This window comes from Micromonospora pallida, from assembly GCF_900090325.1.
Lineage (GTDB): Bacteria > Actinomycetota > Actinomycetes > Mycobacteriales > Micromonosporaceae > Micromonospora > Micromonospora pallida.
Genome location: NZ_FMHW01000002.1, coordinates 3,051,738 through 3,109,408, shown reverse-complemented (window position 1 = coordinate 3,109,408; position 57,671 = coordinate 3,051,738). Strand labels below are relative to the sequence as shown.

44 protein-coding genes, 3 tRNA genes and 1 pseudogene (1 of these 48 only partly in view) are annotated in these 57,671 nt (G+C 71.5%); 38 read left to right on the top strand and 10 right to left on the bottom strand.

The features are described from left to right. Both GA0074692_RS12460 and GA0074692_RS12455 read left to right on the top strand, forming a co-directional pair. On the top strand, positions 1-1,624 hold the 3' portion of the coding sequence (locus GA0074692_RS12460; protein ID WP_245730282.1) for a beta-L-arabinofuranosidase domain-containing protein. 908 nt of this gene lie to the left of the window's left edge; only the last 1,624 of its 2,532 coding nucleotides appear in the window; the start codon falls outside the window, past its left edge; it ends in the stop codon at positions 1,622-1,624. Between the two features lie 687 nt (positions 1,625-2,311). Further along, positions 2,312-3,850, top strand: a complete 1,539-nt coding sequence (locus GA0074692_RS12455; protein WP_091643719.1) for a TROVE domain-containing protein — start codon at positions 2,312-2,314, stop codon at positions 3,848-3,850. A gap of 68 nt (positions 3,851-3,918) precedes the next feature. Here the strand turns inward: GA0074692_RS12455 and GA0074692_RS12450 are convergent, their stop codons facing one another. Next, complete coding sequence (locus tag GA0074692_RS12450; protein ID WP_176738429.1) at positions 3,919-5,592, bottom strand: phosphodiester glycosidase family protein; 1,674 nt, start codon at positions 5,590-5,592, stop codon at positions 3,919-3,921. 192 nt (positions 5,593-5,784) lie between these two features. Here GA0074692_RS12450 and GA0074692_RS12445 point away from each other — a divergent pair, with 192 nt between their 5' ends. After that, on the top strand, positions 5,785-6,018 hold the full coding sequence (locus tag GA0074692_RS12445) for a hypothetical protein (protein ID WP_091643711.1): 234 nt from the start codon (positions 5,785-5,787) through the stop codon (positions 6,016-6,018). Positions 6,019-6,291: 273 nt separating this feature from the next. After that, positions 6,292-8,271: an NHL repeat-containing protein gene (locus GA0074692_RS12440; protein ID WP_091643706.1), complete on the top strand. Its 1,980-nt coding sequence runs from the start codon at positions 6,292-6,294 to the stop codon at positions 8,269-8,271. Positions 8,272-8,410: 139 nt separating this feature from the next. Here the strand turns inward: GA0074692_RS12440 and GA0074692_RS12435 are convergent, their stop codons facing one another. Beyond that, a complete protein-coding gene (locus GA0074692_RS12435; protein ID WP_141725252.1) occupies positions 8,411-8,779 on the bottom strand; it encodes a hypothetical protein in 369 nt (122 codons plus the stop codon). 166 nt (positions 8,780-8,945) lie between these two features. Here GA0074692_RS12435 and GA0074692_RS12430 point away from each other — a divergent pair, with 166 nt between their 5' ends. The 18 genes from GA0074692_RS12430 to GA0074692_RS12350 all read left to right on the top strand — a co-directional run bounded on the left by GA0074692_RS12430 (position 8,946) and on the right by GA0074692_RS12350 (position 24,556). Beyond that, entirely contained in the window at positions 8,946-10,178 is a 1,233-nt protein-coding gene (locus tag GA0074692_RS12430; RefSeq protein WP_091643698.1) for a trypsin-like serine peptidase, read from the top strand. 135 nt (positions 10,179-10,313) lie between these two features. After that, positions 10,314-10,389: transfer RNA gene (locus GA0074692_RS12425), tRNA-Asp, on the top strand. A 28-nt stretch (positions 10,390-10,417) separates the two neighbouring features. Further along, positions 10,418-10,492, top strand: a tRNA-Trp gene (locus GA0074692_RS12420). Positions 10,493-10,512: 20 nt separating this feature from the next. Next, a tRNA-Ser gene (locus GA0074692_RS12415) sits at positions 10,513-10,587 on the top strand. Between the two features lie 24 nt (positions 10,588-10,611). After that, positions 10,612-12,198: an ankyrin repeat domain-containing protein gene (locus GA0074692_RS12410; RefSeq protein WP_091643695.1), complete on the top strand. Its 1,587-nt coding sequence runs from the start codon at positions 10,612-10,614 to the stop codon at positions 12,196-12,198. A 140-nt stretch (positions 12,199-12,338) separates the two neighbouring features. Next, entirely contained in the window at positions 12,339-13,769 is a 1,431-nt protein-coding gene (locus GA0074692_RS12405) for an SDR family NAD(P)-dependent oxidoreductase (RefSeq protein ID WP_091643692.1), read from the top strand. After that, a complete protein-coding gene (locus GA0074692_RS12400; RefSeq protein WP_091643689.1) occupies positions 13,766-14,902 on the top strand; it encodes a leucine-rich repeat domain-containing protein in 1,137 nt (378 codons plus the stop codon). Before GA0074692_RS12405 ends, GA0074692_RS12400 begins: the two co-directional genes overlap by 4 nt. Beyond that, a complete protein-coding gene (locus tag GA0074692_RS12395) occupies positions 14,899-16,686 on the top strand; it encodes an ankyrin repeat domain-containing protein (RefSeq protein WP_091643684.1) in 1,788 nt (595 codons plus the stop codon). The genes GA0074692_RS12400 and GA0074692_RS12395 overlap by 4 nt, the downstream gene beginning before the upstream one ends. Beyond that, entirely contained in the window at positions 16,671-17,855 is a 1,185-nt protein-coding gene (locus GA0074692_RS12390; RefSeq protein WP_091643681.1) for an AAA family ATPase, read from the top strand. The genes GA0074692_RS12395 and GA0074692_RS12390 overlap by 16 nt, the downstream gene beginning before the upstream one ends. After that, positions 17,852-19,072 carry a vWA domain-containing protein gene (locus tag GA0074692_RS12385; RefSeq protein ID WP_091643677.1) on the top strand — a complete coding sequence of 407 codons (1,221 nt, stop codon included), beginning with the start codon at positions 17,852-17,854 and terminating at the stop codon, positions 19,070-19,072. The genes GA0074692_RS12390 and GA0074692_RS12385 overlap by 4 nt, the downstream gene beginning before the upstream one ends. A gap of 183 nt (positions 19,073-19,255) precedes the next feature. After that, complete coding sequence (locus GA0074692_RS12380) at positions 19,256-19,741, top strand: tripartite tricarboxylate transporter TctB family protein (protein WP_176738428.1); 486 nt, start codon at positions 19,256-19,258, stop codon at positions 19,739-19,741. 10 nt (positions 19,742-19,751) lie between these two features. After that, on the top strand, positions 19,752-21,074 hold the full coding sequence (locus GA0074692_RS12375; protein ID WP_218106639.1) for a tripartite tricarboxylate transporter permease: 1,323 nt from the start codon (positions 19,752-19,754) through the stop codon (positions 21,072-21,074). Next, a complete protein-coding gene (locus tag GA0074692_RS35375; protein ID WP_218106638.1) occupies positions 21,074-21,241 on the top strand; it encodes a hypothetical protein in 168 nt (55 codons plus the stop codon). The genes GA0074692_RS12375 and GA0074692_RS35375 overlap by 1 nt, the downstream gene beginning before the upstream one ends. Before the next feature lie 55 nt (positions 21,242-21,296). Continuing rightward, on the top strand, positions 21,297-22,301 hold the full coding sequence (locus tag GA0074692_RS12370) for a Bug family tripartite tricarboxylate transporter substrate binding protein (RefSeq protein ID WP_091643670.1): 1,005 nt from the start codon (positions 21,297-21,299) through the stop codon (positions 22,299-22,301). Positions 22,302-22,321: 20 nt separating this feature from the next. Next, complete coding sequence (locus tag GA0074692_RS12365) at positions 22,322-22,942, top strand: RraA family protein (RefSeq protein WP_218106637.1); 621 nt, start codon at positions 22,322-22,324, stop codon at positions 22,940-22,942. A gap of 26 nt (positions 22,943-22,968) precedes the next feature. Next, the gene (locus tag GA0074692_RS36915) at positions 22,969-23,286 is read left to right on the top strand and encodes a helix-turn-helix domain-containing protein (protein WP_091643660.1); all 318 of its coding nucleotides are present in this window, start codon (positions 22,969-22,971) and stop codon (positions 23,284-23,286) included. Then, complete coding sequence (locus GA0074692_RS12355) at positions 23,193-23,759, top strand: IclR family transcriptional regulator (protein WP_425413386.1); 567 nt, start codon at positions 23,193-23,195, stop codon at positions 23,757-23,759. Before GA0074692_RS36915 ends, GA0074692_RS12355 begins: the two co-directional genes overlap by 94 nt. Further along, the gene (locus tag GA0074692_RS12350) at positions 23,741-24,556 is read left to right on the top strand and encodes an NAD(P)-dependent oxidoreductase (protein ID WP_342672835.1); all 816 of its coding nucleotides are present in this window, start codon (positions 23,741-23,743) and stop codon (positions 24,554-24,556) included. The genes GA0074692_RS12355 and GA0074692_RS12350 overlap by 19 nt, the downstream gene beginning before the upstream one ends. Before the next feature lie 121 nt (positions 24,557-24,677). Here GA0074692_RS12350 and GA0074692_RS12345 read toward each other — a convergent pair whose 3' ends face one another. The 4 genes from GA0074692_RS12345 to GA0074692_RS12330 form a co-directional block, all read right to left on the bottom strand. Then, positions 24,678-25,994: an MFS transporter gene (locus GA0074692_RS12345; protein WP_091643650.1), complete on the bottom strand. Its 1,317-nt coding sequence runs from the start codon at positions 25,992-25,994 to the stop codon at positions 24,678-24,680. Then, entirely contained in the window at positions 25,991-26,653 is a 663-nt protein-coding gene (locus tag GA0074692_RS12340) for a GntR family transcriptional regulator (protein WP_091643645.1), read from the bottom strand. Before GA0074692_RS12340 ends, GA0074692_RS12345 begins: the two co-directional genes overlap by 4 nt. A 133-nt stretch (positions 26,654-26,786) precedes the next feature. Beyond that, positions 26,787-27,893 (bottom strand): CapA family protein, encoded by a 1,107-nt coding sequence (locus GA0074692_RS12335; protein ID WP_141725250.1) that lies wholly within the window; start codon positions 27,891-27,893, stop codon positions 26,787-26,789. Between the two features lie 66 nt (positions 27,894-27,959). Continuing rightward, the gene (locus tag GA0074692_RS12330; RefSeq protein ID WP_176738427.1) at positions 27,960-29,687 is read right to left on the bottom strand and encodes a DUF8189 domain-containing protein; all 1,728 of its coding nucleotides are present in this window, start codon (positions 29,685-29,687) and stop codon (positions 27,960-27,962) included. A 319-nt stretch (positions 29,688-30,006) separates the two neighbouring features. On the opposite strand from GA0074692_RS12330, the gene GA0074692_RS12325 reads away from it, so the two are divergent. Continuing rightward, positions 30,007-31,731 carry a class I adenylate-forming enzyme family protein gene (locus tag GA0074692_RS12325; RefSeq protein ID WP_218106635.1) on the top strand — a complete coding sequence of 575 codons (1,725 nt, stop codon included), beginning with the start codon at positions 30,007-30,009 and terminating at the stop codon, positions 31,729-31,731. A 95-nt stretch (positions 31,732-31,826) separates the two neighbouring features. Beyond that, positions 31,827-33,947: an MMPL family transporter gene (locus tag GA0074692_RS12320; RefSeq protein WP_091643633.1), complete on the top strand. Its 2,121-nt coding sequence runs from the start codon at positions 31,827-31,829 to the stop codon at positions 33,945-33,947. 213 nt (positions 33,948-34,160) lie between these two features. Here GA0074692_RS12320 and GA0074692_RS36495 read toward each other — a convergent pair whose 3' ends face one another. Further along, complete coding sequence (locus GA0074692_RS36495) at positions 34,161-35,741, bottom strand: FG-GAP-like repeat-containing protein (RefSeq protein WP_425413385.1); 1,581 nt, start codon at positions 35,739-35,741, stop codon at positions 34,161-34,163. A 23-nt stretch (positions 35,742-35,764) separates the two neighbouring features. Beyond that, positions 35,765-35,992 (bottom strand): annotated as a pseudogene (locus GA0074692_RS36910) (trypsin-like serine protease); the annotation flags it as partial. 189 nt (positions 35,993-36,181) lie between these two features. Between GA0074692_RS36910 and GA0074692_RS12310 the strand changes: the two are divergent. From GA0074692_RS12310 to GA0074692_RS35985, 4 genes are all read left to right on the top strand, one after another. Further along, positions 36,182-37,933: a sensor histidine kinase gene (locus tag GA0074692_RS12310; RefSeq protein WP_141725249.1), complete on the top strand. Its 1,752-nt coding sequence runs from the start codon at positions 36,182-36,184 to the stop codon at positions 37,931-37,933. Continuing rightward, complete coding sequence (locus tag GA0074692_RS12305) at positions 37,930-38,607, top strand: response regulator transcription factor (RefSeq protein ID WP_091643621.1); 678 nt, start codon at positions 37,930-37,932, stop codon at positions 38,605-38,607. The genes GA0074692_RS12310 and GA0074692_RS12305 overlap by 4 nt, the downstream gene beginning before the upstream one ends. Positions 38,608-38,758: 151 nt before the next feature. Next, positions 38,759-39,322 carry an alpha/beta fold hydrolase gene (locus GA0074692_RS33930; RefSeq protein ID WP_141725248.1) on the top strand — a complete coding sequence of 188 codons (564 nt, stop codon included), beginning with the start codon at positions 38,759-38,761 and terminating at the stop codon, positions 39,320-39,322. 76 nt (positions 39,323-39,398) lie between these two features. Continuing rightward, on the top strand, positions 39,399-40,346 hold the full coding sequence (locus GA0074692_RS35985; protein WP_091643617.1) for a GNAT family N-acetyltransferase: 948 nt from the start codon (positions 39,399-39,401) through the stop codon (positions 40,344-40,346). Here the strand turns inward: GA0074692_RS35985 and GA0074692_RS12290 are convergent. Beyond that, a complete protein-coding gene (locus tag GA0074692_RS12290; protein WP_091643612.1) occupies positions 40,286-42,922 on the bottom strand; it encodes an AMP-binding protein in 2,637 nt (878 codons plus the stop codon). The genes GA0074692_RS35985 and GA0074692_RS12290 overlap by 61 nt on opposite strands. Positions 42,923-43,037: 115 nt before the next feature. Here GA0074692_RS12290 and GA0074692_RS12285 point away from each other — a divergent pair, with 115 nt between their 5' ends. The 10 genes from GA0074692_RS12285 (at position 43,038) to GA0074692_RS12240 (ending at position 56,432) form a co-directional block, all read left to right on the top strand. Beyond that, complete coding sequence (locus GA0074692_RS12285; RefSeq protein ID WP_091643607.1) at positions 43,038-44,078, top strand: iron ABC transporter substrate-binding protein; 1,041 nt, start codon at positions 43,038-43,040, stop codon at positions 44,076-44,078. A 59-nt stretch (positions 44,079-44,137) separates the two neighbouring features. After that, complete coding sequence (locus GA0074692_RS12280; protein ID WP_091643604.1) at positions 44,138-45,658, top strand: ABC transporter permease; 1,521 nt, start codon at positions 44,138-44,140, stop codon at positions 45,656-45,658. Then, positions 45,655-46,683 carry an ABC transporter ATP-binding protein gene (locus GA0074692_RS12275; RefSeq protein WP_091643601.1) on the top strand — a complete coding sequence of 343 codons (1,029 nt, stop codon included), beginning with the start codon at positions 45,655-45,657 and terminating at the stop codon, positions 46,681-46,683. Before GA0074692_RS12280 ends, GA0074692_RS12275 begins: the two co-directional genes overlap by 4 nt. Before the next feature lie 336 nt (positions 46,684-47,019). Continuing rightward, complete coding sequence (locus tag GA0074692_RS12270) at positions 47,020-47,718, top strand: GntR family transcriptional regulator (protein ID WP_091643596.1); 699 nt, start codon at positions 47,020-47,022, stop codon at positions 47,716-47,718. Continuing rightward, positions 47,715-48,671 (top strand): carbohydrate ABC transporter permease, encoded by a 957-nt coding sequence (locus GA0074692_RS12265; RefSeq protein WP_091643592.1) that lies wholly within the window; start codon positions 47,715-47,717, stop codon positions 48,669-48,671. The genes GA0074692_RS12270 and GA0074692_RS12265 overlap by 4 nt, the downstream gene beginning before the upstream one ends. Continuing rightward, positions 48,671-49,492 (top strand): carbohydrate ABC transporter permease, encoded by an 822-nt coding sequence (locus tag GA0074692_RS12260; protein WP_091643589.1) that lies wholly within the window; start codon positions 48,671-48,673, stop codon positions 49,490-49,492. The genes GA0074692_RS12265 and GA0074692_RS12260 overlap by 1 nt, the downstream gene beginning before the upstream one ends. Continuing rightward, positions 49,489-52,197: an alpha-L-rhamnosidase gene (locus GA0074692_RS12255; protein ID WP_091643584.1), complete on the top strand. Its 2,709-nt coding sequence runs from the start codon at positions 49,489-49,491 to the stop codon at positions 52,195-52,197. The genes GA0074692_RS12260 and GA0074692_RS12255 overlap by 4 nt, the downstream gene beginning before the upstream one ends. 41 nt (positions 52,198-52,238) lie before the next feature. After that, positions 52,239-53,507 carry an ABC transporter substrate-binding protein gene (locus GA0074692_RS12250; protein ID WP_091643579.1) on the top strand — a complete coding sequence of 423 codons (1,269 nt, stop codon included), beginning with the start codon at positions 52,239-52,241 and terminating at the stop codon, positions 53,505-53,507. A gap of 90 nt (positions 53,508-53,597) precedes the next feature. Then, positions 53,598-54,470: a dihydrodipicolinate synthase family protein gene (locus tag GA0074692_RS12245; RefSeq protein WP_091643570.1), complete on the top strand. Its 873-nt coding sequence runs from the start codon at positions 53,598-53,600 to the stop codon at positions 54,468-54,470. A 174-nt stretch (positions 54,471-54,644) separates the two neighbouring features. Continuing rightward, the gene (locus GA0074692_RS12240) at positions 54,645-56,432 is read left to right on the top strand and encodes an exo-alpha-sialidase (protein ID WP_091643567.1); all 1,788 of its coding nucleotides are present in this window, start codon (positions 54,645-54,647) and stop codon (positions 56,430-56,432) included. Positions 56,433-56,511: 79 nt separating this feature from the next. Here the strand turns inward: GA0074692_RS12240 and GA0074692_RS12235 are convergent, their stop codons facing one another. Then, a complete protein-coding gene (locus GA0074692_RS12235) occupies positions 56,512-57,534 on the bottom strand; it encodes a LacI family DNA-binding transcriptional regulator (protein ID WP_091643564.1) in 1,023 nt (340 codons plus the stop codon). Positions 57,535-57,671: the final 137 nt, after the last annotated feature.

Below are 57,671 nucleotides of genomic sequence, written 5' to 3'. Positions count from 1 at the left end.
CTACTTCTGGGACCAGGTCGTGCAGCACCACACGTACGTCATCGGCGGGAACAGCAACGCCGAGTTCTTCGGCCCGCCCGGCCAGATCGTGAGCCAACTGGGCGAGAACACCTGCGAGAACTGCAACAGCTACAACATGCTCAAGCTCACCCGGCAGCTCTTCCGCAACGACCCGGATCGCGCGGCGTACATGGACTACTACGAGTGGACGCTGCTCAACCAGATGCTCGGCGAGCAGGACCCGGACTCCGCGCACGGGTTCGTCACGTACTACACCGGCCTGTCCAACTCCGCCAGCCGCCAGGGCAAGGGCGGATTGGTCTCCGACCCGGGGACCTACAGCAGCGACTACGACAACTTCTCCTGCGACCACGGCACCGCGCTGGAGACGCAGGTCAAGTTCGCCGACAGCGTCTACTTCACCCGTGGCGACGTGCTCTGGGTGAACCTGTTCGTGCCGTCCGAACTGGACTGGCGCGAGCAGGGGCTGCGACTGCGGATGCAGACCGATTACCCGTACGACCCCACGGTGCGGCTCACCGTGGACCGGGGCGGCGACGCCGAGATCCGGGTCCGCGTCCCGGGATGGGTCGAGCGCACCGGGCAGCCCGCCAAGCTCCGGGTGAACGGCCGCTCCGTCGGGGTGGTCTGTCGACCGGGCGCGTACGTGGCGGTCCGCCGCACCTGGGCGGCCGGCGACATCGTGGAGCTGTCGCTGCCGATGGCCACGGTGTGGCGGCCGGCTCCCGACAATCCGGCGGTGCACGCCCTGACGTACGGTCCGCTGGTGCTCGCCGGGCGGTACGGCGACACCCCGCCCGCCACCCTTCCGACGATCGAACCGTCCTCGCTGACGCGCGTGGCCGGCACGGCGGACTTCACGGTCCTCGCCGACGGGCGGCGGGTGCGGCTGAGCCCGTTCCTGGACGTGCACCACGAGCACTACAACGTCTACTGGGCCGTGCGTCCCGGACGGCCGGCGCCCAAGCTGGTGGCCCGCTACGCGTTCGACGACAGCGCGGGGCTGGTCGACTCCACCGGACGTTGGGCCGACGCGGCGCTCGCGGGCGGGGCCTCGTTCGTCGGTCGGGACGGCGGTGGCGCGGTGGCGCTCGACGGGCAGGGCGGGCACGTCGTCCTTCCCGCAGGACTGCCCACCAACCTGACCGAACTGACCGTGTCCGTGTGGACCCGCCTGGAGTCCGTCGCCAACTCCGCCCGCGTCTTCGACCTCGGGTCGAACGCCCAGACGTACATGTTCCTGACGTCGCGCACCGGTCGTGGGACGGCACGGTTCGCCATGAAGCTGGGCGGTATGGAGACCGAGGACTTCGTCGACGCGGACCGGCCACTGCCGACCGGGGTGTGGACCCACGTGGCCGTCACGGTGGCGCCGGGCGTGGCCCGGCTGTACCTCGACGGCGAGCAGGTGGGGATCAATGAGCAGATGGTGATGTCCCCGCTGCTGCTCGGCGCCACGCAGCAGAACTTCCTGGGTCGCTCGCAGAACGTCAAGCACCCGTGGCTGCACGGCGCGGTCGGCGACTTCCGGCTCTACGGGGTCGCGCTCAGTGCCGGGGACGTCGCCGCCCTGCACGCCGGGACCTTCCACCGGTACGAGTGACGGAGGCTGGGCCGGCCCTCCTCGACCTGAGCGGGCTGGCCCCGTCGCCCGATCCGGAATCGTGTTGCCACTCAAGATCGTCGTGCGTAGGCTGTTGCCGCGCTTCCCGGTGCGAAGGTGACGGTTCCTTCCTCTTACGAAATACCGTCGCCGTTGGTGACCTCGGGAAGTTCTCACGCCGCATGCCCGGTGCGCAGACGACGGATACTTCGTAATCTATGGGTCGGGGGTTCGAATCCCCTCCAGCCTGTGCTGGCTGGTAGCTCAGTGGCAGAGCAATAGACTCTCCGTCGTCGACTTCTGATCTCGGGCATGCGGCGTGACTGTTGTTCTCGTCCATGATCACAGGACGACAAACTCCGTTGCCCGGCCACTGTGGCCGCCACTAACGTCGGACCCGCACTTCCCGGTGCGAAGGTGACGGTTACATCTTGGAGGGGTCCACGACCCCGGTGAAGAGTCCGTCCGTCACCGGATTCTGAACTCGGGAGGCGCGACCACACCGCATACCCGGTGCGCAGGCAACGGTTACTTCCCGGATCCGCAGGTTGGGGGTTCGAGTCCCCCGAAGCCTTCGGGCTGATAGCTCAAGCGGACAGAGCAGCGGACTAGTCCGTCGTCGACTTCTGATCTCGGGTATGCGGTGTGGTGGCGTTCTCCCGTCTTCGACTGACATGGGGGGACGTGATGGCCAAGTTCAACTTCACGCTTCGGCGGAATCGGCCCGAGGCCGACACGATCGTGACCGCCGAGGGCGCACCGGGCTTCGCCCGTGAGCCGCGTGCCGAGCTGTTCCTGCTGGCCGTGTCGAACATGGTCGGCGAGGACACCTTCTACGAGGGCGCCGCGGCGCGGGACGCCCGTTTCCGTGAGCTGATCGCCACTGTCGCGGTCGCCGACCCCGAGTGGTTCGGCCGGTTCGTGCCGTGGCTGCGGACCGGCGCGCTGCTGCGTTCGGCGTCGGTCGTGGCGGCCCTGGAAGGTGCCCGTGCGCAGGTCGCGGCGGGCGTGCCGGGTTCCCGGTCGACCGTGGACGCCGCGTTGCAGCGTGCCGACGAGCCGGGCGAAGCGCTGGCGTACTGGCTGGGACGGCACAGCCGGGCGCTGCCGAAGCCGGTCAAGCGGGGCATCGCGGACGCCGTGGTGCGGCTGTACCACGAGCGCAGCCTGCTCAAGTACGACTCCGAGCGCAGTGCGGTGCGGTTCGGTGACGTCGTCGACCTGACCCACCCGAAGGCGAAAGACGAGCGGCAGGGCGAGCTGTTCCGGCACGCCTTGGACCGGCGCCACCAGCGCGACAACCCGCTACCGGAGTCGCTGCGGATGTTGGCGGCGCGGGCCGAGCTGATGGCGTTGCCGGTCGAGCGGCGTCGGGAGGTCACCGACCCGGCGGTGCTCGGCGCGGCCGGCATGACGTGGGAGGCCCTCGCCGGCTGGCGGCAGACCATCATGGACGCGGCGGCGTGGGAGGCGATCATCCCGACCATGGGCTACCTGGCGTTGCTGCGTAACCTGCGCAACTTCGACCAGGCCGGGGTCAGCGACGCCGTCGCCGAGCAGGTGGCGGCGAAGCTGTCCGACCCGGGCGAGGTCGCGCGGTCGCGCGTACTGCCGATGCGTTTCCTGTCGGCGTACAACGCGGCGCCGAGCCTGCGGTGGGGGTACCCGCTGGAGAAGGCGTTGCAGCACGCGCTGGCCAACGTGCCGGCGCTGGACGGTCGGACGCTGGTCCTGATCGACACGTCCGGGTCGATGAACAGCGCGTTCAGCAAGGACGGGACGTTGCGCTGCTGGGACGCGGCCACCGTGTTCGGCCTCGCGCTGGCCGCCCGCGCGCAGCACGCGACGGTGGTGTCGTTCTCCAACGCCACCCGGGTGTTCCCGGCGGTGGCGGGGGAGTCGGTGCTGGCGGGCGTGCGCCGGTTCAAGGACGGTGGCTACTTCTACGGCGGTGGGACCGAGACCGAGAAGGCGGTCCGGAACCACTACGACGGGCACGACCGGGTGGTCATCCTCACCGACGAGCAGGCGCACTGGCACGGGTCGGCGGACGTGGCGGCCGCAGTGCCCGCGCAGGTTCCGGTGTACACCTGGAACCTGGCGGGATACCGGATCGGGCACGCGCCGACCGTCGGGAACCGGCACACGTTCGGTGGTCTCTCCGACGCCGCGTTCGCGATGATCCCGCTCATCGAGGCCGGGTCCCGCGACCAGTGGCCGTTCTGAGCGCCGTGCGGCGTCGGCCTGCCGAGGCCGACGCCGCACCTTTCTCGTACGAAGACGGGGGAGCGACGTCAGGAACGCCGCTGCGGCAGGACGACGATCGCGTCCCCGTCCGGCCGTTCGCCGGTGCTGTCGCTGGGCACGCCCTGTAGCACGCCGTCGACCACCATGGCGGTGGAGCCGCCGCCGTCGAGGTTGAGCGCGTCCACGGCACCGAGGCTCCGCATCACCTGTGCCACCTCGGGGAGGCTGAGACCCACGCTGTGTCCCGGACGGCGGCCGTCGACGGTGAGCAGGATGATCCGACCATCCGCGGTGACCCCGGCGGCGGTACGCGGGTTACGCCGCAGGTACCAGCCGTTGTAGAACGACCCACGGTCGGCCGCCCCGATGTCCTCGGGGCTGAAACCGTCCCGGACCGGGTCGAGCGCGACCTGACCGTCGCGCAGCAGCAGCGGACCGCCGTTGACGACCGAGGTGCCCGCGGTGAGCGGTACCGGCGTACCGCGCTCGGCGTCGAGGACGGTGTCGTGTACGGCGAGCCGCTGGCCCGGCCGGGCGTGCTCGCGCAGCCACTGCCCGCCCGTGCCGGTGCCCTGGAGCAGGCTGCCGTCGGCCGGCACCGGTCCACCGAGACGCTCCCGTACGGCGACCACGGTGCCGTCGGCGTCCAGCGTCACCTGGTAGCCCTCGCCCTCCGGGGCGGCCGGGCCGAAGACGGGCGTGATCGCGACCAGCTCGTTGTCGTTGCCGCAGGTGTAGTCGTGGGCCGGACGCGTGAACGGGTACGCCGCGCCGACTCCGCCGCAGTTCACGATGAGCCCCGGCCTGCGGTTGAGGCCGGTCACCTCGTGCTGGACACGCCCAGCCCGCACCGACAGGCGGGTCGCCAGCCTACGTACCGTGGCACCCGTGCCGGAGTCGGTCGGGACGACCAGCGCCGGCCGGTCGTTGACGGCTTCCGACACCAGGTCGCCGTCGACGACCGAGATCCCCGCGAGGTCGCCGTCGGTGCCGGCCAGCCCGGGGCCAGGCTGACCCGTGCCGGTCGGGGAGATGACGAAGAAGCCGCCGTTGACGGCGGCGAGTGCCCCCGTACGCTGCGCGATCGAACTGGTCGTCTCCCGACCCGGGACGATCTGCGTGGCCAGCTCCGAGCCGAGTCGCCCCCGGAACTGGCGCGGGTCGACGACCAGCACGTCGACCGACCACGGTCCGGTCGTCGGGTGGCCGTCCTCGCCGGTGAACTGGACGCTGCCGCCCACCCCCTTCGCCTGGAGGTCGGCCGCGATCGCCTGCGCTGCCGGCTGGTCCGCAGCGCGCCCCACCCGGACCATCCAACCGAGCGGACGGTCGCCCGGACCGACCGGCGACGGCCCGGCGGCCGGGTCGCGCCTCGGTTCGTAGCCGGCGGCTCGGGCCCGCTGCTCCAGCGCGACCGCCTCGGCCTCGGTCGTCGCGGTACCGACGGTGACGGTCCAGAAGTCGTCGGCGGAGGGCGCCCCGCGCTCGATCGCGACGTGGGTGACGCCGGCGGCGAGCTGGCGGGTGGTGCGGGTCTCGGCCAGAGCCGCCGGCCCGAGCGGCAGCCCACCGGGCACCTGCGCCAGCGACGACCCGCCGGGCGCGTCCGCGAGCGGCCGGCCGTCGGGGCCGTTCGGTGCGGCCGCGGCCAGCGACGATACGGCGAGACAGGCCGCCGTCACCCCACCCGCCAAACCAAGTCGTACGGTGCTGCGACGCATGGTGATCCTCTCGACTTGATGCAACATCTCGGGCATACACCTCCACAAGCCCGAGCATTCTCGGCCAGCGGCACGCCCGGTGTCCACTGTGGCCGACAGTGGTGTGGCCGGACCGGCCGTTTGCCGGCAGACATGCCTGCTACCAGTGAAAACGTCGAATCGACCGGCTGTGATCGGGTGTTAAACGGCTCGGTGCCCACCAGCGAGAAGGGCAACAACGACCTCTTCGAGGCGGCGCTGCCGGAGAACCCGCAGGTCCGGTACTGCAACGGGCGTCAGCGCGGCTACCTGTCCTGCACCGTGACGCCGGAGCTGTGGACCGCCGACCTCTGGTTCGTCGACGACATCGTCGACGCCGGCTCGCCGGTGCGCCGGGGCGCGTCCTACGTCCTGGAGGACGGGCAGCTCGGGGCGCAGGCAGCCTGAGTTCTCTCTCGACGCGGTGCCGCGACCGGATGGACGGTCGCGGCGCCGCGCGTTTTCGGCCCCGGTGGCCGGGGCGGGCTGACACCAGTGACCGTCCCTACCGAGGCCGCAGTTTGTGGCGCGAGTGTGTGGATATCGGTCAGACCGTAACTGGCTGGTTGGGCTGCACCTCGAAGTCGACGGCTGCCCAGTAGCCCTTCATGCTGCTGTTAGTGGTTGACCTTCAATGTTCCGAGCTTTACGGTGATGGCCGTAATCACGGAAGGGATGCCTATGCCTATCCAGCAGCGCCGCCGCCTGGCGTCGGTCGCCGTCCTGGCGACCCTCGTCGCCGGCACCGCCGTGTCGGGTCTCCCGGCGGTGGCCGCCACGCCGACCGAGACCCTGGTCGGCGTGCCACATCACAACCTGGCGATCTACGGCGCGACCTTCGGCTCCACGTCCGCCGGCGACTACGCGTACGCGGTGGCGCGCGGAACCACCGGCGCACTCAACGTCATCGACACCCGCACCGCGACCGTGGTCCGGACCCTGCCCCTACCTGGCGCCGGCGGTTCGTGGGGTGGCACCGTCACCCCGGACGGCACCGCCTACATTGGCGCCGACAGCAAGTTGTTCCGCTACCGACCCGGCGCCGACCACGTGGAGGACCTGGGCTCGCCGGTACCGGGTGAGACCACCGCGTGGCGCCTGGCGAACGACGGGGAGCGGGTCTTCGTCGGCACCTTCCCCACCGGCAAGGTCTACTCGTTCCACCATGGCACCGGCGCCGTCCGGGACTACGGGCAGATCTGGCCGGGCGAGCAGTACGCCCGTAGCGTCGCCGTCGCCAACGGCAAGATCTACGTCGGTCTGGGCACGGTGGCCCGGCTCGTGGAGGTCGACGTCGAGTCCGGTGAGCGGCGGGAGATCCCGCTGCCCGAGCAGTACCGCACGGAGCAGTTCGTCTACGACCTCGACGTCCACCAGCACACGCTCTTCGCCCGGCTCGCCAACAGCAACCGGGTGCTGGTGCACGACCTGAAGGCCGGCCAGTGGATCGCCGAACTGGGTACCGCCTCGGGCCTGGACTTCTCCCCGCCGGACGCGAAGAAGAACGTCTACTTCAGCTCGACGTCGACGGGCCGGCTGATGGCCTACAACCTGCACACCCGGACGCTGACCCCGACCAGCTTCACCGGATTCGGCACCTCCCGTGGATTCGGCTGGACGCACCTGGACGACCCGGAGTGGCCGGGCAGGACGCTCGTCACGATCAGCCTGGGCGGCAACCTGTCCTACTACAACCCGCAGAGTGGCGCCAAGAAGGTCGTCTCCGCCGGGGTCAAGGGACACCCCGCCCAACTACAGACGGTGGCGGCCGGCCCGGACGGCAAGATCTGGTCCAGCGCCTACCCGAGCGGCGGCATCACCTCCTACGACCCGGCGACCGGCACGTTCAACGAGAACGCCGGGGCGCTGGGCCAGGCCGAGGGGCTGTACTCCTACCAGAACAGGATCTACGCCGGCGTGTACCCGGGCGCGAACCTGCTCGAGATCGACCCGGCCAGGCCGATCGTGCGTGGCACCAACCCCCGGCAGTTCGCCTCACTCGGTGCCGACCACCAGGACCGGCCGTTCGCCATCACCGGCGTCGGCAACCGGGTCGCCTTCGGCACCATCCCCGAGTACGGCCAGCTCGGTGGAGCGCTGGCGCTCGTGGACCCGGCCACCGGGGCGAAGGAGGTGCACCGGAACGTCGTACCGGAGCAGAGCGTCACCGCCCTGACGACCGTCGGGAACCTCGTGCTCGGCGGCACCGGCATCTGGGGCGGGCTCGGCATCGCGCCGACCCAGACGGAGGCGAAGCTCTTCCTCTGGGACCCGGCGACCGCGACGAAGGTCTGGGAGGGCACCGCCATTCCGGGTGCCAAGGCGATCACCCAACTGATCGTGGCGCCGGACGGCCGGATCTGGGGGGCCACGGTCGGTACGCTCTTCGAGTTCGACCCGGTGAGCCGGAGCGTGGTCCGGACCGTCGAGGTGGAGCCGTTCGACTGGAGGAACGTCTCCCACGTCTGGCGCAGTGACCACCTGGCGGTCGCGCCGGACGGCGCGGTGTGTGGCAACTTCCGGACCACCGTCGCCTGCGTCGATCCCGAGACGCTCTCGGTGCAGAAGCTGGCCAGCGGCATCAGTGACGTCTGGACGATGGACGCGTCCGGCGTCATGTACTACGCCCGGGGCGGGGAGCTGTACCGGCTCGTGCGGTGAGCCCGGTGGCCCGGGCGGGCGGCGACCTCCGCCGCCCGCCCGGGCCCAGCGGCGTCGACCGCCGGGCGGACCGGCACGGTCACGGACAGCCTGCGGACGGTGGCCCGCCTGCCAGGTGATCGCGACCCGGGCCGGTCGGTCAGTGGGGTGGTCGCCCGGAGACGGGCTCGAGCCGCTCGCGGTCCCGGGTGAGCGTGAAGCGCCGCGGCCCGCCGTCGTCTTCGGCCTGCCAGCCTGCGGTCAGTGCCGCCCGGATCAGGTCCGCGACCAGCTGCGGCGTGACCGGGGTCAGGGCGAACACCTCGGCCGCCTGCTCCGAGGGCGTGGTGATGATCGGTCCGTAGTTGAGCCACGGGTCGTCGTAGGCCACCCGGACCTCCAACGGGGTGCCCCGTCCGGTCGTGGTGTGCCAGACCCTGACGACGACGTGACCGGGGTCGACGTGCCGGACCATCCATCGATAGTCGACGCCGTCGACGTGGATCCTCCGCTCGCGACTCCTGGCCATGCGGCGACGTTAGGCGGTTGCGGCGTCACCCGACAGCGGAATTCGCGACAGCCTGCTGGATGTCACGGCGAACCAGGACCCAATGCATCGATGTATTTACATATTTCTCCTCGACGTGTATGAAGACCGAAAGCATGTCTGGATGCTGGTCCTGGGAGGAGCGACGATGAAACACACTCTGCGCCGCCTGCGAACGGCGGCGGTCGCGCTCGGCGCCTGCACACTCGGGCTGAGTGTGCTGTCGGTACCGGCCGCCGAGGCGTACTCGGTCCAACCTCTGGCACCACACTCCGCGCGAGCGCCCGAATCGGATCAGTTCTCGGCCGAGGGCGTCACCACGGTCGGCGAACTCCGCACCGTCGACGGCTCGCTGTCCTATGCCCGGGACGGCCGGACACAGGTCATTCGGCATCCCGGCGCGTCGTACGTCAAGGTGCACTTCAGCTCACTGCGACTGGCCCACGGCGACTACGTGACCGTGTCGAGCCCCGACGGCCGGGAGAGCTACCGGTACGACCGCGACCTGAACCGGGCGACCGGCTCGGACTACACCACCGACGGGCAGCCGGGCTTCTGGGCGATGTCGGTGGAGGGTGACACCGCGGTGGTGACGCTGCACAGCAGCCGGTCCACCCGTGGCACCGCCGCGACCATCGACCGGTTCTGGCGCGGCTACGACCCCACCGAGATCAAGCAGCACAACTTCTCCACGCAGTCCGTCTGCAGCACCGACGCGCGCCGCGACGTGGTCTGCTACCAGGCCAGCCACCCCAACGAGTACGCCCGCGGCAGGGCGGTGGCGCGGCTGCTGATCAGCGGCGGCGGGATGTGCACCACCTGGCGGGTCGGCAACACCAACCGCATGCTGACCAACAAGCACTGCTTCTCGACGCAGTCCGCCGTCAGCGGCAGTGAGATGCAGTTCAACTACCAGTGCGCCACCTGCGGCGGCGCGAACCCCGGCGCCGGCACCAAGGTGAGCGGAGCGACCCTCTACAAGGTGAGTAGCGGCGGCTCCGGCGAACTGGACTACGCCCTGTACTCGGTGAACAACTTCACCAGCATCCAGGGCTTCGGCACGCTGTACCTGAGGACGACCGCCACCACGACCGGCACCCGGATGTACATCCCGGGGCATGGCGACGGCAGCCCGAAGCGACTGTCGATCTACGAGGACACCCAGAACGGCGTGACGTGCACCGTCAAGAACGCCAACTACAACACCTGGAACATCAGCTACAGCTGTGACACCTCCGGCGGCAACTCGGGCTCGCCGGTGCTGGACAGCAGTCACCGGGTGATCGCCCTGCACCACCTCGGCGGTTGCCCGTCGAACCAGGGGGCGAAGGCGCACCTGATCTACAACGAGATCGCCAGCCTGATCGACAACAACGGCTGACCACGACTGACCACGACGGGCCGCCGGGACGCACGTCCCGGCGGCCCGTCGACCGTCTGGCCCATGTGGTCGGCCTGAAACGCGTTCCCGTCGTACAGCGAACCCACCTCGGCAGGTGCCCTACACTCGCTCCCGGCGGGTGGTAGCGCAGAGGTCGTCGCGCTGGCCCATCAAGGCCGGAGGACGCCGGTTCGATTCCGGTCCATCCGCCGCCCGGGCGCCCCTCCGCCCGATCCGTGTGGGCCGTAGCGCAGAGGTCGTCGCGCCTGGTCTCCAAAACCAGGAGGACGCCGGTTCGATTCCGGCCGGCCCGCCGCCTAAACTTTTCCGGCGAGCGGCTCGTAGCGCAGAGGTCGTCGCGCCCGACTGCTAATCGGGAGGACGCCGGTTCGATTCCGGCCGGGCCGCTCCCGACGGGAACGGGGACGCCGAGATGGAGCGCCGACGCGAGCGGGACCGACAGTTGCGGTTGCTCAGGTACGCCTCGCCGCCGGCCATGGTTGCCGCCGTCACCGCCCGTCGCCGGGCTGGTGACTGGCGCGGCGCGTGCGCCGCGGCGCTGGTCGACGCACACGTCGACCTGCGGGACGTGACCTCCCGGTACGGCACCGACGAGGCTGCCCGGATCGAGGGCGAACTGCGCGGCCTCGCGCCGGACCTGCTGCGTCGCTTCCTGCCCCGCACCGACTCCCTGACCCTGGTGCCGAGGGCCACCGTCGTGCTCTCCCGGCTGCGTGGCCCGTTCCCGACGGACACGGGGAGGCTCGGTCCGGGTGTCCCGCTGCTGGTGGCGACGCTTCCGCTCACCGAGCGCGCGCCCCAACGGGTCGGGCTGCGGGTCACCGACAGCGGGCGCCTGCCGAGCTGGTGGTACGACCTGCCCGGCTGGTGCTGGGACGCGGACGAGGTCGCCGCCCGCCGTTGGGCGTACGGCGCCTCGGCCGTCCGGCTCCCCTGGCACTCGCTCGCCGGCTGCTCGTACCCGCAGGGCGACACGGCCACATCGGATCATGCCGGTGACCGCGCCGCCGAGGTGGAGCGCGTGGCCGCGCTGCTGGCGGCCCGACAACCGGTGGCGGCGTACGACGCGGCCGGGGTCGCCGTCGACCCGGACGAGGTCTGGCAGCGCGGGCCCTGGTTCGAGGCCCGGCTCGTCGCCCATGCGCCGGCGTTACCCGTGCTTGTCGACGAGACCCGACGGCTCGCCCACCGATACGCGGTGATGACGCAGTTCAGCGCGGATCGCAGGCTCGCCGTCGAGTTCGCCGCCGGAGACCGACTGACCGTCCGCGCGGCGGCGTGGAACGAGCCGGCCGCCGGGCCGTGCGCCTTCGGGGTCCCGGCACCGGCCGACGTGGCACTGCTGGGCTGGGGCGCCCTGACTCCGGACGACCTGCACCCGCTGGTGCACGAGGCGCTGTTCCCGGGGCGGGCCCAGAGGTGGCAGGCGCCTGAAGCCGCACCACACCCGCCGATCCGGGTCCGGTGCGGGCCGGACTGGCACCTCGTCCGGATCATCGACGGTCGCCTCGCCACTCCACAGCACAGCGACGAGGAACTGCGTCGCGAGTTCGTGCTCGCCGGGCTGGGCGGACCGCTCGTCGGCTGCGCGGCGGCGGTGCGGGCCTGGCGCACCGGTGCGAAACCCCTGCCGAAGGAGCTCCGCAAGGTTCGGCAGGACATCTTCGCCCGCGCGTTGCACGGCGACACCGACGGTCTGCTCGCCCTGCTCGCCGACGGCTTGGACCCCGGATTGCGCGACAGCACGGGCAGCACCCTGATGCACTGGCTGTCCCACCTGGACCACGTGCGGATGCTGCCAGCACTCACCGCCGCCGGTCTCGACGTCAACGGACGCGACAGGGACGGACGCACCCCGCTGCACGCCGCTGCGGTCGCGCTGGCCACCGAGGTGATGTCGGCCCTGCTCGCGGCCGGCGCCGATCCGGACGTGGTGGACGTGCAGGGTCATACCGCCGCCGGTCTGCTCGCCACCGCGCGGAAGCTGACGCGACGGTAGTGGGGCTGGCTGTCGGTGGCCTTCGGTATGCTGCCGCGCGGCGAGGCCGTAGCGCAGAGGTCGACGCGCCTTGACGGCAAGCTGGAGGACGCCGGTTCGAATCCGGTCGGTCTCGCCCCCACCCTTCCCGAAGGAGCAGCATGTCCGTCGAGCGTGCCGAGCTGGCGGCCTGCCTGGCCGTCCTGGCCCGCCTCGATGATGCCGACCTGGACGAGGGGACCCGGCAGGAACTGGAGCGGGCGGTCGTCGTCGCCCACCGGGGAGTGAAGAAGCGCGCCAAGGCCCGCCGGGACGCCGCTACCCGGTCGGCCGACCGCGCCTTGCTGGCTGGCGCCACCCGTTTCCACACCGAGATCCCCGATCCCGTCCCGCCCGTCACCGACCAGCCCGCCATAGCCGACCGGGCCGGTGCGGACCGGGACGGCGTAGACCAGGAGGGCCCAGGCCGAGAGGGCGCGGATCCGGACGCCGCCGGGCTGGCCGGGCCCAGGGCGCTGCGCCGAGAGCGGCGCTGCTATGTGTGCAAGCTGCCCTACCGGCAGGTCGACGTGGACTACCACATGATGTGCCCGTCGTGCGCGGCGGAGAACCGCGAGCGGCGGCACGCCCGCTGCGACCTGACCGGACGCACCGCCGTGGTGACCGGCGGCCGGGTGAAGATCGGCTTCCACACCGCGCTCAAGCTGCTCCGCGACGGCGCCGAGGTCATCGTGACGACCCGATTCCCCCGCGACGCCGCCCGCCGCTTCGCCGCCCTGCCCGACGCGGACGACTGGGCCGACCGGCTTTACGTGCACGGGCTGGACCTGCTCGACCTGGCCGGCACGCTCGACTTCGTGGCTCTGGTCGGTCGGCGCTTCGCCGGGCTGGACATCCTGGTCAACAACGCCGCCCAGACGCTCTACCGGCCGGCGGCGTACCACCGGGAGGTCCGGGCGGCCGAGTCCGTGGCACTGGCCGGGCCGGCCGCGCGGATCGCGATCGGCGCCGCCCCGGCCACCCCGACGGCGGGGAGCCTGCCCGTCGGGCTGGACACGTTCTTCCCCGCCGGGCAGGTCGACGAGACGGGCCAGCCGCTCGACCTGCGCGAGGTCAACTCGTGGGTGCTCAGCGACGCCGACGTGAGCCCGCACGAGTGGTTGCAGGTGCACGTGGTCAACGCCTTCGCGCCGTTCCTGCTCACCTCCCGGCTACGCCCGCTGATGGCGGCCAGTGTCCACCCGCAGCGGCACGTCGTGCAGGTCTCCGCGATGGAGGGCAGCTACTCCCGCTCCGGCAAGACGACCCGCCACCCGCACACCAACATGGCTAAGGCCGCGCTGAACATGCTGGTCCGCACGGTCGCCGTCGACTACCTGACCAGCGGCATCCACATGAACAGTGTGGACACCGGCTGGGTCACCGACGAGCGTCCGCACCCGGGCAAGACCGCCCAGCGGGACCTCGGCTTCCGGCCCCCGCTCGACGTGGTGGACGGGGCCGCCCGCGTCTACGACCCGATCGTGCGGGGCGTGCGCGGCGCCCCGGTGAGCGGCCAGTTCCTCAAGGACTACCGGAGCGTGCCCTGGTGACCGACCCGACGCCGGTGCGCTGCCCGGCCATCACCGATCCCGACGCCGGTCTGGCCCAGCCGGGCGACTTCGACCCGTTGCTGGTCCGCCTCGCGGTGCCGGACGTCGTCGTCGCGCCCGAGGAGTTCCCGCGCGGGACGGTGCAGCCGGACGGCCGGCTCGACCTGTGCAAGCAGGGCGTCGGTCCGGTGCAGACCGCCCGGATCGTGGCCGCCGCGGTCGACTCGCCGCTGGTGCGGCACCTGCTGCTGGGCACCAACGGCCTCGGTGCCGACGGTGCCCGGGCGGTCGCCGAGGCGCTGCGCCCGGGGCACCACCTCCAGACGCTCTACCTGGGCTGCAACCGGATCGACCCGGCCGGGGTCGACGCGCTCGCCGCCCGGCTGGCCGGTGACGACACGGTGCGGGCGCTGTGGCTCAAGCGCAACCCGGTCGGCGACGAGGGGGTCCGGCGGCTCGCCGCCGCGCTCGCGGTGAACTCCGCCATCCGTACGCTCGACCTGGTCAACGTCGGGATGAGCGTGCGCGGGCTAGCCGCGCTCGCCGAGGCGCTGACCGTGCGCGAGCAGCCGGTGCAGCGGCTCTTCCTCGGCGGCAACGGCTTCGGCCCGGACGCCGTGCCGGTGCTCGGCAGGCTGGTCCGGGACGCCGGGGTCCGGGAGGTCTACCTGGCGGCGAACCACCTCGGGGACGCCGGCGCCGCCGCCCTCGCCGAACTGCTCGACGGGGTGGCGGTGACGATCGGGCTGGGCGGTAACGGGATCACCCCGGTCGGGGTGACGGCGTTGGCCCCTCACCTGGGTGCCTGGCGGGCACTGGACCTGGCCCGTCCGCCGTCCGAGCGGGCTCTCGGGGCACGCGGCAACGTGGTCGGCGACGAGGGTGCGGCGGTGCTCGCCGACGTGCTGCCCGCCGCCCGGCTGCGCCGGCTGGACCTGCGGCGTACGGAGGTCGGCGGCCGGGGTGCGCGGCGGCTCGTCGAGGCTGTCGAGGGCCATCCGACGCTGGAGTACCTGGGCATCAACGGGGGCGTGCCGCGCCGGCAGCGTCGTCGCGCCTCGGCGCTGCTCGCTGAGCGGCCGGTCACCCCGCCCCACGAGGACATCCGGGCGATTGCGAGCGTCTACCGGTGAATTCGCCCGTGATCGACGAGATCCGCACCTGGCAGCGCGTCCGCCGGTACGCCGTGCCGGCCGCGATGGTCGAGGCGTCCACCGCGGCCCGGGAGGCCGGCGACTGGCGGGCCGCCTGCGCCGCCGCTCGGATCGACGTGGCGTTCGACCTGACCGAGGTGGCCCGAGAGCACGGCCGGGCCCGGGCCGGCCGCATCGAGGCGGATCTCGGGGTGCTCGCCCCGGACCTGCTCCGCTGGCACCTGCCGCGCGTGCTCGGTGGCCGTACCGGCGTGGCCACCCACCAGCGGTTCGTGTTGTCCACCTGGGACAAGCGGTTCGGCAAGAACGACGTCGCGCTGGTGGTGGACACGCCGAAGACCGTCGACGGGTCGCAGCGGCTGCGACTGACCGTCCGCCCCGCACTGGGCGAGAACCACCAACCCCAGGACCTGCCGCCGGTGTACTGGAGCGCCGCGCATGTCGACGGCCTCGCCGGCGCGTACGACGGTTCCCCAGTCCGGCTGCCCGGCTTCGCGCCCGACGGCACCCGGCGGCCGTTCGAGTCGTACGCGACGGTGGTCGACCCGGGCGATCCGGCGAGCCGGGCCGAGGTCTTCGACCGGCTGATTGCCGGCGGCGAGACGATCGCGGCGTGGGCGGTGGCCGGCGTCGACCTCGATCCGGAGGTCCCGGAGAGCTACTACCTCGACCTTGAGGTCAAGAAGGTCGCGCGCGGCTGCCTGGTGCCCCTCGGGCTGGGCGCCGAGCTGACCCGTCTTCACACCCGCTACGGCGTCGACCAGGTCATGATCTGGTCCGGGGGACGGCTGGTGGCCGAGGTACGCCGGCAGCGGCGCGGCCCGGTGGCCGCCGCGTTCGTCGGGTACGACCAGGAACGTTACCGCCGCTCTCGCTTCGCCGGCGTGGTCCATGAGCGACCGGTCGACCTGGACCTGCTGCGGCTCGGCCTGCTCGGTCCCGCCGAGCTGCATCCCCTGGTGCGTCGGGCCCTGTTCCCGGTGTCGGCGCCCACGATGGACGACAAGGTTCCGCCGGGGGACGGTCAACTGGCGACCGGGACGGTACGGCCACGGGCGGCCGGACCGGAGGCGGTCCAGCCGGGGGCATCCCGGGCAGCGGCGAGCCGGCCCGCCACGGCCCCGCCGGAGGCGGGCGGCCTGCGGGTGGAGGCACGTGTGCGGTGCGGCGGAGACTGGCACACCCTCGTACACGGCGACGGCCGGCTCGACCCGGTCTCGCACACCTCCGAGGAGGTCGCGGGGGAGGAGCTGCTGCGTGCCCTGGGCGGACGGTCGGCGGGCTGCTTCGCCGCCGTGCAGGCGTGGCAGGGCGGCGACGGCCGGCTACCCCGGATCCTGCGCGCGCTGCGGCGCGACGTGCTGCTGCGGATCCAGCACGGCGGAGCGACGGCGATGACCGCGCTGCTCGACGCGGGGCTCGACCCGAGGATGGGCGACGGCCGGGGTGGGACACTGCTGCACCATCTGCGCGCGGTGGGGGACGTCTCGCTGGTCCGGCGGCTGGCCGACGCCGGGGTGCCGATCATGGCGGGGAATCGCCGGGGGCGTACCGCGCTGCACGTGGCCGTCGGCGACGGCGGTAGCCCGGAACTGGTCCACGCGCTGTTGGCCGCCGGCGCCGACCCGCACGCCCCCGACGGGGACGACCTCACCCCCTTCGACCTGGCCGATGGCAAGGCGGGCATGTACGACGACGACAGTGAGGACGGGCAACCGGTGCTCCGGATCCGGGACGTGCTGACCGAATGGGTGCGGCGGTGACGGGAGCGCTCACGGCCGCCGACGACCTCGTCGCCGCGACCCGCGAGTGGCGGACCGAGCCGGCCGCTGACCCGAAGGTCGAGGCGCTGGCCCTGGCGGTGACGGCGAACCTGCCGGTGCTGCTGTGGGGCGAGCCGGGCATCGGCAAGTCCGCCACCCTCCAGCAGCTCGCCGAGGGGCTGGGCCTGCCGCTGGAGACGGTCATCGCCAGTGTGCACGAGCCGTCGGACTTCGCGGGGCTGCCGATCGTCGGGGACTCCCCGGCCACCGACGGGGTCCCGATGGCCCCGCCGGACTGGGCGGTCCGGCTGGCGCGTACCGGCTCGGGGTTGCTCTTCTTCGACGAGCTCTCCTCCGCGCCGCCGGCGGTGCAGGCGGCGCTGCTGCGGGTGGTGCTGGAGCGGCGGGTCGGCAGCCTCGCGCTGCCGCCATCGGTGCGGATCGTCGCGGCCGCGAACCCGCCGACCAGCGCGGCGGACGGCTGGCACCTGGCCCCGCCGCTGGCGAACCGGTTCGTGCACCTGCACTGGACACACGACCCCCGCACCGTCGCGCGGGGCCTGGCCGGCACCTGGCCGGCGGTGACCGTGCCGGGGATCCGGCCCGGCCGTACCGCGACGGCGCTGGCCCGGGCACGCGGGGCGATCGCCGGTTTCCTCACCGCCCGGCCGGGGCTGACCCACCACCTGCCCGCCGACGCCGAGGCCCGCGGCGGCGCTTGGCCGTCGCCGCGCACATGGGAGATGGTGCTGCGGCTGCTCACCGTCCACCACGCGGCCGGGACCGACGCGCAGGCGCTGGCGCTGGCCGTGATCGGCGCGGTGGGCGACGGCGCGGGCCTGGAGTTCGTCACCTACCTGGAGAACCTTGACCTGCCCGATCCGGAGCGGGTGCTCGCCGACCCGGAGGCGTTCCGGCTGCCTGACCGGGGCGACCGGCAGTTGGCGTTCCTCACCGCGGTGATCTCGGCGGTGCAGGCGAAGGTCGACCGGTCCCGCTGGGAGGCCGGCTGGGTGGTGCTGGGCAAGGCGGTCGAGGCGGGTGTGCCGGACGTCGCGGCCCGTGCCGCGATGGACCTCGCGGCGCTGCGGGACACCTCCTGGCCGGTGCCACCGACCATCCACGCCTTCGCCGACGTGCTGCGGCTCTCCGGACGTCTGCCCGGATGAGCCCCGGCGGCGGCCGGCTGGACCGTACCAAGCTGCTCGCGGCCCGGTTCCGAGCGGCGCAGGACCGGCCCTACCTCGCCACCGCGCTGTACAGCGTCACGGTGGTCGAGTCCCCGCACGTGCCCACCATGGGCGTCGACCGGCACTGGCGCTGCTACGTCTCGCCGGGGTTCGTCGACCGGCTGCCGGTGGCCCAACTCGCGGCGGTGTGGATCCACGAGGTGGCCCACCTGCTCCGCGACCACCACGGTCGCGCCGACCGGCTCCCCGTCGGGCAGCGGCGCGACCACCACCGGGTCAACGTCGCGCAGGACTGCGAGATCAACGACGACCTGCTGGCCGACCGGCTGCCGCTGCCAGCGGACCGGATCGAGCCGAAGACCTTCGGGCTGCCGGCCGGTCTGCTGTTCGAGGCGTACCTGCCGCTGCTGCCCGCGCGGGTGTGCGGCGGGGCGCACGGCTGCGGGCCCGGGGAACACGACTGCGCGGCCGGGGGGCACGACTGCGGGTCCGGCGCGCACGGCGTCGACCGGCCGTGGGAGCAGGGCGGCTCGGGCGGCGTCAGCGCGGTGGAGGCGGGCGCGATCCGCCGGGAGACCGCGCACGCGGTCCGCGCCCACGTCCGGGCCCGGGGCACCGTCGCGGCCGGCTGGGAACGCTGGGCCGCCCAGGTGCTCGAACCCCGGGTGGACTGGCGTCGGGCGTTGACCGGCGCGGTACGCGAGGCGGCGGCCTGGGCGATCGGCGCGGTCGACTACACCTACCAGCGGCCCTCCCGGCGCGCTGCGGCCATGCGGCGGGTGGTGCTGCCCAGCCTGCGCCAACCGGTGCCCCGGGTGGCCATCGTGGTGGACACGTCGGGGTCGATGGGCGACGCGCAGCTCGCCGCCGCGCTTGCCGAGGTATCGGGGGTGCTCCGGGCGGTCGGCGTCGGCGGCAACCGGGTCACCGTGCTCTCCTGTGACGCCGCCGTGCACGTCGTACGGCGAGTGCACACCGTCGGCGAGGTGCGGCTGGCCGGGGGCGGCGGCACCGACATGCGGGTCGGGATCGAGGCCGCGCTGCGCGACCGACCGCACATCGTGGTGGTGCTGACCGACGGGCTGACCCCGTGGCCGGCCGCGCCGCTGGAATCCACCCGGGTCATCGCGGGGCTGATCGGGACGGATGCGCCACAGCCGCCGTCCTGGATCACCAGCGTCACGATCGACGACTGATCCGACCCGGTCGCGTGATCGCGGCCGGCCCCGTCGTCGCTGACCCCCGCATGAACTGAAGTTCGCCAGGTCTTGACGGCCTTCTGCGGCACCCTGCATCATCCTTGTCACATCCGTGAAACACTGTTTCACACAGTGAAACTGGAGCTGTCAGTGGATATGCACAGCGGCGATGAAGCCGCCATGAAAGCGGAGCGCGACGAACGCCCGATCGGCGCCTGGGCGGCGCAGGCGGTCCTGATCGCCATCGCCCTGTACGTCGTCGTCTCGGCCCGCGCGCTGGGCCTCTGGGCCTCGCACGGCCCCGGCCCCGGCTTCTTCCCGCTGGTCCTGGCGTTGGCCCTGGTCCTGTTGAGCGTCGCCTGGTTCGTCCAGACCCGCCGTGCCGCCGGCGGTGGCGCTGCCCGGGAGCCTTACCCGTGGCGGCGGCCGGCAGTCACCATCGCCTCGCTGGTCGTGCTCGCGGTCGTGCTGGACTTCCTGGGCTTTCAGGTCAGCATGCTGCTGTTTCTGCTCTTCTACCTGAGGGTCATGGGTCGGCGCCGGTGGCTCACGTCGGTCGTCGTCGCCGTGGTGGGCAGCGTCGGCACGTTCCACCTCTTCAACGACGTCCTGCTGGTGCCGCTGCCGTACGCCACCGTGCCGCCGTTGACCTGGCTGGGGGTGTGACGTGGACGTCGTGAACGAACTCCTGGGCGGGTTCGCCGCCGCGCTCTCCCCGCAGAACCTGCTGTTCGCCCTCATCGGCTGTCTGCTCGGCACATTGATCGGTGTGCTGCCCGGTATCGGTCCGGTGGCGGGCGTCGCGCTTCTCATTCCGCTCACGTTGAACATGGAGCCGACCAGCGCGATCATCATGCTGGCCGCGATTTTCTACGGCACCGCGTACGGCGGCACGATCACCAGCGTCCTGCTGAACACCCCCGGTGAGGCGGCCTCGGCCATCACCACGATCGACGGCTACGCGATGACCAAACAGGGCCGCGCCGGAGTGGCCCTGACCATCGCGGCCATCGGATCGTTCGTGGGTGGCGTGATCGCCACTGTCGGTCTTGTCATCGCGGCCCGTCCGCTGGGTTCGCTGGGGCTGAAGATCGGTCCGCCGGAGTTCTTCGCCCTCATGGTGGTGGGCATCTCGCTGCTCGTCGCGTTGGCGGGAAAGAGCATGGTCCGCGCGCTGATCTCCGGAGTGCTCGGCCTGCTGATCGCGATGGTCGGTATCGATCCCGTGGTCGGCGCGCCCCGGTTCACCTTCGGCAGTGAACGTCTTCTCGACGGGGTCAGTTTCGTGGCGGTCATCGTCGGTCTCTTCGGCCTGTCCGAGGTGCTCATGACCGCGGCGGGTGGCCGTACCCGGCTGTCCACCCCGGGCATGCGGGGACTGCTGCCCACGCGTACCGACCTGCGGCGCAGCGCACCGGCGATAGCCCGTGGGACCGGTGTGGGGTTCGCCCTCGGTCTGATTCCGGGTATGACCGGGTCCGTCTCGTCGCTGCTGTCGTACGGGGCGGAGCGGAAGTTCTCGCGTTACCGTGACGAACTCGGCTCGGGTGCCGTGGAAGGTGTCGCCGGGCCCGAAACCGCCAACAACGCCCACGCCAACGGCGCGCTCATTCCGCTGTTCACCCTCGGCATTCCCGCGTCGCCGACGATCGCGGTCCTCATGGGCGCCTTTCTCCAGCAGGGCCTGACTCCTGGCCCGACGTTGTTCACCGAGCATTCCGAGGTGGCGTGGGCCATCATCGCGAGTTTGTTCATCGGCAATGTCATCCTGCTGGTGCTCAACGTCCCGCTGGTGCGGCTCTGGACGGCGATCCTCCGGATTCCCGAGAAGGTCCTCACCGCCCTGATCCTGCTCTTCCTCGTGGTGGGCTCGTACACGATCAACTACAGCGTGTTCGACGTCTTCGTCATGATTCTCTTCGGGGTCGTCGGGCTTGCCATGCGGCGTCTCGACATCCCCTCGCCCCGCTGGTCCTCACCCTGGTCCTCGGGCCACTGATGGAGCGGTCGCTGCGGGAGTCCCTCGACATCTCGCAGGGCAGCTTCAGCATCTTCCTCACCCGTCCCCTGACCGTCGTCCTGCTCGCCGTCGGCGTCCTCATCGCCGTGAGCCCCCTGCTTCGGCTGCGTAAGCCGGCTGCCCTCAACGAGGACCCGGAGACCTGACGCCGAGCGGCACTGACCCCCGCCACCACCAACCCCCACAGTTATCGGAGAAGCCATGCGTCCCAGAGCGTTTCTCGCTGTCACGGCAGCACTCGCGATCAGCCTGCCCCTGGCCGCCTGCGGCCCGAACGGGTCGGCGTCCTCGGCGGGCGATGCCAGGAACTGGCCCCGCAAGGGCAAGCCGATCGAGCTTGTCGTCTCCTTCGCGCCCGGTGGCGCCGTCGACACCGCCGCCCGGCTCGTCGCTCCGATCCTGGAGAAGGAACTCGGCACCAACGTCGAGGTGGTCAACAAGCCCGGCGCCGGCGGGCAGATCGGCTACACCGCGCTCACCAGCGCCAAGCCCGACGGCTACACCATCGGCGCCACCGGCTCGCCGTCCGTGGTGGTGTCCCCGTTGGACAAGTCCCGGGGCGCCAAGTACACCCGGGAGAGTTTCCAGCCGCTCGGCATGCAGGTGATCGACCCGGCGGTGGTCGGGGTCGCGCCCGACAGCCCGTACCACACGTTGGGGGACCTGATCGCGGCGGCGAAGACCACCCCGGGCAAGATCACCGCCAGCACCACCGGTCTGCAGACCGGCGAACACTTCGCCGCGGTCGACATCGAACAGAAGACCGGCGGGAAGTTCGCGCTCGTCCACTTCTCGGAGGGCGCGTCCCAGGCGATAGCCGCCTTCCTCGGCGGCCACGTGCAGGTGTACGTCGGCAGCGCCAGTGACGTCACCGACCTGGTGAAGCAGAAGAAGATCAAACTGCTCGGGGTGATGGGCGAGGAGCGCAGCGAGTTCCTGCCCGACACGCCGACGTTCAAGGAGCAGGGCGTCGACGTCATCTCCGCGACCGCTCGTGGGTACTCCGCGCCCGCCGGCCTGCCGGCGGAGGTCGCCGCGAAGTTGGAGGCCGCGCTCAAGAAGGCGATCGAGGACCCCGCCGTCGCATCCAAGATGAAGGCCCTGGGTCTCCAGACGAGCTACCTGAGCGGAGTCGACTACAAGACGTTCTGGAGCGAGCAGGAGGAGACCGTCAAGGCCGTTCTTCCGCTCGTGATCGAGAAGTGAGTACGACGATGACGGAAACCGTGAGCGTTTCGCCGGCAGCCGCCGACTTTGCCCGTCCGAGCCCGGACCTGGTCCGCCGCCTTGCCGCGCTGCCCGCGGCGAACATCGGCGACGCCATGGAACGGTTGGGCGCGCTCGACTCCCGCATCCAGGCCATCTGGTCGGGTGCCCGGGTCGCCGGGCCGGCCCTTACCGTCTGGACGCGGGCCGGCGACAACGCGGCCGTCCACGCGGCACTACGGATCGCCAAGCCCGGAGACGTCATCGTCGTCAACGGACAGGGCGACGAGACGAGGGCACTGCTCGGCGAACTCATCGGTGGACGAGCAGCGGCGGCAGGCGTGGCCGGTTTCGTCCTCGACGGTGCGGCACGAGACGCCGCCGACCTGGCGGACATCGGCATGCCGGTGTTCGCCCGAGCCTGCACGCCGGCCGGTCCCTACAAGCACGGTCCCGGCCGGGTCGGCGTGACCATCGCGGTCGGCGGCGTCGCGGTCAGTCCCGGAGACATCGTCGTCGGCGACGCGGACGGAGTCGTCGTGGTACCACAGGCGGACGCTGAGGTCATCGCCGCCGCCGGGGAAGGGGTCTTCGCCGACGAGGCAAGGCGACGCGCGGCGATCGCTACAGTCCGTCGGTAATCGAGCGGGCGGAACAGGGAGCGGTTATGGCGGCAGAGGTCGTCCCACAGGAATCACCGGGCAAGGGCGCATCCAACATGCGATCGCTGGAACGCGCAATGGATGTTCTCGACGCGCTCGCCAGACACGAAGGGCCGGTGCGACTGTCCGACATCGCCCGTGCCACCGGTCTGCACCGGGCGACCGCGTTGCGGATCCTCACCACCCTCCAGAAGAGGGACTACGTGACCAGCGACGCCGGGGTTACCGGATCGGCGTCGCGGTTCTCGCCGCCGCGCACGCCTTTCTCGTTTCCGACAGCGTCAGTCGGGCCGCCACCCCGGTCCTGCAGGAGCTTGCGGTGACGACCGGGCTGACCGCCTCCTACCACGTGCGCTCCGGAATGGAGCGGGTGGTGGTGGCCCGGATCGAAGGCACCTACCCGCTCCGATACCAGTTGCCGATCGGCCGGCGCCTGCCGCTCTACCTGGGCGCCGGCAAGGTCCTCGCGGCGTGGATGACGGAGGTGGAACTCGAGGAGTTGACCGGGACCGCAGGCCCCATGCGTACGACCGAAGGCGAGGTCATCACGCCGGAGGCCCTTCGCGCGCAACTCGCCCTGATTCGCGCCCGTGGCTACAACATCACGGTGAACGAGCGTGCCGCCGGGACGTCCGGAGCCAGTGCGCCGGTGCACGGTCCCGACGGGGAGGTTGTCGGAGTCGCCACCCTCTCCGGCCCGAGTGAGCGTCATCCCATCGAGGACCTGGAGACCTGGGTTCCAGAACTGAGGCGCGCGGCGAGCGCCCTGGCCGCCGCGTGCGCCCGGGTCCGCTGACAGAACGACGAGCTTGGAGGCAACGAACCGTGAAGTGCGCAGTGATCGGCCTTGGTGAGGCCGGTGGCCGATACGCCACCGCCTTGGCGGACCAGGGTCACGAGGTGATCGGGGTCGACCCGGCAGACAATCCCACGCCGGACGGCGTACGCCGGGTCGGCTCCGTGCAGGAGGCCGCCACGGGCGCGGAGTTCGTACTGGTCATGACCGGTGCCGCCGCATCACCCGGCATTGCGAGAGCGGTCGCCCCGTACCTGCTGTCCGGAGTTTGCTATGCGGACTTCACCTCGTCCGCGCCAGCGGTGATGGAACAACTCGCTCGGGTCGTCGAAGCGACCGGAGCCTCCTTCGCCGACGTCGCGATCCTCGGCCCGGTCACCTGGCACGGGGCACACACACCCCTGATGGTCAGCGGATCCGGTGCCGGGGCGGTCGAGAAGCTCATGCGCACGGTGGGCGCGAAGGTCGAACCGCTCGACGCCCCGGCTGGCGCCGCCATGGCACACAAGCTGCTGCGCAGCGTCTTCATGAAAGGAATTGCCTCCACGATCTGGGAGGCAGTCGAGGCCGGTCGTGTCGCAGGTTACGAACAGTGGGCTCGCGACCAGATCGCGTCCCAGTTGGCGGGAGACGGGCACGCCGTCATCGAGCGCCTGCTCACCGGCACGAGGCTGCATGCCGAACGGCGCAGCATCGAGATGAAGGACACCGCGGCCTATCTGGAGTCCCTGGGAGTCACGCCGGTGATGACCCGTGCCACCGAGGCATCCCTGCGACGCATCGCCGCAGCCCAGTAACCCACCCCACCACCCCCGCCGCTCGGTCGATCAGGAAGTTCGCGTCGCGACACGCCGACGGCGGCTGACGCGAACTTCTTGATCATCGGTGTGGGGCGGCGGGGTGGGGAGGGGGAGGCGGTCAGGCGGGGGCCTCAGCAGCCTTGGCGTGGGCAGTGATGTGTCGGCGGGCGGCGTTGCGGTAGCGCAGCACCTGGACCGCGCCGAGCGCCCAGAGGACGTACTGCACGGCGAAGGCCCACCGGAACGCGGTCAGGTCCGGGGCGTCCCGGTCTGCCGGGGTGGCCAGGTCGAGCACCACGCCGACGGCCAGCACCAGCATGATCGAGGCGACGAAACCACCGACGTTGACGACGCCGGTGGCGCTGCCGATCCGGGTGATCGGGTTGAAGCTGCGCGCGTAGTCGAACCCGATGAGGGAGCCCGGTCCATTGACCCCCAGCACCACCACCAGCGTGACCAGCAGCCAGCCCGGCGCGCGCCCCGGCCAGGCGAGCACGACGCTCCAGACCACGGCGGTGGCCCCGGTGATCGCGAACACCAACGCCGAGCGGTGGAACGGGTGCCGGGCGCAGAAATGCGCGACGACCGGCCCGGTCACCAGCATGGCGACGGTCATCAGGGTGATCAGCAACGCCGCCGCGGTCGGGCTGAGCCCCTGCCCCTGCACCAGGAACGGATACCCCCAGAGCAGGCCGAACACGGAGCCGGAGAACTGGGTGACGAAGTGCGTCCAGAGCCCCAGTCGGGTGCCCGGCTGAGCCCACGCGTCGGCGAGTTTCCGCCGGACCTCGACGAGGGTGGACACCGCGCCGGCCGTGACCTCCCCGCCGGGGGTGTCCCGGACGGCGACGACGACCATCAGCAGCACCGTCGCCCCCACCGCCGCCAGGGTGACGAACGCGGGGGTCCAGCCCGCCCGGTGCAGCAGGGCCACCAGCGGTACGGCGCCGAGGATCGCCCCGAGCTGGCCGATCATGCCGGTGAGCTGGGTCATCATCGGGTAGCGCCGCCCCGGGAACCACAGCGACACGATCCGCAGCACGCTGATGAAGGTCATCGCGTCGCCGAGCCCGATCAGCACCCGGGCGGCGATCGCGAGCGGCACGTCGGTGGCGAGGGCGAAACCCAACTGACCGACGACCATCAGCGTGCCGCCGACGATCAGCAGTCGCCGGGACCCGAACCGGTCGAGCAGTACGCCGACCGGGATCTGCATCGCCGCGTACACGGCGAGCTGGGCGATGGAGAACGTGGCCAGCGCCGAGGCGCTGATGTCGAAGCGGTGCGCCGCGTCGACGCCGGTGACGCCGAGCGAGCTGCGGTGGAACACGGCGGCGACGTACGCGGTCACCGCCACGCCCCAGACCAGGCCGGCCGCCGACCGACGCGGGGCGACCGAAGCGCTCGGTGTGCTCGGTGTGCTCGGTGTGCTCACCGCAGTGTTCGCAGCACGTCTGCGACCTGGTCGATGTGCGTGGCGACGGCGGCGAGCCACCGCTGGGGATCGTCGGAGTCGAGCGCGGCGAGCTGGTCGGTGTGCTCGGCGATCGCCTTCTCGGCCCGGCCGGGGGAGAGTCGGAAGAAGGCCTCTCCCATCAGCAACTGCCGGTCGCGCAGCCGCTGGTACAGCTCGGCGAGGATCTCGTTGCCGGCCGCCTCCACGACCGTGGCGTGGAACGCCCGGTCGGCCTGCGTCAGCGCGGTCAGATCGCCGGCCGCGTACGCGTCGCGCATCTCGGCCAGCCGGGCGGCGAGGTCGGCCCGCAGCTCCGCGCGCCGGGGCCAGATCCGCTCGGCGGCGTGCAACTCGACCAGCCGTCGCGCCTCGATCACGTCGGTCATCTCCCGGGCGGAGACCGGCCGGATCAGCGCGCCCCGCTTCGGATAGAGCCGGACCATTCCCTCGGCCTCCAAACGCAGCAGCGCCTCCCGGACCGGGGTACGGGAGACCCCGGTGGCCTCGGCGATCTCTCCCTCGCTGACCAGCGACCCGCCCGGGTGGATCTGCTCGAGGATCGCGCGCTTGAGGTACTGGTAGGCGCGGTCGGCGGCCGAGGGCGCGACCGTTCGACCCGAGGGGGAGGGATGCGTCATGTATCTATGGTGCGTCCGTCTCGTTGTGGTGCCGTCGCCGCCCCGGCCGAAGGTGGCGTGGGCCACGATCCGGCCCGGCCTGGCCGTTGGGCCTCCTGACCAGGGTGAACACACGGTCAGCGCGAGTAAACGATCAGTGTGGGCGCAGGGTCAGCAGTCCGTCGGACGCGACGGCGAACCCGGGGGCGAACGGCGGACCGAAGCCGTCGAGCAGCTCGGCCAACCAGCGGGTCTCGTCCGGCGCGGCCCGTGCCAACCGCATCCGGCGCATCCGCATCGGGGCGGCCCGCAGTCGCCGCAGCACGCCGGTGGCCGCATCGAGGGTGGGCAGCCACAGCAGCCGTAGGTGTGGCCGGTACTCCTCCTGCCCGGCGATCCCCTCGTAGTCGTCGATCAGGTCGCCGCAGCCGTAGAGGACCAACCGGTCGCGGTACACCTCCACCGGTCGGGGGTGGTGCGACGAGTGACCGTGCACCACGTCCACGCCGGCGTCGACCAGCCGGTGGGCGAAGTCGACGTGTTCTGGCGGCACGTCGTACCCCCAGTTGGTGCCCCAGTGCACGGAGACCAGCACCCGGTCGCCCGGCCCGGCCACGGCGGCGATCCGCCCGGCCAGCGCGTCCGCCGAGGCGGCCGAGACCTCCGGCAGGTACGCCACCCCGGGCGTGCCGGCGGTGGCCGCCCAGGACGAGGGCACGCCGCTGGACGGCGCCGCCACCGACCAGACGAGCAGGTCCCGGTCCTGGCCGAGCGGGACCCGGGTGGGGCCGCCGGCCGACGCCGCGTCCCGCCCCGCGCCGGCGGTGGCGATGGCGGCGCCGGCCAGCGCGTCGAGGGTGTCGGTCAGCCCCACCGGGCCGAAGTCGAGGACGTGGTTGTTGGCCAACGCGCAGACGTCGAGCCGGGCTGCGGTGAGGCAGGCCAGGTTCCCCGGGTGCATCCGGTAGTGGATCGCCTTGGCCGGTGCGTGCGTGCCCCGGCCGGTCACCGCGGTCTCCAGGTTGACGACCCGTACGTCCGGGCGGACGTCGTCGAGCAGGTCGAGCGCCTCGCCCCAGGGCCAGGCCGGGGGCGCCGGGCGGGGGATCGGCCCGTTGGCGGCCTGGGCGAGGTCGACGTAGTCGCGGGCGTCCCGTACCGCCCGTTCGCGCAGCTCGGGCGGGCCGGGGGTGGGCAGGATCGCGTCCACGCCCCGGCCGGTCATCACGTCGCCGCCGAGGAAGAGGGTCAGGTCGGGCATCCGGCTGCTTTCCCCGTCACACCGCCCGCTCACCTGCCGACGACCGGGTGCCGCCGCACCCTGGGGTCACGCTCGGCCGGTGTTGACGTACACCCTGTTGTCCAGCCCGCGGACGAACAGGTGCAGGTCGCCGTCGTAGATGTTGGCCGCCGGGCCGCTCAGGGTCGTGCGGTTGCCGGACAGCTCCGTCCATTGGTTGAAACTGGTGCCGGCGGAGGCGATGGCATATACCTGGTCGTTGCCGCCCCGGGCGAACATGCGCAGCAGGCCGTCGTAACTGGTGAGGCCGAGCGGGCTGGCGGTCCAGCCGTTGCCGGTCACCGGGACCCAGCCGGCCCAGGCGCCGGCCGCGTACGTGTTCAGGTAGATACGGCCGTCGGTGGCGTGCACGGCCAGGCGCAGCGTGCCGTTGAGCTCGGTCACGGCGGGCGCGTCGGGGGTGGCGCCGTTGCCCGGCAGCACGGTCCAGCCGGACCAGCCGGTGGCGGTGTGGACGTTCTCGACGAGCTTGTCGTTTCCGGCCCGCACGATCAGGTGCAGTTCGCCGTTGACGACCGCGGCGGTGGGGGCGCTCGGGCTGGTGCCGCCGCCCGGCACCTCGGTCCAGCCGGACCAGGCCGTGCGGGTGGACGTGTTGACGTGGATCCGGCCGGCGTCGTCGCGTACGAAGAGGTACAGCATGTTGTTGTGGACGGCGACCGCCGGTGCGCTGGGGGTGGTGCGGCCACCGGGCACCGGGAACCAGCCCGACCACTGAGTGCCCGTGCGGACGGTGTAGATGATCTGGCCGTCGGCGCGGCGGGCGAAGACGTGCTCGCCGGAGGAGAAGGTGGTCACCGCCGGGCTCGAGGTGACGAGCTGGCCGCCGGGTACCTCGGTCCAGCCCTGCCAGTAGCGGGTCAGGGTGAGGCCGAAGGTGTGCAGGATCGGTCGGATCGGCTGGAAGTACGACCGGTAGTCCTCGTCGCTGCAGGGGAGCTCCTTGCCACCGGAGAGCACACCCTGGGCCTGGTCACCGGCGACGTAGGGGCCACCGGAGTCGCCCGGTCCGGAGCAGGCGTCGGTCACCGTCAGGCCGGTGACCACCTTGTCCGGGCCGCCGTTCCGGCCGTGGTACACGATGGTGGCGTTCTTGGTCAGGATGGTCCCGCACTGCACGCCGGTCGTGGCGCCGCTACGGCAGACCGTGGTGCCCTCGGCGGCGGGCTCGTCGCCGTTGACCGGGCCGAGGCCGAGCACCTCGGCGGTCGGACGCCAGTCGGCGTACGTACGCACCCAGGCCATGTCGGCGTACGGGAAGGAGTAGCCGCCCCAGACCCCGAGCGGCCGGCCCTGCGCGGTGAGCGCCCCGGGGGGCGTTTCGAGAGCGCAGTGCCCGGCGGTGAGGAACCCGGCGTCCCCACTGATGTTCTCCGTCACGGCGAACCCGGTCGTGCAGCCCGCCGTCCCGCCGATCACGTATCCGTTGCCGCCGGCCAGCCGGTCGGACTGCTGCTGCGGGCGCCCGGCGGCCTCGACGACGCGCACCGTGTTCTCCGGTGCCCCGTTGGCCTCGGCGAACCGCCGGGCCGCCGCGGCTCCACCCGGCAGCACCTCGACCACCAGTGTCCGACCGTCCACGTCGGTGTGCCATCCGGTCACCTCGGCCGGCACAATCGTGGCCTGGTCAAACCGGACCTTCATCCGCTCCAGCGCCGGGCCGTCCGGCACCGGCTGCGCCGCTGCCGGCGCGCCCACCAGCATCGTGCCCGCGACGCTCAACGCCGCCAGCCACCCCACCCCGATCCTTCGCACCCACAGGCCTCCTCGTCGCAGGCGCCGGGCGACGGCCCGGCACCTGGCAATGAGAACTTCCTGGCCACTGTGGTGGGTATATCTTGGTCGGGTTCCCGTCCCGAACCGCCGAGCGCTGCCCGACTGCGGGCAGGCTTCTACGCGGGCTGTGCTCCACAATGGCGGCCCTGGTGAGGGGTGGCCACATCGGAGCCGGATTGTCATCCGTCCGGGCATGGCCTGGGCAGAGCGATGTCGATATGGTTACCGGATCATTTCGGCGGCCGATGATGCCTATCATCAGCCGACCTCCCGTACCCCGAGAACGGAGGACCCGCTGGTGGTCTCACCCACCGGAGCGACGGTCAGCGGCGACGACACCGAGCCGCAGCGGCCCATCCCCAAGTTCCTGACGGAGTTCACGCCCACCCGGTGGCGTCGTCGGCTCAGTCCGTTCTCGCGCGTGCCAAAACACTCCAAGATGGGCGAGACCTGGCACGTGGCGGCGAAGACCGCCCCGGACGAACTGGTCATCGTCGACCGTCCAGCGGACATCGACCCGGACGGACCCGAGGTTCGCACCTACACGCAGTGGGCCGAACTCGTCGACCGGGCAGCGGCCTGGCTGCACCAGGCCGGCGTCCGGCCGTGGGACCGGGTGGCCGTGCTCAAGGCGAACCACCTCGACATCGTCGTGCTCGGCTGCGCGATCGCCCGGATCGGCGCCATTCCCTGCATGTTCTCCGGGTCGTACGGCCCCGAGGCGATGATTCCGATGCTGGAGCGGCTGGAGCGGCCGATCCTGCTGACCGACCGGAAGCACCTCGACAAGTGCGGCATCACGCCGGAGGTGGTCGCGAACCTCACCGTCCGGACGATCAGCGTCGACGCGGTCGAGGACCGACCGGACGTCCTGCACCTGGACGACTTCAAGGACGCGCCGCCGGTCCAGCCGAACATGCGTGAGTTCAGCGAGCCGGTGGTCATCACCCACACCTCGGGCACCACCGGGGTGCCGAAGCTGGTCATGCACTCCGCTGAGTCGATCTGGGCGATGGCGATCGTGGAGACCGAGCGGTGGCCCCGGTTCGGGCTCCGGCGCAGCGACACCGTGGCGTTCTGCGACCCGTACACGCACGAACGGCTCACCACGATGCAGTTGGCGATGGCCGCGGTCGGCCCGCGCATCATCTACCTCTCCGACCCGCTCTCGCCCCGGGTGCGGGAGCTGCTGGCGGAACACAAGCCGACGCTGGTCGAGGCGCTGCCGAACATCTACCTCGCGTGGGAGCCGCTGGCCCGGGACCCCGCCGGGCTGTTCAGCAACGTCCGTGAGTACGTCAACTCCTTCGACGCCATCCACACGCGGACGATCCGCACCTTCATGGCCGCCACGAAGCGCCGCTTCCCGATCTGGGTCCAGTCCTGGAGCCAGAGCGAGAACGGGGCGCTCTGCATCCGGCCGTTCTTCCGGTTCGTGGTGCGGCGCAGGGGACACCGGCCGCCGCCGACCCAGCTGATCGGCTGGCCCATCCCGTTCCACGCGAAGATGCGGTCGGTGAATCCGGAGACCGGGCAGGAGGTCCCGCGCGGCCAGGTCGGCATGATCGAGATCGACCAGCCCGGACGGTGCCTCGCCTACGTCGGTGAGCAGGATCGACACGACCTGAAGTGCAACGGCAACTGGTGGAGCACCGGCGACCTCGGCATCATCAACAAGTGGGGGGCCGTCCGGATCGTGGACCGGGAGATCGACCGGATCCCCAACGGCAGCGCCATCGAGTTCGAGGACCTGATCCTCGACCGGATCGACTACACCACCGAGGTCATCGTCCTGCCGGTCGCCGGTGGCCTGCCGGTCCCCGTGGTCAGCACCAGGGACGACATGCCGCTGGACAAGGCCGACTGGGAACGTGCGGTCGCCGACCTGAGCCCGATGGCCGAGCCCATCCAGATCAGGTGGGACGAGTTCCCCCGGACCGGCACCTGGAAGATCCGCCGGGTGGCGCTCCGGGAGCAGCTGCTCTCCGGCGCCGAAGCGATCGGTATCGGACGCTGGACCTGACCGCCGATCTCTGATCACCCGGATGCGGCGCCGGCCTGGTTGCGCCGGTGCCGCATCCGGTCGGGGAGAGCTGCGGTCGACCGAAGGGAACTGCGATGTTGGACCTCCTTGGCCGGTTTGCGCACCAGGTGCGTTGGTGGGTGATCGCCGGTGCCACGGTCTTCCTGGCCGCGGCCGGCGCATGGGGAGCCAACGCCTTCGACGACCTGGCCGTCGGCGGCTTCACCTACGCGGCGAGCGAGAGTTCGCGGGCCGCGGAGGTCGAACGGGAGCGGCTCGGCCGCAACGACGCGGACGTCGTGGTGCTCTTCGGCAGCGACCGTTGGACGGTCGAGGAGCCCGCGTACCGTACCGCGGCCCAGCAGGTCCTCGACCAGCTTCCGGCGGACCGGGTCGAAGGCGTGACCGACTACTGGCGAGCCAGCGAGCCCGCCCTGGTCAGCGCCGATCGCCGGGAGACGTTCGCAGTGGTGCAGATTGCCGGCGCCACCGAGAACGAGCGACTCACGAACTACCTGGCCGTCAAGGACACCCTGGACAGCCCGGAACTCGACGTCACGGTCGGCGGGCCGTTGGCGCTGGTCGACGACGTCAACACCCAGAGCAAGGCGGACCTGACCCGCGCCGAGGCGATGGCCCTGCCGATCCTCTTCCTGCTGCTGGTCCTCATCTTCCGTAACGTGCTGGCGGCGCTGCTTCCGGTGCTGGTCGGGGTGCTGGCGATCGTGGGCTCGATGGCCGGCCTCCGGCTGCTGGCGCAGTTCACCGACGTCTCGATTTTCGCGGTCAACGTGGTCACGCTGCTCGGACTCGGCCTGGCCGTCGACTACAGCCTGTTCATGGTCAGCCGGTTCCGGGAAGAGATCGGCGCAGGGCACCCGGTGCCGCAGGCGGTACGGCGGACCATGGTCACCGCCGGCCGGACGATCGTCGTCTCCGCGGTCACCGTCGCGCTCGCGTTGGCCAGCCTGGCCGTGTTCCCGCAGGTGTTCCTACGGTCCATCGCCGTCGGTGGGGTCACGGCGGTGCTGTTGGCCGGGTTCTTCTCGTTGACCGTGATGGCGGCGATGCTCGCCCTGCTCGGTACGCGCCTACGCGAGCGCCGCCGCAGGCCGGCGGCCACCGATCCGGACTCCGGCGCGTGGGCGCGGATCGCGCGGACCGTGATGCGTCGACCCGTGCTGGTCGGAGGCGCGGTGATCGCCGTGCTCGTGGTTCTCGGTCTGCCGTTCCTACGCATCTCCTACGGCTGGCTGGACACCCGGGTGCTACCCGCCTCGGCGGCGAGCCGGCAGGTGCAGGACACCCTCGAGCAGTCGTTCCCGGACAGCGTCACCCGGCCGATCGACGCCATCGTGACGCTGGCCGGTCCGGCGACCGAGCCCGCCGGCCGGCAGGAGATCGCCGCCTACCTGGAGCGGGTGGCGGCGCTGCCCGGCGTCCGGCACGCGGACGTCACCGGCCTGGCCGGTGACACCGCCCGGATCACCGTACGGTTCGACGCGGAACCGATCTCCGCTGAGGGACGGGAACTGGTCGACGCCGTGCGCGCCCTCGAACCACCCCCCGCCGGCACGGTACTGGTCGGTGGTGACGCCGCCGGCTTCGCCGACCTGATGGACATGCTCGCGGAGCGGCTGCCGTGGATGGCGCTGCTGGTCGTGGTCACCACCTTCCTGCTGCTGTTCTTCTCCTTCGGCTCACTGGTGCTGCCGGTCAAGGCGATCCTGATGAACGTGCTGAGCCTGACCGCGGCGTTCGGCGCGGTGGTGTGGATCTTCCAGGACGGCCATCTGGACGGGCTTCTCCGGTTCACCTCCACCGGCAACATCGACGTGGTGCAACCCATCCTGATCTTCGCGGTCGCCTTCGGGCTGTCGATGGACTACGAGGTGTTCCTGCTCTCGCGCATCCGTGAGCACTACGATCTGATCGGTGACAACACCGAGGCGGTCGCGGTCGGACTGCAACGCTCCGGTCGGATCATCACCAGCGCGGCCCTGCTGCTGGTGGTGGTGATCGTGTCGTTCGCGACGTCGAGCGTACTGGTCGTGAAGATCATCGGTATCGGACTGGCCATCGCCGTCGTCGTGGACGCCACCATCGTGCGGGCCCTGTTGATGCCAGCCACCATGCGGCTGCTCGGCCGGTTCAACTGGTGGGTGCCGGGACCCCTGCGGCCGCTCTACAACCGGTGGGGAATCCGCGCGGACTGACGAGCGGGAACAGGCGCGCCGACGCCCGGCGTCCGCCGCGTGGTAGCGCTGGCCGCGCCGGTGGACGTCAATTCGGTTCTCCCATGCCATTCGTGCCGCTCAGGACCTTCGTGATGCCGGCCGACGGGTGGTCGCCAGCGCCCAACCGCCGACCGGTAGGCCACCCTGGTACGCCTCGGCAGCGGGCCGCCCGGCCCGCTGCCGAGGCCGCGCTTACCAGGTGCTGCCGCCTGCGGGGACCTCGCCCCCGGCGACCATCCAGTCGTTCCACTTCAGATGGACATCGGTGAAGCGTTGGCCGTTGCTGCGGGAGACGTACACGTCGGCCGTATCGCCCCGGGTGAAGGTGGCGATGTCGTCCTTGCCGTCGCCGTTGAAGTCGCCGACGCCCGGGATCTCGTTGTAGGCGGCGAAGTCCGCGTTCCACACCGCCGCGGTGCCGACGAACGACGAGCCGTTGCTCAACGCCACGAAGACGTCGGCCTGGCCGCCCCGGGTGAAGGTGACGATGTCGGCCTTGCGGTCGCCGTTGAAGTCGCCGACGGCCGGGATCTCGGAGCCGAAGCAGAAGTCGGCGTGCCAGCGCTGCGGCGACCCGAACCGGGTCGCGGTGCTCAGCGACACCCACACGTCACCCTGGCCGCCGCGGGTGAAGGTGACCGTGTCGGCGCGGCCGTCGCCGTTGACGTCGGCGAGCGTCGGGATCTCGTTGCCCATGGCGATGCCGTTACCCCAGAACGTCGCCGCGCCGAACGCCGCGCCGTTGCTCAGCGCCACCCAGGCGTCGCCCGAGGAGCCGCGGGGAAAGGCGACGACGTCGTCCTTGCCGTCGCCGTTGACGTCGCCGACGGCCGGGATCTCGTCGTTCGGCGTGAATGAGGTGTGCCAGGCCCGCGAAGGGCCGAACCCGGTTCCGGTGCTCAGCGCGACGTTGGCGGTGCGCACGGTGCCGCGGGTGAAGACGACGATGTCGTCGCGTCGATCGCCGTTGAAGTCCCCGACCATCGGGAACTGGTCGGTGTCGGCGAACGACGACGCCCATTGCGTGGGCAGCCCGAACGGCCCGGTCCCGGACGGGTTGCTCAGCGCCACCCACACCGAGTAGTTGCCGGGGCTGCCGGGGACCACCGCGCCCCGGACGAACGCGACGATGTCGTCCTTGCTGTCACCGTTGAAGTCGCCGCTGCGGCTCATCCAGCCGTCGCTGGCCAGCGTGGGGACCTGCTCGATGATCCAGCGGGACAGTGGTCCCTCGCCGACGCGGGCGAATCCGCTGCCGGTGACCGCCCGACCGCACTCCTTGCCCTTGATGAAGCTCGTGACCCCGATCAGCCTGGCGGTTCCCTGCCCGTACGCGATCAGCGGCCCGCCGGAGTCGCCGAAGCAGATGCCGCTGATGCCTGCCCCGGCCACACCGGCGGTGAGCATCGTCTCGGCGCGGTAGGTCGGATAGGTACCGCGAGCGGCCGCGTCGTCGGCGACCTGGAGCCCGCGGACCTGCAGGACATCGGGGTAGCCGCCGGGTGAGCCGAACAGCGGGTCGCCCACCCAGGTGGTCGCACCCCAGCCGAGGGTCGTGACGCCGCTGCCGGGAAGCCAGGTGTTGCGGTTGTTCGTGAACGCCATCCGGATCGGGGTGATGGCCGACGGCGTCGACAGCTTGAGCAGCGCGACGTCGTAGTCGGGGGTGGCGTCCCAGGTGCGGGTGTACTGGGGGTGGCGGACGATGCTGCTGACCGCACGTACCTCCCCGGCGGAGTTGGTGAGGCGGGTCCGCCCGATGACCACGGTGATCTGCTGGGGGTCAGGCCGTCGGTGCAGTGCGCGGCGGTGAGGATCCAGCCGCGGTCGATCAGCGATCCGCCGCAGAACCGGGTGTCGTAGGCGTTGCCCGGCTGGTCCGCCCGCGTCAGGGCGGCCATGAACGGAAACTCTCCGTCGGCGGCCGGTAGGCCGTTGAAGATCGCGTGGGCGGGCGCGGCCGGCAGCAGGACGGCTGCCGCGGCGACCACTGCCAACGCCGCCTGTCGTAGGGGTGTGCGCATGGTAGGTCCCTTCTCGGTTTACAGTGACCGGTGTATGACCGAGTGTGTGTGGACGGCGGTGGCCAGTCGTCCGGGCGATCTGCGGTACCCGGTGCGGAAACATCCGGCGAGGGAGCTCAGAAACCTTGGTTGCGTCCGGCTGGCGGCGGCAGTGAGGTTGGCTGCGGGCCCATGATCCGGAGGACAGCCATGCAGACCACGGCGTCGCGCCACCGGTGGATCGTCGCCGGTCTCGGTGGGGCCGGCGCCTACGGCATCGCCGCCTGGACCATGGCCGTGTCGTGGTCGGTCCGCAGCCCGCATTGGTGGGAGGAGGTCTCGCCGCGCACGGTCGGGGTGGTGATCATCGCCGCGGGCCTGGTGCTCTGGGTCCGGCTGCCGAGGCCCCACATCGGGACTCTGATCACGCTCGGCGGTGCCGTGTACTACCTGCAGTACCTGCGGGCGGTTGACGGGTGGCGCTTCGCGGTCGGGTTCTGCCTGGCGTACGCCTGGATGGCGATCGCCGGGCACGTCCTGCTGAGCTGGCCGGACGGGCGGCTGCCCGGTCTGGTCGACCGGGTGTACGTGGTCGCGGCCTATGTCATCTCCATCGGCACGCAGACCGTCCGATTCGTCGTGGACGCCCCTCAGCCGCCGTGGGCGCCGCACCTGCCGCAGCACACCACCGCGTGGGGGGCCATCGGCAGCGCGTCCGGCGTAGTGATGGGCGTGGCGGCGGTCTCGCTGGTGCTGTTTCGCTGGTCACGGGCCAGCGCGGCGCGGCGGCTGCCCTCCGGGCGGGTGTGGCTCGGCGTCGGAGCGGTCAGCTCCCTGAAGATCGCTGAGGCCGCCGCCACGGTCCTGCCCGGCCCCGACCGGTTGAAGATCGGCCTGGCCCTGGCCTTCCCGGCCACCGTCCTGGCCCTGGTACCGGCCCTGAGCCTGATCCGATGGCTCCGGCTGCGCATCGGCCGGCTGCGTGTCGTCGGCATGATGCAGGAACTCGACGCCGACCCCGGGACCCCGGTCGGTCCGGCCACCATGGAGTCCGCCCTTCGCCGCACGCTCGGCGACCCGACACTGTCGGTCGCCTACGTCCGCGACGACGACACGACGATCGACACCGCTGGACGCTATGTCGACCGCCCGGCGCCGGGACCCGACCGCGCCGTCACCGAGGTGCACCGCCGGGGCCGGCTCGTCGCCCTCATCGAACACGACGTGGTGCTGCAAGAGCAGCGGGACGTGGTCGCCGCCGCCGTCGTCGCCGCCGGGCTCGCGATCGACAATGCCCGCCTGTACGCGATGACCCAGGCCCACCTCGAACACACCCTGCACTCCAGGCTGCGGCTCGCCCAGACCGCGTTCGACGAGCGTCAGCGGATCCAGCGCGACCTGCACGACGGCGCGCAGCAGCGCTTCTTCGCTGTCCTCATGCGGCTCGACGCCGCCCGCCGGCTACTCGCCGGGCCCGACAAGACCGCTGCCGTCGACGCGGTGACCGACGCCCATCGCGAGCTCACCGACGCGTTGGGCGCGCTACGCGACCTCATCCAGGGCATCTACCCGGCCGTTCTCACCGACCACGGGCTGGCCGCGGCCATCGAGCACCTGGTCGACCGGATCCCGCTGCCCGTCACCGTCGTCGTCGACCCGCAACGGTGGACCAAGTACGTGGAGATCACCGCGTACTTCGTCGTCAGCGAGGCGCTCACCAATGTGTACCGGCACGCCGGCGCGACAACGGCCCAGGTGACGATCCGCGACGAAGCCGGCGCGCTCGTCGTCGAGGTTGCCGACGACGGGCGCGGCGGCGCCACGGTCGGCAGGGGCAGCGGCCTCGTCGGCCTGCACCATCGAATCGTCGGCGTCGGTGGCACTTTTGCCGTCGACAGCCCACCCGGCTGCGGTACCACCGTCCGGGCCGTCTTCGCGCACACCGGGGGTGGACCGGCATGAGAGTCGTCATCGTCGAGGACCAGGGGTTCTACCTCGACCTGCTCGCCGACGCGCTCCACGGTCGCGGGATCGACGTCGTGGGACGGGCCCGCACCGAGGCCGAGGCGCTCGCCGTCATCGACGAAACCGCACCGGACATCGCGGTGGTGGACATCCGGCTGTCGCCGGCCCGCGACGACGACGGCCTACGCGTCGCCGAGCACGTCCGCCAGCGGTACCCCGAGATCGCCCTCCTGGTGCTGTCGGCATACCTCGAACCGGCCTACGCCCAGCGGCTGTTGACCATCGAACCGATTCCCCGCGCCGTCGGCTACCTGGGCAAGGAGCGGCTCGGCAACCTCGACGAATTGGTCCACGCATTCACGGCCGTCGACCGTGGCGAGGTCGTCCTCGACCCGTCCATCATCGGCCGGCTGATGGCCCGGCCCCGGGCCGCGAATCCGCTGGACAGCCTGACCCCCCACGAGCGGCGCGTTCTCAGCCTGGTCGCGGAGGGCCGGTCCAACCGCCGGATCGCCCAGGAGCTCAACACCAAGATCAGTACGGTGGAGCGGCAGTTCACCGTCATCGCCGCGAAGCTCGGGCTGACCAACGCCACCGACCTCGATCGGAGCAGCGTCAACCTGCGGGTCCTGGCTACCCTGACGTACCTGCGTGGCACCGGCCGGCGATGATCCAAGGCCCTGGGGCACGGCGTCACCCTCCCAGGCTGTCATCGCACCACACGCTCTCGGCGCCGGTGTATCTGGGCGCCACCCCGTCATGGTCGAGTAGGTAGTCAGCCCCGTACCGGCGGTTCGGGGCCCGATACGCGAGGATGGCCTGGTGGCTCTGGACGTGCGCGCCGACGACGACTGCCACCTGTGGACTGAACAGGCCGGCGCCGGGCCGCCGTTGGTGCTCTGCCACGGCGGTCCGGGCCTGTGGGACTACCTCGACCCGGTCGCCCGGCTGCTCGAACCGCATGCCCGCACCATCCGGTGGGACCAGCGCGGCTGCGGACGATCGCAGCGGCGCGGACCGTACCGCGTCGCCCGCTTCGTCGCCGACCACGGGACCGCCCTGCGGCACGCCGAAGACATGGCCACCCCGTGGCTGGGCATCAACCACGACTGCAACCGGGCCATCAACGCCGAGGTCAAGCAGGAGCTCGCCACCACCGAGATGGCCGGGCAGTGCCGAGCGCTCGACCTGCCCGTGCTGATCGTCGACGGCACCGAGGACATCCGCCCCCGCTGGGCCGTCGACTCGCTGCACGAGGCGCTGACCAACAGCCAGCGGGTGAGCCTCGCCGGGGCCGGTCACTCGCCGTGGGTCGAGAGCCCGGACGACTTCCGTCGGGCGGTGACCACCTTCCTGACGCAACACGCCACCGACGTCGCCCGGTAGACCCGCGTCGGTCCGCCCGCCGGCCTCCCGGAAAACGGTTCGACGGCGGTGCGGCACCGTGCCACCATGGCGCACCATGGCGAACGTCGAGCGTGTGACAGCCGGGGACCTACAGCTCATGCAGGGGCTGGCGCAGCGGGTCACCGCCACCCGCCTGGAGTTGGTGAACAGCGAGGCGACCTTCGGCGAGCTGGCCTGGAACTGGGGCAAGGGGCACGCCAGCGAGGGCGCGAGCTGGCGACGCCGGTTGTGGTTCTCCGGCGAGGATCTGGTGGCGTGGGGCTGGGCCCAGCTTCCGCGCCAGGTGCGGCGCAGCGACGGGTCGGTGAAGGACATCACCGGCGCCTACCTGACGTATCAGGTCCATCCCGACCACGCCGGGCTGGTCGACGAGGTGATCAACTGGTACGACGGGACGGCGGCGGACATCGAGCGGCGGGTGGTGCCGAGCGCGGCCGACGAGTTCGCCCTGCGGCGCTGGACGGCGCACGGCTATGTGACCGACCCGGCCTCGCTCGGTGACACCGGGTTCTGGACCCAGCTCAACGAGCGGGACCTCGCTGACGTGGCGCAGCCGGTGCTGCCGGACGGATTCCGGTTCCGCACCGCCGACGAGGCCGGGCCGGAGGCCGCGGTCCAGGCCCATCTGGACGCCTGGGCTCCGTCGACGTACACGGCCGAGGGCTACCAGGGGGTCCGGCGGGCGACGGGGTATCGCGGCGACCTGCACATCCTGGTGGAGGCGCCGGACGGCACGATGGCCGCCTCGACGATCATGTGGTTCGACGAGGCGAACAGGTCCGTCGAGTTCGAGCCGGTCGGGACGCATCCGGACTACCGGCGTCGGGGGCTGGCACGGGCGATGCTGCTGCACGGGATGCAGATGGCGCGGGCGGCCGGGGCCACTCATGCGACGGTCGCCTGCCTGGGCGCGCCGGGCCATGTCCAGGCGCGCGAGCTGTACTACGGCGTCGGGTTCCGACAGCTCTCCCGGGACGCGCCGCTCATCAGGACCGCGGGCTGAGGACCGGTCGTCCGGTCAGTCGCCGGTCCGGCCACGGTGACCCGGGCGACGAGCTGACGTAGGCGGTTTCCGGTACGGCTGAGCCGGGTGCGGTGGCCGGCCGGTAGTCGCCGCGCCGTCAGCCGGGCGAGTGCCGCGCAGCCGATCCCGACGGCCAGGGACGCGACCAGCGCCGCCCACCGCGACCACGGGGCGACCAGCGGCATCACCTGCCAGTGGGTGAGGTAGATGTACAGGGAACTGCCGGCCAGCAGCGCCGCCGCCCGGTTGACGGTCCGCCGGCTCGGCAGCCGCGGCACCCAGACCAGCAGTGCGAACCCGGCCACGATCAGCGCCTCCCGTGCCGGCTGCCCGAAGAACCCGGGCACCGTGAGCAGGGCGGCGGCGGTAACCACGAGTCGTCGTCCGGTGCTGCTGGCGCGGGCGGCGGCCCAGCCGAGGGCGAACAGCCAGAACACCACCACGGCGGACGGGACGTGGCCGCGCCCGGCCAGCCCCAGCAGGTCGTACCGGGTGACCAGACCGAGCGCGGCGAGGGCGAGCGGCAACGCGAACGGCAGGCGTCGCTCCAGCCGGTCCACCGCGGGTACGGTCAGCAGCGCGGCCGTGCCGAGCAGGACGTACACCAGCGCCTCGACGAACCAGAAGTGCCACTGGGTGGCCCCGTCGTGCGGTCCGAGGACGCTGTTGAGTAGCAGGACGTTGGTGATCGTGTAGTCGCCGGTGACCGCGCCGGCCGCAGCGATCCAGAGCGCTGCCGGCAGCACCACCCGGCCGATCCCGCGCCCGGCGGCGCGTAGCCGGTCCCGACGGGGCGCGTCGGCCAGCTGGAACCGGGCGAAGTTGAACCCGGCGACCGCGAGCAGCAGGTGCGCGCCGCCCTTGACGGTGAACAGCGGGATGTGCGAGCCGACGATCGCGATGATGGCCACCGCCCGTAGCGCGACGCTCGTCTCCAGGGCGGCGGCGCGGCGGCGCGACGCGTCCGGCGCGGGCCGGCGCAGGTCCCGGATCGGGGTGGTGTGCCAGTCGGCGGGCAGCCTGCCCAGGGCCTCCTCCAGCCGCACGGACATCTCCACGTACGACAGGGAGTCGCCGCCGAGGGAGACGAAGCTGTCGTCCGGGGTGACGTCGGCGACGTCGAGCACCCGCTCGTACAGCCGGCACAGGTCCGGCCCGGCCGTGGCGGTCGGTTCGGCGGGAAGCGCCAGCAGGGCGGGCCGGTCGGGCTTGCCGTTGCCGAGCCGGGGCAGCTCGGCCAGCACGCGCACCCGTACCGCCCGCGCTGGCAGCCCGGCCGCCGTGGCGGCGAGCCGCCGGACCCGGTCCGGCTCGGCCGGGGCCTCGGCCCCCACGACCAGCTCCCGGTCGGTGCCCGCGCAGTACGCCGACACGCCGGCCGCGCGTAGCCGCTCCTCGACCCGCGCCAGGTCGACGCGCAGTCCGAAGATCTTGGCGAAGCCGCCGACGCGTCCCACGATCTCCCACAGACCGTCGGGGGCGTGGCGGGCCACGTCGCCGGTGCGCAGCTCGTCGACGGTGCGGCCGAGGGCCAGGTCGGCGGGGTCCTCCGCGTAGCCGAGCATCACGTTCGGTCCGGTGTAGACCAGCTCCCCGGTGTCCGGCTCCGGCCGGTCGGGCAGCGGGCACAGCCGGAACGAGCCGCCGGGCACCGGAACGCCGATCGCCTCGGGGCGGGTGGCGGCCAGATGCGGCGGCAGGTACGCCATCCGGGCGGTGGCTTCGGTCTGGCCGTACATGACGTACAGGTCCCAGCCGCGCCGGCGGCCGAGGGCGGCGTACCGGGTGACCCGCTCGGGGTCGAGCCGCCCGCCGGCCTGCGTGACGTAGCGCAGGTGGGGTAGACGCATCTCGGCGAAGCCCACCCGGTCCAGCAGCTCGAACGTGTACGGCACGCCGGCCAGGGCGGTGCCCCGGGCCGCCCGGAACAGCTCCCAGAACCCGTTGTCGGCGACGGACAGGTCGGTCAGCAGCAGCGCGGCTCCCCGCAGCAGGTGGCTGTTGACCACCGACAGCCCGTAGCAGTAGTGCAGCGGCAGCGTGGTGGCCGCCCGGTCGGTGTCGCGGATGCCCAGGTAGCCGGCGATGGCCTCGGCGTTGGCCTGCAGGTTCGCCCGGGACAGCCGGACGAGTTTCGGGGAGCCGGTCGAGCCGGAGGTGCTCAGCAGCAGAGCCAGTTCGGGATGCAGCTCGTGCCGGCTGCCCGGCCGGCGCTCGTCGAGCGCCATCGTCCCGCCGTCGCGGCGCAGCACCACGTCCGGGTCGTACGACTGGATCAGCGCGTCGGTCGCCGCAGTGTTGTCGCCGGGGGCCAGCAGCAGCGGGTGTCCGCCCGCGAGGGCGGCGAGGTACGCGACCAGCTCGTCGAGCCGGTTGGCGCCGGCGAGCAGGACCAGCCGTCGGTGCGGGCCGAGGCGGGCGGCCAGCTCGTCGACCCGGCCGGCCAGGTCCCGGTAGCTGAGCGGGCCGTCCGCGGTGATCACGGCGGGACGGTCGCCGTGGCCGGCCAGGTCGGCGGCGAACGGCACCGGCTCGATCGCAGGGAGCACGTGCATGGCGCTCAGGTTAGGGCAGGCTCACCTCATATCGAAAGGTCGGGTCGCCGGAGTCACCCTCGGTCGGACGAGAAGAAACTTGCGTCCAGGTGCAGCGCTAAGGTAAGCCTTACCTGTGCAGAAGCGTCTGAGTCTCATCCTGACCGCCACCCTGGCCGGCCTTCTCTCGCTGACCGCGTGCGGCGGCGGCGACGAGAGCGACCCCGGCAAGTCGGGCGACAAGCGGCTGACCATCTACAGTGGGCGCAGCGAGAACCTGGTCAAGCCGGTGCTGGAGAAGTTCGAGAAGTCCTCCGGGATCGACGTGGACGTCCGGTACGGCACCACGGCGCAGATGGCGGCCCAGCTGCTGGAGGAGGGCGAGCGTAGCCCGGCCGACGTCTTCTTCGCGCAGGACGCCGGCGCCCTCGGCGCCGTCACCAAGGCCGGCCAACTCGCCACCCTGCCGCAGGAGGTGCTGGACCGGGTGCCGGCGGCGTACCGCGCCGGGGGCGGACAGTGGGTCGGCGTCAGCGGCCGGTCCCGGGTGCTCGCCTACAACGCCGATCAGGTGCCCCAGGAGCAGTTGCCCAACTCGGTGTTCGAGGTGACCGACCCCCGGTGGAAGGGCAAGATCGGGGTGGCCCCCACCAACGGCTCGTTCCAGGCGTTCGTCACCGCCCTGCGGGTGCAGCACGGCGACGCCAAGGCGAAGGAGTTCCTGACCGGGCTCAAGGCCAACGAGCCGCAGATCCGCGAGAACAACGTCCAGATCGTCGCCGACATCGACGCGGGTAAGCTCGCGGTGGGCCTGGTCAACCACTACTACGTCTACGAACTGGCCAAGGAGCGCGGCGGCACCCCGGAGACGCTCAAGGCGCGGCTGCACTTCTTCCCGAACGGGGACACCGGCGGGCTGGTCAACGCCGCCGGCGTCGGCCTGCTCAAGCGGGCCGGCTCCGACCCGGACGCCCGTGCCCTGGTCGACTACCTGCTCGGCACCGAGGCGCAGACCTACTTCGCGACCGAGACGTTCGAGTACCCGCTGGCCGCCGGCGTCCCGGCCGCCCCCGGCCTGCCGGAGCTGACCACCCTCGAGGCGCCGAAGATCGACCTGAACGACCTCGACACGCTCGACGCCACGGTCGCCATGATCAAGGAAGCGGGGCTGGCCTGAGCGGGATTCTCGCCGGTGACCGTCGGGCCGCAACGCGGGCCCGACGGTCACCGCGTCGTGTGCTGCCCCGGCCCGGCCTGACCGCCGCGTCGGCCGCCGCCGTCGCGGTCGCCCTGATACCTCTGGTCTACCTGGGCGTACGCGCCGGCGAGGCGGGCTGGGACCGGATCGCGGCCGAACTGCTCACGGAACGGCTCGCCGTGCTCGCCGGCCGCAGTCTGGCGCTGGCCGCCGTGGTCACCGTCGCCTGCACGGTCGTCGGCGTCGGGGCCGCGTTCCTCGTCGCCCGCACCGACCTGCCCGGTCGTCGCGCGTTCGGCGTTGTCGCGGCGCTGCCGCTGGCCGTGCCCACGTACGTCGCCGGGTTCGCCTGGATCGCCACCGTGGACGGATTCGCCGGCTTCTGGGCGGCGGCGCTGCTGCTCACCGTCTGCTCCTACCCGTATGTCTTCCTGCCGGCCGTCGCCGCGTTCACCCGTGCCGACCCGGGGCAGGAGGAGGTGTCCCGCTCGCTGGGTCACGGCCCGTGGGCGACCCTGTTCGGGGTGACCCTGCGCCAGGTCCGCCCGGCCGTCGCCGCGGGCGCGCTGCTGGTCGCCCTGTACGTGCTCTCCGACTTCGGCGCGGTCTCCCTCGTCCAGGTCGACACCTTCACCCGGGCCATCTTCACCGCGTTCAACCTCGGCTTCGACCGCACCGGCGCGCTCGTGCTCTCCACCGTCCTGGTCGTCCTCACGGTGCTGCTGATCGGCGCCGAGCTGACCACCCGAACCCGTGACGCCCGGTACGCCAGCACCGCCGTCCGGCCGCCCGTTCGGCTCGGGCTGGGCCGCTGGCGATGGCCGGCCGTGGCGGCCCTGCTCGCGGTCGAGGCGCTGGCCCTCGGCGTCCCGGCTGTCGGGCTGGCCCGCTGGCTCGCCGCCGGGGTGTCCCGCCCCGGCTCGCTCGCCGAGATCGCGTCGGCCGCCGGCGGTTCGCTGTCGGTGTCGCTCGCCGGTGCGGCGTTCACCATGCTGCTGGCCCTCCCGCTGGGGCTGCTCGCCGCCCGCGCCCCCGGCCCGGTGACCACCCTGCTGGAACGGCTCACCTACGTCGCGCACGCCCTGCCCGGCGTGGTGATCGGCCTCTCCCTGGTCTTCTTCGCCGTCAACGTGGCGTACCCGCTCTACCAGAGCCGGTGGCTGTTGGCGCTGGCGTACGCGACGCTGTTCCTCCCCCTCGCCGTCGGCGCGGTCGCGTCCGCCGCCGCGCAGAGCCCACCCGCCGTGGAGGAGGCCGCCCGGTCACTCGGCCGGGGACCGTTCGCGGTGTTCCGCACCGTCACCCTGCCGCTGACCCTGCCCGGCATCGGCGCCGGGGCGGCGCTGACGTTCCTCACCTGCATGAAGGAACTCCCGGCGACCCTGCTGCTGCGGCCCACCGGGATGGACACCCTGGCCACCGAGCTGTGGACGCACACCTCCACCGCCGCGTACGCCGCCGCGGCCCCGTACGCGGCCATCCTCGTCGCGCTCGCCGCCGTGCCCACCTGGCTGCTCGCGGCCCGCACCGGACTCACCGATCCCGGAGGGACCCGATGACCGAGAGCATGCTGACCGTGGCCGGCCTGGCCAAGTCGTACGGGACGGTGCCCGCCCTCACCGGCGTCGACCTCGACGTCCGGCGCGGCACGCTGCTGGCCGTGCTGGGCCCGTCCGGCTGCGGCAAGACCACCCTGCTGCGCTGCGTCGCCGGATTCGAGCGGGCCGACCGGGGCACCGTCACCGTCGACGGCCGGGTGCTCGTCGGCAACGGCGTGCACGTCCCACCGCACCGCCGCCGCGTCGCCGTCGTCCCGCAGGAGGGGGCACTCTTCCCGCACCTGTCCGTCGCGGACAACGTCGGCTACGGGCTGGACCGGGCGGCCCGCCGCTCCGGCCGGGTCGAGGAGGTGCTCGACCTCGTCGGCCTCGCCGGGTACGGCGCGCGGATGCCGCACCAGCTCTCCGGCGGCCAGCAACAGCGGGTCGCGGTGGCCCGCGCGCTGGCGCCCCGGCCGCCGCTGGTGCTGCTCGACGAGCCGTTCAGCGCCCTGGACGCGAAGCTTCGCGCCGAACTGCGGGCCGACGTCCGGCAGGCGCTGCACGCCGACGGCGCCACCGGCGTGCTGGTCACCCACGACCAGGGCGAGGCGCTGTCCATGGCGGACGCCGTCGCCGTGATGGACGCCGGGGTGATCGTGCAGTGCGGGACGCCCGCCGAGGTCTACCGGGACCCCGCCGACCCGTGGGTCGCCCGGTTCGTGGGCGACGCCGTGCTGCTCCCGGCCACCGTCGACGACGACATGGCGGTCACCCCGCTGGGCCGGCTGCCGTTGCGCGGGCCCGCCGCCGGAGGCACGGCGACCATCCTCGTCCGCCCGGAACAGATCCGGATCGCCCCGTCCGGTGGCGCGCCGGCCACGGTGGTGCGACAGGACTTCCACGGGCACGACGCGCTGACCACGCTGCGCCTCGACGACGGCACCGTGCTGACCGCCCGGACTCTCGACGAGGGCACCGGTCTGCCCGCTGGCGCCCAGGTCGCGGTCACGGTGCAGGGACAGGTCCGCGCGTACGCCGGATAGTGGACCGACCCCGCCCCGGTGCCCACCCGGACCACCGGGGCTGCGCGGCCAGCCCCGCCCTCGCGGCGTCCTGAGTGGACCGGTTCGGCCCATGTAGCGGAGCCGGCCGACGTCGCGAGGCCCAGGTCCACCTTGCACAGCGGAGGCGTGGACCGAGCGCGCCCGCAGCGCGGACTCCTCCTCACCATGCCATGACCCGGCGGCAGCAACGCTTGGTGCACTCCGAAACGCGGCTATATCTCTCTTAACAACCAAGACGGACAATGTTTCGAGCTCTTGACCGTCGTGTGTCAACCGTTTACGGTCCTCTGTTAACGGTAAACGGGGGGTGAAACAGTGGTCACGTCGCACAGGCCGACCCGAGCGCCAACGCTGGGTGACCAACTCGCCGAGGTCATCCGGAACCAGATCGTCCGGCGGACGGTGCAACCCGGAACGCATCTCATCGAGGACGCCCTGGCCTCGCAGTACGACGTCAGCCGGGGCCCGGTCCGGGACGCGCTGCGCCAACTCGAGTCCCAGGGGTTGGTCGAGTCCCGGCGGCGGGGCTACTTCGTCGCCGGGCTGAGTCAGCGCGACATCGAGGACCTGTACGAGCTGCGCGAGGCGATCGAGGTCGTGGCGGTGACCCGCGCCATCGACCTGGCGACGCCGCAGCAGCTGCAGGCCGCCCGCGACATCGTCGGCGAGATGGCCGCCGCGGCCGACCGCTCCTCCGCCGCCGAATTCGCCAAGGCCGACCTGCGCTTCCACGCCCTGCTCTACCAGATGGGCGGCAACCGACGCATCGCCAACGTATGGAAGGACTACGAACCGGTGTTCGCCAGTCTGATGCAGCTCACCGTCGAGGAAACCGACCTGCACCCGTCCGCCAACGATCATGGGCTCCTGCTCGACCTCATCGTCGCGGGCGATCCGGGCCCCTTGGCGTCCGGGATGCGCGAGCACGTGCGCGGCGCGCGCAAACGGATGTCACACGCCATGCTCGAGGCCGGGCTGATCCACAGCGGCCGGGCCGAGCGGACATCCTCATGACCGGCGTGACGACCGAGGCGCCGCCGGTCCGCGAGGCGTCGGCCGGCGAGGTACGCCCGGCCACCACCCGCGCCCGACGCAGTCCCGCCGCGCTCTCCCGAGGGCTGCTCTGGTTCACCGTGCCCGCGCTCGCCTTCTACGGCTTCGCAGTCGTCGTGCCGACTCTGCGCGGCGGTCAGCTCGCCCTGACCGACTGGGACGGGCTGTCCCGCAACTACGAATTCGTCGGCTTCGACAACTTCGTGCGCATCTTCACCACCGAGAGCTCGCTCAACGCGCTGAAGATGACCCTCATCTTCGCGGTTGCCATCACCATTCTGCAGAACGGCATCGGGCTACTGCTCGCGCTCGGCGTCAACACCGGCCTGAAGTCGCGCAACTTCCTGCGCGTCGTGTTCTTCGCACCCGTCGTCGTCACGCCCGTCGTCGTGGCGTACCTGTGGAAGTTCATGCTCGCCCCGGACGGCGCCGTGGACAGCGCGCTCCACGCGGTCGGGCTCGGCAGTCTCAGCCAGACCTGGCTCGGCGATCCCACCTGGGCGGCGGTCTCCGTCGTCATGGTCGTGGTGTGGCAGCACGCCGGCTACTCGATGGTGATCTACCTCGCAGGCCTGCAGGCGGTCCCGCAGGAGCTGCACGAGGCCGCCGCCGTGGACGGCGCCGGTGTCTGGCGTCGCTTCCGGTCCGTCACCTGGCCGTTGCTGGCACCCGCGACGACCATCAACGTGGTGCTGACCATCATCGGCGGACTGAAGATGTTCACCGAGGTCTACGTCCTGACCGGCGGCGGGCCGGGTGGGTCCACCGAGACGCTCTCGACGTTGCTGTACAAGTCGGCGTTCCAGTTCGACGAGTTCGGTTACGGCATCGCGCTGGCCCTGGTGCTGGCCGCCATCGTCGGGCTCTTCTCCGTCGTGCAGTTCAGGCTCTCCAGCGGAAAGGGCGTCGACTGATGTTCCGCTACACCAAGCGCACTTTTCTCCGCGAAGTCCTGCTGTTCGCTGTCGCCGTGGTCTTCGCGTTTCCGCTCTACATCCTGGTGAACCTCTCCCTGCGTCCGGGCGACGACGTCTCCTCGCCGCTGCTGCCCCCGACCGCGCCCACGCTGGCCAACTACGCCGCCGCCTGGGAGCAGGCCGGCCTGGCCAGCGCGTTGCTCAACAGCGCGATCGTCACGGTCGCGAGCGTCTGCATCATCGTGCTGATCTCGTCGATGGCCGCCTATCCGCTCGCCCGGATCACCTCACGGCTGTCCACCGGCACGTTCTGGCTGGTGATCGGTGGGATGCTGGTCCCGTTCCAGGTGGCGCTCATCCCGCTGTACCAGAGCATGCGTGACCTCGGTCTGCTCGGTTCGCTGTGGGCGCTGGTGATCTTCTACAGCGGCGCGCAGGTGCCGTTCTCCGTATTCCTCTACACGGGGTTCCTGCGGGCGCTGCCCAAGGAGTTCGAGGAGGCGGCCGCGATCGACGGCGCCGGCACACTGCGTACCTTCCGCAGCGTGGTCTTCCCGCTGCTGCGGCCGGTCACCGGTACCGTCGTCATCCTCAACGCGATCAACGTGTGGAACGACTTCCTCGTACCGCTGCTGTACCTCAGCGGCACTCCGCAGCAGACGGTGACCGTCGCCCTGTACGCCTTCGTCGGGCAGTTCGTCTCCAACTGGCCGATCGTGTTCGCGGGCCTCGTCATCAGCATCCTGCCGGTCCTCGCCGTCTACTTCATCATGCAGCGCCAGATCATCCGCGGCTTCGCCGGAGGGCTGAAGGGGTGACCGGCTTGCTGGCATATGCGTTGCGGGTGAACGGGCAGGACGAACCGCTCGGGGTCGTCGCCGCGCCCGGCTTCTCCTGGCGACTGGAGTCGCAGCGGCGCGGCGCGCGTCAACGTTCGTACCGCATCCGTGTGCACCACCTGCCCTCGACCGGCCGGCCGGTGACCGTGTGGGACTCCGGCGACGTCGATTCGGCGCTCACCGTCGGCGCCCGCTACGACGGAGCGCCGCTGGTGTCGTCGTCGGCGTACGAGTGGGAGCTGGAGGTCGTCGACGACACGGGCGCCCGGACCCGGGCCGGTGCCCGGTTCGGCACCGGCATCGTGCACGCCGACGACTGGCGGGCCGCCTGGATCGCCCGCAACCCGGTGTACCAACAGGTCGCGTCGCCGCCGCAGGACACCGACATCAGCTACACGGTGAACAAGCTGCAGCCGGTGCGCCGGTTCGTGCGCCGCTTCGACCTCACCGACGCGCCCGCGTCGGCCCGGGTGCACGCCTCCGCGAAGGGCATCTACCGCCTGTACGTCAACGGTCACCGGGTCGGCCACGACGAGCTCGTGCCCGGCTGGACCGAGTACCGGCAGCGGATCACCTACCAGACCTGGGACGTGACCGACCTGCTGCGACCCGGGCCCAACACGGTCGCGGCGCTGCTCGGCGACGGCTGGTACGTCGGGTTCATCGGCACCGACCGACGTCACCAGGCCCAGCACTACGGCACCGAGCCGGCCGTCCTCGTCCAGCTGGTCATGGACGGTTCGGACGGCTCACGACGCTTCGTCGTCAGCGACGACGGATGGCGCGAGTCGGCCAGCGACATCCTCTACGCCGACCTGCTGATGGGTCAGTACGAGGACTCGCGTCGCGCCGAGCCCGGGTGGCAGTTGCCCGGGCACGACACCTCGGGCTGGTCCGAGGCGGTGACCGTGTCCCGGGACACCTCGCTGCTCGTCCCCGAGGCCGACCCGGCGGTGCGGGTGACCGAGCGCGTGGCGGCGGTCCGGGTCACCGCCCGCGGCGCCGGACGGCACGTCGTCGACTTCGGGCAGAACCTCGTCGGCCGGGTCGCGCTGACGCTGCGCGACCAGGCCGCGGGCACGCGCGTGCAGCTCGCCCACGCCGAGGTGCTGGACGAACGCGGTGAGCTCTACACCGCCAACCTGCGTACCGCCGAGCAGGTCGACGTGTTCTGGACCGACGGCTCACCCCGCCAGGTGTTCGAGCCGCGGTTCACCCTGCACGGATTTCGCTTCGTCGAGATCAGCGGCGTCGCCGGTGACCTGTCCACCGACGACGTCGAAGCGGTCGTCCTGCACAACGACTTCGACCGTACCAGCGCGTTCGAGACCTCGAGCGCCGACCTGAACGCCCTCGCCTCGAACATCTCGTGGAGCCTGCGCGGCAACTTCGTGTCCATCCCGACCGACTGCCCGCAGCGCGACGAACGGCTCGGCTGGCTCGCCGATGCCCAGGTCTTCACGCCGACCGCCCTGCTGTTCGCGGACGTGGCCGCGCTGCTGACGCGGTGGATGCGCGACGTACGCGGCGCCCAGTCCGACGGCGGGGCCTTCCCCGACATCGCCCCCCACCTCATCCACCTGCGGGAGGGCGCCCCCGCGTGGGGTGATGGCGGCGTGACGATCCCGTGGCACGTGCACCGCGCCACCGGCGACACCACCGTGCTGCGCGACGCCGCGGACTCGATGATTCGTTGGGTCCGCCACGTCGAGCGGCACAACCCCGACCTGATCTGGCGCAACCGCGTCGGCAACAACTACGGTGACTGGCTCCAACTGGGCGAGGAGACGCCCAAGGACGTGCTGGCGACCGCCTACTTCGCCCGCAGCGCCGAGCTCACCGCCCGCAGCCTTGCCGTGCTCGGGCGGCCTGAGGCCCCGGAGCTGGCCGACCTCGCAGAGCGCATCCGCCGCGCCTACCGCGCGGAGTTCATCGCCCCCGACGGCCGGGTGCACGGCGACACCCAGGGCAGCTACCTGCTGACGCTCGCGTTCGAGTTGTGCGCCCCGGAGGACCGGGACCGCGTGGCCGAGCGGCTCGTGGCCGCGGTCGAACGGCGCGGCGTCTCCCTCACCACCGGATTCGTCACCGTCGGGCTGCTGTGCCCGGTGCTCACGTCGATCGGGCGGTCCGACCTGGCGTACAAGCTCGTCACCAACGACCGCTATCCGTCCTGGCTCTTCTCGGTCCGCAACGGCGCGACGACGATCTGGGAACGGTGGGACGGTTGGACCCCCGAGCGTGGGTTCCAGTCGCCGCGAATGAACAGCTTCAACCACTACTCACTCGGAGCCGTCGGCGAATGGCTGTTCACCGGGATCCTGGGCATCACCCAGACACCCGACTCCGCCGGCTACCGCCACATCCGGCTCGCCCCGCAGGTGGACGCGTCCCTCGACTGGGCGCGCGGGGCGATCGAGACACCGCGTGGACGCGTCGAAAGCTCGTGGCGTCGCGTCGGCGTCGAGGTGGAGTGGACCCTGCGCATCCCGCCGGGGGACACCGCCGAGGCCGCCATTCCCGCTTCCTCAGCCACCATCAGGGAAGGAAGCGAGACCGCAACCCGCTCGCAAGGAATCTCTCTGCTGGCGCAACAACGGGGACTCACCCTGTTGCGACTGGAGTCCGGAAGCTATCACTTCCGCTTTCCGGCCGAAGTCCCCGCTGTGCCGCCGATCCATTGACGCCAGGGCCCCGTCCCCTTCCTGCAACGGAGTGAACAAAGATGAACTACCGGAAATCCGTCGCCGCCGTCGGCGTCGTCGGGGCGGCCATCGCGCTCGGCGCGTGCGGCCAGTCCGACTCGTCGTCCACCTCCGCGACCGAAGAGACCAAAGCGCTCACGATCGCCACCACCTCGAACAACAAGACGGCGATGGAGGCGGTGATCGAGGCGTACAAGAAGAAGACCGGCCTCGACATCAACCTCACCGTCGCCGACACCGCGCAGTACCAGACCACACTGCGTACCCAGTTGTCGTCGGGTACCGCCCCCGACGTGTTCACGGTCTGGGCCGGTAGCGGCAACCCCGGCGCCATCAACGTCCTGCAGAAGGCCGGCTACCTGGCCGACCTCTCGGACCGGTCGTGGGTCGGCGACGTCGAGCCGGGCACTGCCGAGACACTCAAGGTAAAGGACAAGACGTACGGCCTGCCGTCGAAACTCGACGCCGTCGGCACCATCTACAACGTCAAGACGCTCGAGGGTCTCGGTCTGAAGGCGCCGACGACGTACACCGAAATGCTCCAGTACTGCAAGGACGTGAAGGCGAAGGGCAAGGTCGCCTTCGCGTTGGGTATCCAGACCGACTGGGTGGCCCAGCTGATTCCCTACGCGCTCGTCGCCTCGACCGTCTACGCCAAGGCTCCCGACTTCAACGACCAGTTGGCGTCCGACAAGGCGACGTTCGCCGGATCGGGCTGGACGGAAGCGTTCGACAAGTACCTCGAGATGAACGAGGCCGGCTGCTTCAACGACCAGCCGCTGGGCACCGACGTCACGGCCTCGTACAACCTCGTCAACACCGGCACCGCCGTCGGTGTCGTCCAGGTGCTCGCGTCGTTCCCGCAGATCACCTCCACCGCGCCGGCCGGCACCGAGTTCGGCTTCTTCCCGCTGCCGGGCGACGACGACGCCAGCAAGAACCCCATCCCCCGGGGCATCGGCGTGAGCTTCGCCGTCAACGACGGCGCGAAGAACAAGAAGAACGGACTCGAGTTCGTCGACTGGCTCGCCTCGGCCGAGGGCACCAAGGCCTGGTTCGACGCGGCGCCGGGCATCCCCGCCGTCAAGGGCGCCACGGTCACCGCGAACCCGGTCAACCAGGCGGCGATCGACATCATCGAGGCCGGGAACACCGCCCCGTTCCCGGACCAGAGCTGGCCGAACGCCAAGGTCCAGGCGGCCCACCTCAAGGGCGTCCAGCAGATGTTCTCCGGACAGGCGACAGGCGAGCAGGTGTTGAAGTCGATGGACGAGGCCTTCGGCGCGTAACCCGCGCCGCCATCGTCCGACCCGGGTGCGGGACGGATTGTTCCGCCCGCACCCGGCCATCCCTGCGGCCCGACACCATCGAGAGAGCAGATGCGTACACCGTCTCACGAGATCATCACCGCGGTACCCGTGTCGTTCACCGACGACGGTGCCCTGGACCTCGACGGAACCCGCGAGATCCTGCGGTATGTCGCGGGGTCAGGAGTCCAGGGAGCGCTCGTCCTCGGCACGACCGGCGAGTTTCCGGCCCTGTCGATCCCCGAGCGCAACGCCGTCGCGGCGCTCGCCGTGCAGGTCCTGCACGGCATTCGCGTGATCGTCCACGTCGGGGCGGCCAGCCGGTACGAGGTGTCGCAGCTCATCGAGGGCGCACGGGCCTCCGGTGCCCGCGAGATCGCGATCCTGACCCCCTTCTATCTGCCCGCACCGCCGGACGAGGTGTTCGCGTTCTTCCGTGACGCGACCGCCGAGGCCGACGGGCTCGACGTCCATCTCTATCTGTTCGAGGCCCGCACCGGCGTGCGGGTGGACGTGGAACTGCTCGTCCGGCTCGCACAACTGCCGAACGTCGTCGGGGTGAAGGTCAGCGGCGAGCCGCTCGACCGGATCCCGCTGTACCGGGCGCGGCTGCCCGAGGGGTTCCGCATCTACACCGGCAGCGACCGCGAGTTCGCCGCGGCGATCGCCGCGGGCGCCGACGGGGTCATCTCGGGTGTGGCGTCCGCGTTCGCCAAACCCTTCGTCGAGATGCGGGCCGCGCTGCAACGCGCGGACACCGAGGCGGTCGCGAACCTGCAGAACGACGTCGACGAGGCCGTCGCCGCGATCTGCGGCGAGCCGACGCGGATGCGTGCCGTGCACCGTCTCGCCGGCCGACCGGTCGGCCGGTCCCGCATGCCGATCCCGGAACCGGGCCCGGAGGAGTTGCAACGCCTCGCCCGGGCCCTGCCCCAGTTCCACTGAGCACACCAGACCAGGCCGGCTGTCGGTCCCTCCGGGCCGACGCCGCTGAGCACACCAGACCAGGCCGGCTGTCGGTCCCTCCGGGCCGACGCCGCTGAGCACACCAGACCAGGCCGGCTGTCGGTCCCCCCAGGCCGACGCCGCCGGTTCCCCCTGAGGTAATCGGAGACCACGATGGCCCCTACCGCCTTACGAACCTCGCTACGTACCGCCACCCTGACCGCGCTGGCCGTCCTCGCGACGGCTGCGGTTCCCGCCCCGTCGTTCGCCGCCACCGAACCGCCGCTGCAGGTGATCGCCGGACTCGTCGACACCACCGACCCCGTTGCCGTCGGCCTGCCGCGGGCTGCGAACGCCGAGACGATCACGGTCGCCGCCCCGGGCGACGACGACCTGAAGTTCAACCACGGCGTCGTACTCATGCCGTTCAAGAACCGCCTGTACGCGCAGTGGCAGAGCTCCGCGAAGGACGAGGACGCGCCCGACACGATCGTCGTCTACGCGACCAGCGAGGACGGGACGAACTGGTCGGCGTCGGCCCCGCTCACCGCGCCCCGCACCGACGGGTACACCTCCAGCGGCGGCTGGTGGACCGACGGCGAGACCCTGGTGGCGTACCTCAACGTGTGGCCGAGCGCCCTCACCCCGCGAGGCGGCTACACCGAGTACGTGACCAGCACCGACGGTGTGCGCTGGAGCAGCCCGAAGCGGGTGCTGGGCGCCGACGGTCAGCCCGTCGACGGCATCATCGAGCAGGATGTCAAGGCCCTGCCCGACGGGCGGATCCTGACCGCCTTCCACGTGCAGCCGGGGCTGTTCGTCAAGCCCTACTACACCGACGACCCGCTCGGCGTCTCCGGGTGGAAGCAGGGCCAGTTCACCAACCAGCCGAACAACTCCGGCATGAGCCGCGAACTCGAACCGAGCTGGTACCAGCGTGCCGACGGGTCGATCGTGATGGTGTTCCGTGACCAGGGCGGCAACACCTTCCGCAAGCTCGCCGCGGTGAGCACCGACAACGGCGAGACCTGGTCGGACTCGGTCGTCACCAACGTGCCGGACGGCCGCACCAAGCAGAGCGCGGGCAACCTGCCCGACGGCACCGCGTACCTGGTCGGCAACCCGACCGGGACCCGCAACCGCTACCCGCTGTCGGTGCTGGTGAGCGCCGACGGGGTGACCTTCGACGTGGCCTACAACCTGCGCACCGCCGAGGACCTCCAGCCGCTCCGCTACGTGGGTCTGTACAAGAACCTCGGTTACAGCTACCCGAAGAGCATTGTGTGGAAGGACCACCTCTACGTCGCCTACGCCACCAACAAGGAGGACGTGCAGATCAGCCGCCTGCCGGTCGCCGACATCTCGCTGCGCGACGACGCGGCCACCGTCCCCGGCCAGGGTGTGCTGTCGCATGACAACGGCCGGGACACCGGTCTCCAGGACGGCGACTACACCGTCACCATGAACCTCTGGTGGGGTCAGAACGCCAGCTCCGTGCGGCTGTACGAGAACGGCAAGCTGGTGGCGTCCCGTGCGCTGGCGTACCGCGGTGTCGGTCCGCAGTCCATCGCGATTCCGGTGACCGGCCGGCCCAACGGGACCTACGTCTACACCGCCGAACTCGTCAACTCCAAGGGGATCACCGCGACGCGTCCGCTGACGGTGAAGGTCACGCAGGCCGCGCCCGCCACACCGGTGCTCAGCCACGACAACACCGACCGCGACGGCACGTACCGCGTCACCGCGAACCTGTGGTGGGGCACGAACGCCACGTCGTACCGTTTCCTGGAGAACGGCGCCGTCGTGGCCGAGGGCGCGCTCACCGCGAACACCCCGCAGGCGCAGACGGCGGCGATGGCCGTGACTGGACGCGCGTCCGGCGACCACACGTACGTCGTCGAGTTCAGCAATGCCGCCGGCACCACCGTGAGCAAACCGATCACGGTGACCGTGGACCGCTGAGCGGCGCCGGCCGTGTCCCGGGTCTCCGGGACACGGCCGGGTCGCTTGCGTCGACTGAGGCCGGGAGGCGGCGCAGGGCTCAGTGCGGGGACTGTTCGCTCGAGCGACGGACGACGAGTTCCGGTTGGAACACCACGTGCCGGTGCCGGTGCCTTTCGCCGGCCGCAGCCTCCTCGAGCAGCAGTTGGGCCGCCGTGCGCCCCAGTTGCTCCCGGGGTTGGCGGACCGACGACAGCGGGACCGCGGCCGCCCCGGCGAACTCGATGTCGTCGTAGCCGACGATCGCCACGTCGTCCGGTACCCGCAGCCCTCGAGCGGTCAGCTCCTGCAGCACACCGAGCGCGATCAGGTCGTTGGCGCAGAAGAGGGCGGTCGGGCGCTGCCGGGCGGGCAGGGTGACCAGCTCCTCGGCGGCACGTCGGCCGGCGGTCACGGTGAGGCTGGCCGTGGCCGCCACCCGTAGTTCGGTAGCGCTGTCGCGTTCCGCCAGCGCTGCTGCGGCACCGGCGTGCCGGTCGGCCACCTGCTGCATGGAGAACGGACCGCCCAGGTACGCGATACGGCGGTGACCCTGGTCCAGCAGGTGCTCCATGGCGAGCCGGCCGCCCATCACGTCGTCCACCGCGACGGAGCACCGGCTGGCGCGGCCGGATCCCCGGTCGACGAGCACCACCGGGATGCCCCGCTGGTGCAGCCGGTCGAGGTCGGGCTGGCGACCGTGGCCGACCGGCGTGATGAGCACACCCCGGACCCGCTGCTCCTCGAGCAGTTCGAGGTGCCGGCGTTCCCGGGCGCTGTCCTCGCCGCTGTTGCACACGACGAGCATGGCTCCCGCCTCCTCGACCACCTGCTCCGCGCCGCGGACCACGTCGGTGAAGAAGGGGTTCGCCACGTCGAGGACGACGATGGCGACGGTGCGGCTCTGACCGGCGCGAAGCTGTCGTGCGGAGTCGTTGCGTACGTAGCCGAGCTCGGCGATGGCGTCGAGGACGCGCTGCCGAGTGGCGGGAGTGACGCTGTTGGGCCGGTTGAGCACGTTGCTCACCGTGCCCAGGGACACTCCGGCGTGCCGGGCCACCTCCTTGATGCTTGCCGCCGCCATCGCTCCCCTCGCCCGATCGTGCGCACGTCCCGGGCGTACCGCCCGCCCCCGCCGGGGGAGTCTACAACGCCTTAAAACGTTTCATGGCGCTGTTTCTTCGCCGAGTGTGTCCGGTGGTCGGGCCCGGCTGCGGGGTG

Bases quoted from the DNA above. Each gene is read 5' to 3' on its own strand.
- GA0074692_RS12450 (WP_176738429.1), bottom strand. From the start codon at position 5,592: ATGCGTCGCAGCACCGTACGACTTGGTTTGGCGGGTGGGGTGACGGCG.
- GA0074692_RS12435 (WP_141725252.1), bottom strand. From the start codon at position 8,779: ATGGCCAGGAGTCGCGAGCGGAGGATCCACGTCGACGGCGTCGACTAT.
- GA0074692_RS12235 (WP_091643564.1), bottom strand. From the start codon at position 57,534: ATGGCGGCGGCAAGCATCAAGGAGGTGGCCCGGCACGCCGGAGTGTCC.
- GA0074692_RS12275 (WP_091643601.1), top strand. From the start codon at position 45,655: ATGACCGAGAGCATGCTGACCGTGGCCGGCCTGGCCAAGTCGTACGGG.
- GA0074692_RS12240 (WP_091643567.1), top strand. From the start codon at position 54,645: ATGGCCCCTACCGCCTTACGAACCTCGCTACGTACCGCCACCCTGACC.
- GA0074692_RS12260 (WP_091643589.1), top strand. From the start codon at position 48,671: ATGTTCCGCTACACCAAGCGCACTTTTCTCCGCGAAGTCCTGCTGTTC.
- GA0074692_RS12305 (WP_091643621.1), top strand. From the start codon at position 37,930: ATGAGAGTCGTCATCGTCGAGGACCAGGGGTTCTACCTCGACCTGCTC.
- GA0074692_RS12455 (WP_091643719.1), top strand. From the start codon at position 2,312: ATGGCCAAGTTCAACTTCACGCTTCGGCGGAATCGGCCCGAGGCCGAC.
- GA0074692_RS12380 (WP_176738428.1), top strand. From the start codon at position 19,256: ATGAAAGCGGAGCGCGACGAACGCCCGATCGGCGCCTGGGCGGCGCAG.
- GA0074692_RS35985 (WP_091643617.1), top strand. From the start codon at position 39,399: ATGGCGAACGTCGAGCGTGTGACAGCCGGGGACCTACAGCTCATGCAG.
- GA0074692_RS12265 (WP_091643592.1), top strand. From the start codon at position 47,715: ATGACCGGCGTGACGACCGAGGCGCCGCCGGTCCGCGAGGCGTCGGCC.
- GA0074692_RS12390 (WP_091643681.1), top strand. From the start codon at position 16,671: ATGGGTGCGGCGGTGACGGGAGCGCTCACGGCCGCCGACGACCTCGTC.
- GA0074692_RS12335 (WP_141725250.1), bottom strand. From the start codon at position 27,893: ATGCCCGACCTGACCCTCTTCCTCGGCGGCGACGTGATGACCGGCCGG.
- GA0074692_RS12290 (WP_091643612.1), bottom strand. From the start codon at position 42,922: ATGCACGTGCTCCCTGCGATCGAGCCGGTGCCGTTCGCCGCCGACCTG.
- GA0074692_RS12385 (WP_091643677.1), top strand. From the start codon at position 17,852: ATGAGCCCCGGCGGCGGCCGGCTGGACCGTACCAAGCTGCTCGCGGCC.
- GA0074692_RS12340 (WP_091643645.1), bottom strand. From the start codon at position 26,653: ATGACGCATCCCTCCCCCTCGGGTCGAACGGTCGCGCCCTCGGCCGCC.
- GA0074692_RS12405 (WP_091643692.1), top strand. From the start codon at position 12,339: ATGTCCGTCGAGCGTGCCGAGCTGGCGGCCTGCCTGGCCGTCCTGGCC.
- GA0074692_RS12440 (WP_091643706.1), top strand. From the start codon at position 6,292: ATGCCTATCCAGCAGCGCCGCCGCCTGGCGTCGGTCGCCGTCCTGGCG.
- GA0074692_RS36915 (WP_091643660.1), top strand. From the start codon at position 22,969: ATGGCGGCAGAGGTCGTCCCACAGGAATCACCGGGCAAGGGCGCATCC.
- GA0074692_RS12430 (WP_091643698.1), top strand. From the start codon at position 8,946: ATGAAACACACTCTGCGCCGCCTGCGAACGGCGGCGGTCGCGCTCGGC.
- GA0074692_RS12250 (WP_091643579.1), top strand. From the start codon at position 52,239: ATGAACTACCGGAAATCCGTCGCCGCCGTCGGCGTCGTCGGGGCGGCC.
- GA0074692_RS12370 (WP_091643670.1), top strand. From the start codon at position 21,297: ATGCGTCCCAGAGCGTTTCTCGCTGTCACGGCAGCACTCGCGATCAGC.
- GA0074692_RS12320 (WP_091643633.1), top strand. From the start codon at position 31,827: ATGTTGGACCTCCTTGGCCGGTTTGCGCACCAGGTGCGTTGGTGGGTG.
- GA0074692_RS35375 (WP_218106638.1), top strand. From the start codon at position 21,074: ATGGAGCGGTCGCTGCGGGAGTCCCTCGACATCTCGCAGGGCAGCTTC.
- GA0074692_RS12245 (WP_091643570.1), top strand. From the start codon at position 53,598: ATGCGTACACCGTCTCACGAGATCATCACCGCGGTACCCGTGTCGTTC.
- GA0074692_RS12310 (WP_141725249.1), top strand. From the start codon at position 36,182: ATGCAGACCACGGCGTCGCGCCACCGGTGGATCGTCGCCGGTCTCGGT.
- GA0074692_RS12410 (WP_091643695.1), top strand. From the start codon at position 10,612: ATGGAGCGCCGACGCGAGCGGGACCGACAGTTGCGGTTGCTCAGGTAC.